At 61.1% G+C, this 54,872-nt stretch carries 58 protein-coding genes (2 of these 58 cut by a window edge); 23 read left to right on the forward strand and 35 right to left on the reverse strand.

Annotation, left to right across the window (positions count from 1 at the left end; all coding sequences use genetic code 11):
* The 3 genes in view from GT753_RS02255 to pyk are tightly spaced (at most 7 nt apart) and all read right to left on the reverse strand, a layout consistent with a single transcriptional unit that may run on beyond the window.
* Positions 1–449: the beginning of an AEC family transporter gene (locus tag GT753_RS02255; protein WP_015377036.1), read on the reverse strand. The gene continues 484 nt to the left of window position 1, outside the view; 449 of the gene's 933 nt are visible here — the first part of the coding sequence; it begins with the start codon at positions 447–449; the stop codon falls past the left edge of the window.
* 7 nt (positions 450–456) lie between these two features.
* Entirely contained in the window at positions 457–1,191 is a 735-nt protein-coding gene (locus tag GT753_RS02260) for a TSUP family transporter (RefSeq protein ID WP_015377037.1), read from the reverse strand.
* Positions 1,191–2,624: a pyruvate kinase gene (gene pyk / locus GT753_RS02265; protein WP_015377038.1), complete on the reverse strand. Its 1,434-nt coding sequence runs from the start codon at positions 2,622–2,624 to the stop codon at positions 1,191–1,193. Before pyk ends, GT753_RS02260 begins: the two co-directional genes overlap by 1 nt.
* Positions 2,625–2,929: 305 nt before the next feature.
* Between pyk and GT753_RS02270 the strand changes: the two genes are divergently transcribed.
* Positions 2,930–3,682 carry an SDR family NAD(P)-dependent oxidoreductase gene (locus GT753_RS02270; RefSeq protein WP_160125216.1) on the forward strand — a complete coding sequence of 251 codons (753 nt, stop codon included), beginning with the start codon at positions 2,930–2,932 and terminating at the stop codon, positions 3,680–3,682.
* Between the two features lie 32 nt (positions 3,683–3,714).
* Here GT753_RS02270 and GT753_RS02275 read toward each other — a convergent pair whose 3' ends face one another.
* Together GT753_RS02275 and GT753_RS02280 are read right to left on the reverse strand one after the other, a co-directional pair.
* Positions 3,715–5,535 carry a hypothetical protein gene (locus GT753_RS02275; RefSeq protein ID WP_160125217.1) on the reverse strand — a complete coding sequence of 607 codons (1,821 nt, stop codon included), beginning with the start codon at positions 5,533–5,535 and terminating at the stop codon, positions 3,715–3,717.
* Between the two features lie 203 nt (positions 5,536–5,738).
* Complete coding sequence (locus GT753_RS02280) at positions 5,739–6,632, reverse strand: LysR substrate-binding domain-containing protein (protein ID WP_075684758.1); 894 nt, start codon at positions 6,630–6,632, stop codon at positions 5,739–5,741.
* A 117-nt stretch (positions 6,633–6,749) separates the two neighbouring features.
* On the opposite strand from GT753_RS02280, the gene GT753_RS02285 reads away from it, so the two are divergent.
* A complete protein-coding gene (locus GT753_RS02285) occupies positions 6,750–7,529 on the forward strand; it encodes a 2OG-Fe(II) oxygenase (RefSeq protein WP_015377040.1) in 780 nt (259 codons plus the stop codon).
* A 38-nt stretch (positions 7,530–7,567) separates the two neighbouring features.
* Here the strand turns inward: GT753_RS02285 and ansP are convergent, their stop codons facing one another.
* A complete protein-coding gene (ansP, locus tag GT753_RS02290; RefSeq protein WP_049239954.1) occupies positions 7,568–9,034 on the reverse strand; it encodes an L-asparagine permease in 1,467 nt (488 codons plus the stop codon).
* Positions 9,035–9,468: 434 nt separating this feature from the next.
* Entirely contained in the window at positions 9,469–9,906 is a 438-nt protein-coding gene (locus tag GT753_RS02295; RefSeq protein ID WP_004939694.1) for a PACE efflux transporter, read from the reverse strand.
* Positions 9,907–10,018: 112 nt separating this feature from the next.
* On the opposite strand from GT753_RS02295, the gene GT753_RS02300 reads away from it, so the two are divergent.
* On the forward strand, positions 10,019–10,912 hold the full coding sequence (locus GT753_RS02300) for a LysR family transcriptional regulator (RefSeq protein ID WP_004939692.1): 894 nt from the start codon (positions 10,019–10,021) through the stop codon (positions 10,910–10,912).
* Positions 10,913–10,928: 16 nt separating this feature from the next.
* Here the strand turns inward: GT753_RS02300 and GT753_RS02305 are convergent, their stop codons facing one another.
* Together GT753_RS02305 and GT753_RS02310 are read right to left on the reverse strand one after the other, a co-directional pair.
* Positions 10,929–11,492, reverse strand: coding sequence for a DedA family protein (locus tag GT753_RS02305; protein WP_160125218.1), 564 nt, complete (start codon positions 11,490–11,492; stop codon positions 10,929–10,931).
* 50 nt (positions 11,493–11,542) lie between these two features.
* Positions 11,543–12,220, reverse strand: a complete 678-nt coding sequence (locus tag GT753_RS02310) for a DJ-1/PfpI family protein (RefSeq protein WP_160125219.1) — start codon at positions 12,218–12,220, stop codon at positions 11,543–11,545.
* Between the two features lie 91 nt (positions 12,221–12,311).
* Between GT753_RS02310 and GT753_RS02315 the strand changes: the two genes are divergently transcribed.
* The 3 genes from GT753_RS02315 (at position 12,312) to pbpG (ending at position 15,486) form a co-directional block, all read left to right on the forward strand.
* Positions 12,312–13,256, forward strand: coding sequence for a GlxA family transcriptional regulator (locus GT753_RS02315; RefSeq protein ID WP_015377043.1), 945 nt, complete (start codon positions 12,312–12,314; stop codon positions 13,254–13,256).
* A gap of 45 nt (positions 13,257–13,301) precedes the next feature.
* Positions 13,302–14,405 carry an adenosylhomocysteinase gene (locus GT753_RS02320; RefSeq protein ID WP_004939682.1) on the forward strand — a complete coding sequence of 368 codons (1,104 nt, stop codon included), beginning with the start codon at positions 13,302–13,304 and terminating at the stop codon, positions 14,403–14,405.
* Positions 14,406–14,556: 151 nt separating this feature from the next.
* Positions 14,557–15,486 carry a D-alanyl-D-alanine endopeptidase gene (gene pbpG, locus GT753_RS02325; RefSeq protein WP_048322449.1) on the forward strand — a complete coding sequence of 310 codons (930 nt, stop codon included), beginning with the start codon at positions 14,557–14,559 and terminating at the stop codon, positions 15,484–15,486.
* A 34-nt stretch (positions 15,487–15,520) separates the two neighbouring features.
* Here pbpG and GT753_RS02330 read toward each other — a convergent pair whose 3' ends face one another.
* Positions 15,521–15,976, reverse strand: coding sequence for a GNAT family N-acetyltransferase (locus GT753_RS02330; RefSeq protein WP_015377046.1), 456 nt, complete (start codon positions 15,974–15,976; stop codon positions 15,521–15,523).
* A 76-nt stretch (positions 15,977–16,052) separates the two neighbouring features.
* Between GT753_RS02330 and GT753_RS02335 the strand changes: the two genes are divergently transcribed.
* From GT753_RS02335 to GT753_RS02345, 3 genes are all read left to right on the forward strand, one after another.
* Positions 16,053–16,457, forward strand: a complete 405-nt coding sequence (locus tag GT753_RS02335; protein WP_015377047.1) for a VOC family protein — start codon at positions 16,053–16,055, stop codon at positions 16,455–16,457.
* Between the two features lie 116 nt (positions 16,458–16,573).
* Complete coding sequence (locus GT753_RS02340) at positions 16,574–17,503, forward strand: alpha/beta fold hydrolase (protein ID WP_230857976.1); 930 nt, start codon at positions 16,574–16,576, stop codon at positions 17,501–17,503.
* A 102-nt stretch (positions 17,504–17,605) separates the two neighbouring features.
* Entirely contained in the window at positions 17,606–18,526 is a 921-nt protein-coding gene (locus tag GT753_RS02345) for a DUF808 domain-containing protein (protein ID WP_160125220.1), read from the forward strand.
* 229 nt (positions 18,527–18,755) lie between these two features.
* On the opposite strand, the gene GT753_RS02350 is transcribed toward GT753_RS02345, so the two are convergent.
* From GT753_RS02350 to GT753_RS02380, 7 genes are all read right to left on the reverse strand, one after another.
* Positions 18,756–19,295, reverse strand: coding sequence for a GNAT family N-acetyltransferase (locus tag GT753_RS02350; protein WP_015377049.1), 540 nt, complete (start codon positions 19,293–19,295; stop codon positions 18,756–18,758).
* Between the two features lie 111 nt (positions 19,296–19,406).
* Complete coding sequence (locus GT753_RS02355; protein WP_015377050.1) at positions 19,407–20,432, reverse strand: MerR family transcriptional regulator; 1,026 nt, start codon at positions 20,430–20,432, stop codon at positions 19,407–19,409.
* Positions 20,433–20,665: 233 nt separating this feature from the next.
* The gene (locus tag GT753_RS02360) at positions 20,666–20,995 is read right to left on the reverse strand and encodes a type II toxin-antitoxin system PemK/MazF family toxin (RefSeq protein ID WP_021503980.1); all 330 of its coding nucleotides are present in this window, start codon (positions 20,993–20,995) and stop codon (positions 20,666–20,668) included.
* A 271-nt stretch (positions 20,996–21,266) separates the two neighbouring features.
* Positions 21,267–22,079 (reverse strand): MetQ/NlpA family lipoprotein, encoded by an 813-nt coding sequence (locus GT753_RS02365; RefSeq protein WP_015377051.1) that lies wholly within the window; start codon positions 22,077–22,079, stop codon positions 21,267–21,269.
* Positions 22,080–22,209: 130 nt separating this feature from the next.
* A complete protein-coding gene (locus GT753_RS02370; protein WP_160125221.1) occupies positions 22,210–23,052 on the reverse strand; it encodes a DUF1460 domain-containing protein in 843 nt (280 codons plus the stop codon).
* Between the two features lie 104 nt (positions 23,053–23,156).
* Complete coding sequence (locus GT753_RS02375) at positions 23,157–23,699, reverse strand: GNAT family N-acetyltransferase (protein WP_021503978.1); 543 nt, start codon at positions 23,697–23,699, stop codon at positions 23,157–23,159.
* Positions 23,699–24,166 carry an acyltransferase gene (locus tag GT753_RS02380; protein WP_004939644.1) on the reverse strand — a complete coding sequence of 156 codons (468 nt, stop codon included), beginning with the start codon at positions 24,164–24,166 and terminating at the stop codon, positions 23,699–23,701. Before GT753_RS02380 ends, GT753_RS02375 begins: the two co-directional genes overlap by 1 nt.
* 205 nt (positions 24,167–24,371) lie before the next feature.
* Between GT753_RS02380 and GT753_RS02385 the strand changes: the two genes are divergently transcribed.
* Positions 24,372–24,962, forward strand: coding sequence for a Yip1 family protein (locus GT753_RS02385; protein WP_004939641.1), 591 nt, complete (start codon positions 24,372–24,374; stop codon positions 24,960–24,962).
* Positions 24,963–25,019: 57 nt separating this feature from the next.
* Here the strand turns inward: GT753_RS02385 and GT753_RS02390 are convergent, their stop codons facing one another.
* Entirely contained in the window at positions 25,020–25,871 is an 852-nt protein-coding gene (locus GT753_RS02390; RefSeq protein WP_031299715.1) for a DMT family transporter, read from the reverse strand.
* Between the two features lie 598 nt (positions 25,872–26,469).
* Here GT753_RS02390 and GT753_RS02395 point away from each other — a divergent pair.
* From GT753_RS02395 to GT753_RS02405, 3 genes are read left to right on the forward strand one after another with little or no spacing between them, the layout of a single operon-like run.
* The gene (locus GT753_RS02395) at positions 26,470–27,186 is read left to right on the forward strand and encodes an ABC transporter ATP-binding protein (RefSeq protein ID WP_041922194.1); all 717 of its coding nucleotides are present in this window, start codon (positions 26,470–26,472) and stop codon (positions 27,184–27,186) included.
* Between the two features lie 16 nt (positions 27,187–27,202).
* A complete protein-coding gene (locus tag GT753_RS02400; RefSeq protein WP_049239943.1) occupies positions 27,203–28,159 on the forward strand; it encodes an ABC transporter substrate-binding protein in 957 nt (318 codons plus the stop codon).
* Entirely contained in the window at positions 28,156–29,163 is a 1,008-nt protein-coding gene (locus GT753_RS02405; RefSeq protein WP_015377058.1) for an iron ABC transporter permease, read from the forward strand. The genes GT753_RS02400 and GT753_RS02405 overlap by 4 nt, the downstream gene beginning before the upstream one ends.
* A gap of 63 nt (positions 29,164–29,226) precedes the next feature.
* Here GT753_RS02405 and dld read toward each other — a convergent pair whose 3' ends face one another.
* From dld to GT753_RS02420, 3 genes are all read right to left on the reverse strand, one after another.
* Complete coding sequence (dld, locus tag GT753_RS02410; protein ID WP_160125222.1) at positions 29,227–30,933, reverse strand: D-lactate dehydrogenase; 1,707 nt, start codon at positions 30,931–30,933, stop codon at positions 29,227–29,229.
* A gap of 124 nt (positions 30,934–31,057) precedes the next feature.
* On the reverse strand, positions 31,058–31,852 hold the full coding sequence (gene map / locus GT753_RS02415; RefSeq protein WP_075685288.1) for a type I methionyl aminopeptidase: 795 nt from the start codon (positions 31,850–31,852) through the stop codon (positions 31,058–31,060).
* The gene (locus GT753_RS02420; RefSeq protein WP_006324220.1) at positions 31,849–32,052 is read right to left on the reverse strand and encodes a ParD-like family protein; all 204 of its coding nucleotides are present in this window, start codon (positions 32,050–32,052) and stop codon (positions 31,849–31,851) included. The genes map and GT753_RS02420 overlap by 4 nt, the downstream gene beginning before the upstream one ends.
* A 168-nt stretch (positions 32,053–32,220) precedes the next feature.
* Between GT753_RS02420 and ddlA the strand changes: the two genes are divergently transcribed.
* Positions 32,221–33,324: a D-alanine--D-alanine ligase gene (ddlA, locus tag GT753_RS02425; RefSeq protein WP_015377061.1), complete on the forward strand. Its 1,104-nt coding sequence runs from the start codon at positions 32,221–32,223 to the stop codon at positions 33,322–33,324.
* 34 nt (positions 33,325–33,358) lie between these two features.
* On the opposite strand, the gene GT753_RS02430 is transcribed toward ddlA, so the two are convergent.
* Entirely contained in the window at positions 33,359–34,138 is a 780-nt protein-coding gene (locus tag GT753_RS02430; protein WP_075685286.1) for an ABC transporter substrate-binding protein, read from the reverse strand.
* A gap of 34 nt (positions 34,139–34,172) precedes the next feature.
* Positions 34,173–35,327 (reverse strand): methionine aminotransferase, encoded by a 1,155-nt coding sequence (locus GT753_RS02435; RefSeq protein WP_160125223.1) that lies wholly within the window; start codon positions 35,325–35,327, stop codon positions 34,173–34,175.
* A 118-nt stretch (positions 35,328–35,445) separates the two neighbouring features.
* Here GT753_RS02435 and GT753_RS02440 point away from each other — a divergent pair, with 118 nt between their 5' ends.
* The 3 genes from GT753_RS02440 to GT753_RS02450 all read left to right on the forward strand — a co-directional run bounded on the left by GT753_RS02440 (position 35,446) and on the right by GT753_RS02450 (position 39,773).
* The gene (locus tag GT753_RS02440) at positions 35,446–36,366 is read left to right on the forward strand and encodes a LysR substrate-binding domain-containing protein (RefSeq protein WP_088381358.1); all 921 of its coding nucleotides are present in this window, start codon (positions 35,446–35,448) and stop codon (positions 36,364–36,366) included.
* Positions 36,367–36,478: 112 nt separating this feature from the next.
* Positions 36,479–38,776, forward strand: a complete 2,298-nt coding sequence (bglX, locus tag GT753_RS02445; protein WP_015377065.1) for a beta-glucosidase BglX — start codon at positions 36,479–36,481, stop codon at positions 38,774–38,776.
* Between the two features lie 73 nt (positions 38,777–38,849).
* Positions 38,850–39,773 (forward strand): PEP phosphonomutase, encoded by a 924-nt coding sequence (locus GT753_RS02450; RefSeq protein WP_021503971.1) that lies wholly within the window; start codon positions 38,850–38,852, stop codon positions 39,771–39,773.
* Here the strand turns inward: GT753_RS02450 and GT753_RS02455 are convergent.
* On the reverse strand, positions 39,770–40,798 hold the full coding sequence (locus GT753_RS02455; RefSeq protein ID WP_015377067.1) for a methyltransferase: 1,029 nt from the start codon (positions 40,796–40,798) through the stop codon (positions 39,770–39,772). The genes GT753_RS02450 and GT753_RS02455 overlap by 4 nt on opposite strands.
* Positions 40,799–41,152: 354 nt before the next feature.
* On the opposite strand from GT753_RS02455, the gene GT753_RS02460 reads away from it, so the two are divergent.
* Positions 41,153–41,545 carry a hypothetical protein gene (locus tag GT753_RS02460; RefSeq protein WP_004939596.1) on the forward strand — a complete coding sequence of 131 codons (393 nt, stop codon included), beginning with the start codon at positions 41,153–41,155 and terminating at the stop codon, positions 41,543–41,545.
* A 73-nt stretch (positions 41,546–41,618) separates the two neighbouring features.
* On the opposite strand, the gene GT753_RS02465 is transcribed toward GT753_RS02460, so the two are convergent.
* Entirely contained in the window at positions 41,619–42,419 is an 801-nt protein-coding gene (locus GT753_RS02465; RefSeq protein ID WP_080062472.1) for an alpha/beta fold hydrolase, read from the reverse strand.
* Positions 42,420–42,656: 237 nt separating this feature from the next.
* Here GT753_RS02465 and GT753_RS02470 point away from each other — a divergent pair, with 237 nt between their 5' ends.
* Positions 42,657–43,418: a CDP-diacylglycerol diphosphatase gene (locus GT753_RS02470; RefSeq protein ID WP_015377069.1), complete on the forward strand. Its 762-nt coding sequence runs from the start codon at positions 42,657–42,659 to the stop codon at positions 43,416–43,418.
* A 41-nt stretch (positions 43,419–43,459) separates the two neighbouring features.
* On the opposite strand, the gene GT753_RS02475 is transcribed toward GT753_RS02470, so the two are convergent.
* The 7 genes from GT753_RS02475 to lsrK form a co-directional block, all read right to left on the reverse strand.
* Positions 43,460–43,762, reverse strand: a complete 303-nt coding sequence (locus GT753_RS02475) for a hypothetical protein (protein ID WP_004939584.1) — start codon at positions 43,760–43,762, stop codon at positions 43,460–43,462.
* Complete coding sequence (locus GT753_RS02480; RefSeq protein WP_015377071.1) at positions 43,759–44,394, reverse strand: AAA family ATPase; 636 nt, start codon at positions 44,392–44,394, stop codon at positions 43,759–43,761. Before GT753_RS02480 ends, GT753_RS02475 begins: the two co-directional genes overlap by 4 nt.
* Before the next feature lie 271 nt (positions 44,395–44,665).
* A complete protein-coding gene (gene yajD / locus GT753_RS02485; protein WP_004939576.1) occupies positions 44,666–45,007 on the reverse strand; it encodes an HNH nuclease YajD in 342 nt (113 codons plus the stop codon).
* Between the two features lie 54 nt (positions 45,008–45,061).
* Positions 45,062–45,523, reverse strand: a complete 462-nt coding sequence (locus GT753_RS02490; RefSeq protein ID WP_075685272.1) for a GNAT family N-acetyltransferase — start codon at positions 45,521–45,523, stop codon at positions 45,062–45,064.
* A gap of 54 nt (positions 45,524–45,577) precedes the next feature.
* Positions 45,578–46,471: a LysR family transcriptional regulator gene (locus tag GT753_RS02495; protein ID WP_015377073.1), complete on the reverse strand. Its 894-nt coding sequence runs from the start codon at positions 46,469–46,471 to the stop codon at positions 45,578–45,580.
* 60 nt (positions 46,472–46,531) lie between these two features.
* Positions 46,532–47,716: an MFS transporter gene (locus tag GT753_RS02500; RefSeq protein ID WP_075685270.1), complete on the reverse strand. Its 1,185-nt coding sequence runs from the start codon at positions 47,714–47,716 to the stop codon at positions 46,532–46,534.
* A gap of 220 nt (positions 47,717–47,936) precedes the next feature.
* The gene (gene lsrK, locus GT753_RS02505) at positions 47,937–49,502 is read right to left on the reverse strand and encodes an autoinducer-2 kinase (RefSeq protein ID WP_075685268.1); all 1,566 of its coding nucleotides are present in this window, start codon (positions 49,500–49,502) and stop codon (positions 47,937–47,939) included.
* 193 nt (positions 49,503–49,695) lie between these two features.
* Between lsrK and lsrG the strand changes: the two genes are divergently transcribed.
* The 3 genes from lsrG to GT753_RS02520 all read left to right on the forward strand — a co-directional run bounded on the left by lsrG (position 49,696) and on the right by GT753_RS02520 (position 51,641).
* On the forward strand, positions 49,696–49,989 hold the full coding sequence (gene lsrG, locus GT753_RS02510) for a (4S)-4-hydroxy-5-phosphonooxypentane-2,3-dione isomerase (protein WP_004939559.1): 294 nt from the start codon (positions 49,696–49,698) through the stop codon (positions 49,987–49,989).
* Between the two features lie 87 nt (positions 49,990–50,076).
* Entirely contained in the window at positions 50,077–50,967 is an 891-nt protein-coding gene (locus GT753_RS02515; protein WP_160125224.1) for an EamA family transporter, read from the forward strand.
* Between the two features lie 83 nt (positions 50,968–51,050).
* Complete coding sequence (locus tag GT753_RS02520; RefSeq protein ID WP_015377077.1) at positions 51,051–51,641, forward strand: LysE family translocator; 591 nt, start codon at positions 51,051–51,053, stop codon at positions 51,639–51,641.
* Here the strand turns inward: GT753_RS02520 and GT753_RS02525 are convergent.
* On the reverse strand, positions 51,617–52,444 hold the full coding sequence (locus GT753_RS02525; RefSeq protein ID WP_015377078.1) for an AraC family transcriptional regulator: 828 nt from the start codon (positions 52,442–52,444) through the stop codon (positions 51,617–51,619). The two genes, GT753_RS02520 and GT753_RS02525, sit on opposite strands and share 25 nt — an antisense overlap.
* A 69-nt stretch (positions 52,445–52,513) precedes the next feature.
* Between GT753_RS02525 and GT753_RS02530 the strand changes: the two genes are divergently transcribed.
* Complete coding sequence (locus GT753_RS02530) at positions 52,514–52,732, forward strand: hypothetical protein (protein ID WP_015377079.1); 219 nt, start codon at positions 52,514–52,516, stop codon at positions 52,730–52,732.
* Between the two features lie 8 nt (positions 52,733–52,740).
* Here GT753_RS02530 and GT753_RS02535 read toward each other — a convergent pair whose 3' ends face one another.
* Both GT753_RS02535 and amyA read right to left on the reverse strand, forming a co-directional pair.
* A complete protein-coding gene (locus GT753_RS02535; protein ID WP_021503963.1) occupies positions 52,741–53,589 on the reverse strand; it encodes a PA4780 family RIO1-like protein kinase in 849 nt (282 codons plus the stop codon).
* A gap of 120 nt (positions 53,590–53,709) precedes the next feature.
* Positions 53,710–54,872, reverse strand: the 3' portion of a protein-coding gene (amyA, locus tag GT753_RS02540; RefSeq protein ID WP_088381364.1) for an alpha-amylase. Its footprint extends 328 nt past the window's final position; only the last 1,163 of its 1,491 coding nucleotides appear in the window; its start codon lies beyond the right edge, outside the window; it ends in the stop codon at positions 53,710–53,712.

A 54,872-nucleotide genomic window follows, 5' to 3' on the forward strand; every position in this document is an offset into this window, starting at 1 on the left:
CCCTGGCCGTAATGCATCAGTATGACAATCGAGGCCACGTTCAACAGCGGGATGGCGACGGCGATGCTGATTGAGGTCACCGTCAGGCCGGTGTGGCCGAAAGTCGCCGCCGCTGCGGCAACCCCGATGTAGGTATTGGGGCGCAGAGCGCCCTGTATGACGGAAGAGAAAACCGGCCCGGGCTGTTTTAGCCAGATTCGCCAGAGGTACAACGACAAGGCGCCGATCAACACGGCGCCCAGGACCGACAGGGCGATCGGCCGTACCGGAAACTGGCTCAGGTCGGCTTTGCCGACCTGAATAAACATCAGCGCCGGGAAGAGATAAAAGTAGTTCAGCTTCTCGCAGGGCAGCCAGAAAGCCCGATCGATCAGGTTTTTGTGCCGCAGAGTGAATCCCATGGCGATTAAAAATATCACCGGGATCAGAGAAAAGAGAGTCGTCGTCATGGGGAGCCTATAAATAGCCTTTAGTGAGAACGGCCACGCCATAGAAGGCAATAAAGCCGGTTACCATTTTTTCATAAACGGGAGCGCTGGTTCTCTTGAACAGCAGATTGCCGACGACCAGATACACCAGCAGAGCCAGCGGTGCCGCGGCGAAACCGTCGAGGTTCAGGGCTTGCCATTTAATGCAGGCCAGCGTGGCCAATTGGATTAAACCGAACATCAGGTAATAACGGGAGACGGTGGTTCTTATCTCCAGTTTCTCGCGATGGCTGGCGGTAGCGTAGAGTGCCAGCAAGGCGCCACCCATGTTGGTGACGCCATGTATCAGGCCCATGACTGCGATATAAGCGCGCTGATGTTTGCCGAGATAACGCTTCACGGTTTCCTGCAGTGACAGACGAAAGCGCATCAAGGCGGAAAACAGCAGGATGGCGCCCACCAGCAGATCGACATTCATCTTCACCGTCGAATGCAAGACCAGGCTCAGCGCCAGAATGACGAAAATGGCGCAAATCAGCATATTGACCTTTTCGCGAGCGGGAAAAGCAATTCGTCGGGCGCCAAGCGTCTGCGTCAGAGAGATCAGCACCGACGACGGCAGCAGCAGCCCAAGTACGGAGGAGAAATCAACGCCCAGCATTAATAGCGTCGGTGTACCGAACACCAAGATGCCCATGCCGAAAACCGATTGGATCACGGCAAATAGCGCAATCACCAGATAGAACAACGCATGATTATCCATCAGGCCACCTCTTCTTTCCGGTAGGGTTCCCGCGCCGCGTCAGATTGCAGGTAGGCATCGGCGCTGAGCGTGCGCAAGATATTCCCGCTGATATGCTGATTGTCTTGCTGGGCGCTGACCAGCAGCAAAACATCGTGCCGATTTATCAATCCATTGTCTGACAGGACATTCAGAGCCAAACGTTCGGTTTCCGGCTGTGTCAGATCGATCCGAGGCAATGTCAGGCCGGTGATGCCTGGCAGCATATTCCAGCTGCGCACCGTCGCCGCATCGTTGCCGAATGCGACGATCGGGATGCCGATGTTGGCCATGGCGGCGATGCGCACGCTGTAACCTGTGCGAGAAAACACCACCACCCGGGAGATCGGCAAGGCGCGGATAAGGGCGCCGACAGCCTGTCGAATATCGTCAACCTGCGCAGGGGGGGATGAGTGGGGCGCATGCGCTAAATGCTGTTCCGCCTGATGGGCTACGCTGGCGATACGGGCAACGGCCTCCAGAGGATAGCGGCCTACGGCGGTTTCACCGGAGAGCATCACCGCCGCGGCACCATCCAGCACCGCGTTGGTGATGTCGCTGACCTCCGCTTTGGTTGGCAGCGGGTTCTCTATCATGCTGTGCAGCAATTCCGTCGCTACGATGGTGGGTTTGCCCGCATGGGAGGCGGCTCGGAGGATCTGTTTTTGGTAGAGAGAAACGCGGTCGATCGAGGTTTCCACCGCCAGATCGCCGCGATCGATCATGATAACGTCGGCGGCGGCGATGACTTCCTCCAGATGCTCTATGCCGCCGCTGTTTTCCACTTTCGCCACGATGCGGGGCGTATCGCCTCCGATCAGCGTTCTGATCGCGTTGATGTGTGCCGCGCTTTCGACGAAGCTTATGCCGATGTAGTCCACTTGATGCGCTTTGGCGAAGGCGATCATGTCGCGATCTTTCTCCGTTATCAGCGCCTGCCCGAGATCGATGCCAGGCACATTGATGCCTTTGCGGCTTTTCAGTTGGCCGTCCATGTCGGCCTGCAGGTAGATGTCCCGATCGACGATGTTAACGACCTGGAACGAGAGGGTGCCATCATCGGCGAAAACCTTATCACCCACCGTCAGCCGTTCATGCAACCGGCCGTACCCCACCGGGACTTTTTCCTCCCCGTTATGTGAGGTATCGGTCGTGAGGATCAGCGTTTGCCCTTTAGTGAATGAGGGTTCGTGTTTCAGTTGCAATGTGCGGATTTTTCTACCGGGAATGTCCAACAGCACCGGCGTATCCGGCAACGTTTTACGCAGCAGGGCGATGGTTTCCGCATGCCAGTCGAGCGTGTTGTGCGAACCGTTCAATCGGGCGACGGACATGCCGGCTTTTTCCAGCGCTGCCAACGTGTTGATATGGCGAGAGGCGGGGCCGATGGTAGCGATAATGCGAGTCTTTGCCATGATAAATGCTCCGAAAAGTTAAGATGCATTTATCTATGACAGTTTTGTGACAGCGGGGAAAATAGGGGTTTAATCTAACTAATATATAAAAAGTTATAATGAGTTTTGGCGTCAGAGCGGGTGCGCCTTATACATTTAATGATGAAAATAAAATGGTTATACAATTTACTTCCATCGTATAGATAAAATATTGATAAGCATTACTCCTTTTATTCCTCGCCGTGTTGGGCATCACTGCTGCCGCAAACTGTCACTTGCCGGCGCTAGCCTGTTCCCCTTGAACTCAACTTGGCAGGAGAACGGCTATGCAAGATTTTAAACATCGGGTGGCGCTGGTGACCGGCGCGTCCACCGGCATTGGCGAAGCGATCGCCGCCGAGCTGTTTCGGCGCGGAGCCACGGTGGTGATGACCGGCCGCCACGCAGCGCCTCTCACCGCCGCCGCCGCGCGGCTCGATCCCGACGGCCGGCGGGTGATGACGTTGCGGATGGACGTGCGCGACGCGCAGTCGGTGCAACAGGGGATTGAAGAGATCGTGCGGCGCTGCGGCGCGCTGCATCTGCTGGTCAACAACGCCGGGATCACCGGCCCGCACGAGGTGGATATCGATCGGTACGCGGTCGAAGATTGGCATGAGGTGATCGCCACCTGCCTGAGCGGCACGTTTTTCGGCATGAAGTACGGCCTGCCGGCGATCGTCGCCGGCGGCGGCGGGGCGGTGGTGAACCTCTCTTCCGCCAACGGCGTGGTGGGCATTGCCGGGATTGCGCCCTATACCGCCGCCAAGCATGGCGTGCTGGGCCTGACGCGCTCGGCGGCGCTGGAATTCGCTACGCGCGGCGTGCGCGTCAACGCCGTCGGGCCGGGTTATGTAGATACGCCGGCGATGGGGGAACTGCCGGCGTCGGCGCGGGCGCAGATGGCCGCTTCGCACCCGATGGGGAGAATGGCGACGCGGGAAGAAGTGGCGAAAACGGTGGCTTTCCTGCTTTCGGACGACAGCAGTTTCACCACCGGTGCATTTTACAGCATCGACGGCGGTTATACCGCGCGTTAATGGAAAACAGGCCCCTGACGGGGCCCGTTCGGTTACCAGGATTTACGCGGGTTGCGGGAGACGATGTCGATCTTTTGGCACAACAGTTGGGTGATGTCCACCGAGGTGGGCTGAGCGGCGCTACCGACAAAGTTTTTCAGCACGATGGCGATGCGAGCATAATTGACATAGCCCTCAGGCAACGGCAAATATTCCGACGAGTTAAGCGCAGTGATGCGATCCGAGGTCATCGTTGCCGAAGCGGCCGGCGTTACCGTGCCGGTGCGCCCCCACTGGCAAGCTTTTTCCAGTAGGGTAGTGACGCCGGCATCGCCGTTCAGCACATACTTTCCTTGGTAGGTGCCGATTGTGACATCAAGGCTGTTCTGGCCTTTTAGGTTTGCCAACGTGGCGCGCCACAGCACCAGATCGTTTTTCGCGATGGGGAAGTAGATCTCGATGCGCTTGTCGGCCGTTGTCGCCGTTTTGGTGGTGGCGGTGAGCACGCCGTTTTGCAGCGTTACCGCCAAATCGGCGGTTTCCGTTTGTGAAACGCGTGCGCCGCCGAAGGCGTAGACATTATTCAGCGCCAGCGCACTGCTCTCTTTCCAGGTGGGCTCCGGCAGATGGTTGACGCCATCGCCCAGATAGAGCAGGCGCCACATGTTGATGTAGCCGGGCGCGACGATCTTTTTCATCTCAATATGGTTGTTGGACCAGCCTTTTTTAATGTCGGCGTTCACCAGATCGAAACCGTCGATATAACATTTTCCGATCAGGTCGCTGGATTTGTCGAAGTAGAAATACTCGACGTATTGGTAAGGCACGCTGCTGCCGGCATCGGTGTTGTTGGTCATCACGCTGTGCCATTGGCTGTCTTTGATTTTTACCGTACCGCCGTTGTCGCTGGTAAAGACCGGCCGGTAGTTGCGGCAGTTGGCGTTGCCCCATTCGAAGTGGCAGTTTTTAAAGTCTAGCATGCCGCCTTTAAGATCGAACAAGCCATAGTCGGTGTTGGCCAACTGTTCGGTTTCATTGCTAAAACCGCTGTAGTCGAACGAACAATCGCGGAAGGCCAGGGCATGCACCCCCTGATAATAGTTTCTGCTGTCGCCGAACAGGCATTTGTAGAAGACGATTTTTTCGCCGGCGTTGGCGGTGGTTTCAGACCAGATCGGCCAGAAACAGCCGCGCACCATGATGCTGTGCCAGCTCTGGATATAGGCGTTATTGCCGAAGACGATGCCTTTATACAGGTTGGTTAGCCAGACGTTTTGCACCAGCAGCTGGCAGGCCGGCAGGCCATGCATGTTTGAGGCATCGCTGTAGACGCACAGACCGCGCAGGTTGGCCGCCGCGCCAGGGGCACCCACGATGCGCAGGTTATAAATCGCCGGCGCTCCCAGAGAGTATTGCACGCGCACGCACTCGATGTTGGCGGCGCCGCTGAAATCCAGAATGGTGCCTTTAAAATCGACGGCGTTTTTCCACAGCTTCAGGTTGGCAGTGGTTTTACAAGGGCGAACGCCGCCGGGGCCAACCAGGGTGATCCCCGCCGGGGTGGTCGGGATCGGCAGTTGCCACCACTCTTCGCCTTTGACCTGCAAGAAGTTGCATGCGCGGGTGATGGTCAGAGAGTAATCCAGTTCGTCACCCGGCAGGTGCCACCAATCGATGCTGTAGTCACCGTCATTGATGATGCGCTTCCAGCGGCGGTTCTGCGCGTCGACGAGCAGGGTGACGCCATTGTCCTGGCTGGTGACATCCGCATCGTCTCGGGCAAATACGCCGTGGTGGTAGCGGTTTTCGAGCATCACTGCGGTTTCGCTACCGGCATAGCTGCGTAGGTTGGCGTAATCATTTAATGAAATCATGGAATAACCCTCGTTTTGGACAATAAGAGGCCGGCGCAATGTGGCGATTGCAGAGGCGACGGCATAGGGAAATGGCAGTGCGACCGCAGGGCGAATCGGTTCGCGATCCCGGTCGGCAGAGATAAATTAACAGGCTAAGGCAAGAGGCTTAAGCGTGCGGGGTTGTGCCTGACGCTAGCAAACATCGCCGCCGGGGTTCCGGCTTAGTCTGTAGGTGCGAGGGTTTGCAGCCAGCGGAGAAACGCCGCTGCGCCGGGTTTTTCCAGCGTGCGCGGCGGGTAAACCACGTAGTAGGGTTTGCTGAGCGGCAGCGCCGGTTCGGCCAGGGTGACCAGCCGGCCCTCCGCCAGTTCACGGGCGATCAGCCGCCGCTGGCCGAGCAGCACCCCGCGCCCTTGTACGGCGGCGTCGATGGCCAGCGAGGTCAGGTTATAGGTCAGCCCGCGCCGCGGCGGCGGCGACCGATCGGCGGCGGTGAACCACTCGTGCCAGCCCGGCAGAAACTGGCTCTCCTTGCCCCAGTCGACGTGGATCAGCGGCAGCTGCGTCCAGTCGCCGCGATCGCGCAGCGCCGGGCTGCATACCGGCTGCACCCGATCCTGAAACAGCTGCACCTTTTCCAGCAGCGGGTAATCCTGATCGCCGAAGCACAGGGCGAAATCCGCCGCCGAATGGGCGAAATCGACCGCCGCATGGGTCGCGTGCAGCCGCAGATCGCCGTCGGGGCACTGCGCCAGCCAGTCGCCCAGCGCCGGGTTCAGCCATTTGGAGGCCAACGCCGGCAAGGTGAACACCGTCAGCGTCTGCTTGCCGCGCTGGCGTTCGACGTGTTGCTGCGCCACGCGCAGCGTTTCAAACGCCTCCTGAACATAGGCCAGGTAGTCCGCGCCCTGTTCGGTCAGCGTGACGCCGCTTTTGGCGCGAATGAACAATGTGATGCCCAGATGTTGTTCGAGCTGGCGGATCTGCTGGCTGACGGCGGCGGCGGTCAGCGCCAGCGCATCCGCTGCGCGGGCCAGGCTGCCGGTGCGAGCGGCGGTTTCGAACGCCAGAATGGCGCTCAGCTTGGGCAAGCGCGCACGGGACGGTGAGTGCATGAGCAGGGCTTATCGCTAAGAATTCGTTAGCTTATCCATAACGTATTTTTGTTATGGCGGCAATGCGGCATTCGCTACAGTGAGAGGCATCCGGCTTTCGCACACGAGGGGAACGTCATGCCGCCACTTGCCGATATTATCGATCTGTCCGCCCATCCCATCGATGACGCCGCGTTCCGCGCCCGCTGCCGACAAACGCTGGCGCGCGCCGGCGCGCTGGTGCTGCCGGGATTTCTGCGTGAAGCCGCGCTGGCGACGGTGCGGCTGGAGGGCGCTGAACAGCACCATGCGGCGTTTTACGCCACCAGCAAACACAACGTGTATCTACGGCCGCAGGACGACGCGCTGCCGGCCGATCACGCGCGCAACCGGCTGGTGGTGTCGTCCAAGGGGTGCATTACCGACGAGGATATTCCGCCGCAGTCGCCGCTGCGCGCGCTGTACGACGCCCCGGCGTTTCGCGCGTTCCTGTGTGCGGTGCTGGGCGAGGCGCAGCTGTATCCCTACGCCGATCGGCTGTCGTCGATCAACCTGCATTACGCCCATACCGGTCAGGAGCTGGGCTGGCATTTTGACAACTCCTCGTTCGCCATCACGCTGCTGATCCAGAAACCGCAGGCGGGCGGGCGCTTCGAATACGTGGAGAACCTGCGCGACGCCGATCGCGGCGAGATGAACTATGCCGGGGTCACGCAGGTGCTGGACGGCGAGCGGGCGGTCAAACGGCTGGCGATGGAGGAGGGGGATTTGGTGCTGTTTCGCGGGCGCAACGCCATGCACCGGGTGACGCCGACCGAAGGCGACACCACGCGCATGCTGGTGGTGTTGGCCTACAATGCGCAGCCGGACGTGATGCTGTCGGAAAGCGCCAGAATGACGTTCTACGGGCGGTTATAGCGGATAAAAAAAACCGCCCCGGAGGGCGGTTTGTCGATTCAGCGTTGGCTCTGTTCTTCGTGAGCCTGCTGTTCCAGCTTCACTTCCTGCGCGCGTTTGCGCAGGCCGAACCAGCCCAGCGTCAGCAGCACCGCCAACACCGGAATGGTGGCGATGGTCCAGGTGCCGTTCGGGTAGTCGAAGGCCATCATCACCACCACGATCAGCAGAAACGCCAGCGTCAGCCACGAAGTGAACGGCGCGCCCGGCATTCTGAACGACACCGGCTGCGCGCGGCCTTCGCGCACGGCTTTGCGCAGGCGCATCTGGCAAACGATGATAAACGCCCAGGAGGCGATGATGCCCAGCGAAGCGATGTTCAGCACGATCTCGAACACCTGCGCCGGCACCAAGTAGTTGAGCACCACGCCGATCACATAGATGCCGCAGGTGACCAGGATGCCGGCGTAAGGCACCTGCTGGCTGCTCATTTTAGCCATCAGCTTCGGCGCGGAGCCGCCCATCGCCAGCGAACGCAGGATGCGGCCGGTGGAGTAGAGGCCGGAATTGAGGCTGGACAGCGCGGCGGTCAACACCACGATGTTCATGATGGTGCCGATGTAAGGCACGCCCAGCTTGCTGAAGAAGGTGACGAACGGGCTTTGGCCGGCCTGATAGGCGTTCCACGGCAGCAGCAGCACCAGCAGCACCACGGAGCCGACGTAGAACAGACCGATACGCCAGATCACGCTGTTGATCGCTTTAGGCATCATTTTGGCCGGATCTTTACACTCGCCGGCGGCGGTGCCGATAAGCTCGATGCCGGCGAAGGCGAAGATCACCCCTTGCACCAGCACCAGCGCCGGCAGCAGGCCGTGCGGGAACATGCCGCCGTTTTCGGTGATCAGGTGCATGCCGGTGGTGTGGCCGGCGACCGGGGTGCCGGTGCCGAGGAAGACGACGCCGACAATCAGGAACAGCGCGATGGCGGCGACCTTGATCAGCGCGAACCAGAACTCCATCTCGGCGAACCACTTCACGCCGATCATGTTCATGGTGGCGACGATACCGAGCGCGCCGAGGGCGAACAGCCATTGCGGCACGTCGGCGAAGGTGCCCCAGTAGTGCATGTACAGCGCCACGGCGGTGATGTCGACGATGCCGGTCATTGCCCAGTTGAGGAAATACATCCAGCCGGCGACGTAAGAGGCTTTTTCACCGAGGAATTCGCGGGCGTAAGAAACGAAGCTGCCGCTGGAAGGGCGATGCAGCACCAGTTCGCCCAGCGCGCGCAGGATGAAGAAAGAGAAGATCCCGCACACCAGATAGACCAGCGCCAGCGCCGGCCCGGCCAGTTCGAGACGGCCCCCGGTCCCGAGGAACAAACCGGTGCCGATGGAGCCGCCGATGGCGATCATTTGGATTTGCCGGTTGCCCATGCTTTTGTGATAACCGGATTCATGAGAGTCTAGCCAGCGTCTTCTGGCGGCGTGTTTGTCATCCGCCGACTTTTTTTGTGAGTGCATTATCCGTCCTGTTTACCTGTCTATGTTAACCCTGCTCTTACCGAGAGCAAACGATTGCTATGACCAATCGTTATGAGAATGAGGTCGTGGCATCATTCCGCTGTTTATTGTGTATACAGCCATCATTAAAATAACGGCGAAGCATGCTACCTTTTCTCCGTAATGGTGGCAAAAAATACTGCGCATAAAACGTGAACAAGTGTGTTTATTTTTTAATCCAAATATAAAAGAATATATTATTCAAAAAGATGTGATGTTTTATCAAGACGGAAATATCGAGGAATAAAAAGTGATTAAAATCACAAAATAATAATTACCGTGCAAATTACAGGGTGTTGTTCTTATATTTCGCGGTGAGAAATAAGGGGGGAAGGAAATGGCGACCCGCGCAGAAAATGGGATAAAGCAGCGGGTCGGTTGGCGCGTAACGAGTCTTAGGCCGATTCACCGGCCGGCAGTGCCGATGCGGGCAGACCGAACAGCTTGTCGAACGCCCAGTTAAACAGGAAGGTGTAGCAAGGAATGATGACGATCAGCGCCATATCCAGCAGCAGCGCCTGCCACAGCGTGATGCCCATCCACCAGGCGATCAGCGGGATCAGATACACCACCAGCGTTAGCTGAAAGCCGACGGCGTGCAAAATGCGGCGTTTGAGCGTGCGGGTGCGCGACACCTGGCGGCTTTCCCACCACTCGAATAAATAGTTGTAAATAAAGTTCCAGCTGACCGCGATGGTGGTGATCACCACCGCCAGCGGCCCGGTGCTGCTCGGCGCATGGCCCGACAGCAGCGCCAGCCCCAGCGCCGAGATCGCCATGCCGATGATTTCATAAGCGGTGACATACACCAGTTTGCGTTTGACGCCTTGCATCGTTTTCTCCCGATCTGTTTTTAGTTGCCTCTGTGGCGACGGCGGCTAAGATAACGTCAATCACATTGATAGAAAAAGTCAGGAGTTGTCAGTTAATCTGACAGGTTGAACAATGAATTTTTCCAGCGACAACATCGAACTGTTTTTGGCGGTGCTCGATCGCGGCTCGTTTTCCGCCGCCGCCCGCGCGCTGCGGCGCGTGCCCTCCGCCGTCAGCATGGCCATCGCCAACATGGAGGCGGAGCTCGGTTTCGCCTTGTTCGACCGTTCTCACCGTGAACCGACGCCGACCGCGCTGGCGTTGGCCCTGGCGCCGCACGCCCGCCTGATCGCCGGGCAGCTCAAGCAGCTGCAGGTGCACGCCATCGAACTGTCTCAGGGGCTGGAGAGTCGGCTTTCGATCGGCGTGGCGTCGGATATCAACGGCGCCGGCCTGCTGGCGGCGGTGAAAACGCTGTCGCAGCGTTATCCGCTGCTGAACATCGAAGTGCTCAGCGCGCCGCAGGACGACGTGCTGCACATGCTGCACGAGGGGCGCATCGGCGTTTGTCTGGCGTTCGGCGGGCTGAACGTCAACAGCGCGGAACAGTTCCACTTCGTCGGCGCGGAGTCGCTGGTGGCGATGCTGTCGCCGCAGCACCCGGCGCTGGACGGCGCTGCGGGCGAGCTGTTTCTCGAGGATCTGGTCAACGTGCGGCAGATCATGGTGGCCAGCCGCGATCTGCCGATCGGCGATCTGCGTCCCCAGGTGGCGGAGGCGTACTGGCGCACCGACAGCCTGCCGATGGCGCTGAACATGGTGGAAGCGGGCCTGGGGTGGGGCAATTTTCCGCTGTCGCTGGCCGAGCCGCTGCTGGCGCAGGGGCGTCTGGTGCGGCTGAAATTCAAAAACACCAAGAACGAGCTGCGCTTGCCGATGCATTTGATCTGGCTGAAGAACCGCCCGTTGGACAAAGCGGCGCGCGAGCTGGTCGAGCTGATGCGCGCGGCGCCGCAGGAAAGCTGACGCCCGCTGCGTTTGCTTACTCCGGGTGGCGTTTACGCCACCAGAAACGCACCAGCAGGATAGCGGCGATCGCCAGCGCGACAAACAGCAGGCTGGAGAGCTTTTTGTCGAAGCCGGTAACGAAGCGTTCGATCGCCTGGCCGCCAAAATAACCGAGCATGACGAAGATCGTCGCCCAGAGAATGGCGCCGAGGATGTTCAGCGGCACGAAGCGCGACGGCGGCAGGCGGCTGGCGCCGATCAGCACCGGGCCGATGATGCGGAAACCGTACATGAAACGCACCCCGATAACGAACAGCATCGGGTGGCGGGCGATCAGCCTTCTGGCGCGCGCGATGCGCTTTTCCTGCCCCTTGAGCCGCGAGATGACGCGGCCTTCGAACCGGCGGCCGGCGAAGTACAGCAACTGATCCCCCAGCGTGCCGCCCAGCGCCACTACTGCGATCACCCACGGCCAGTGCAGCAGCCCTTCATGAGCGGCGATGCCGCCCAGCATCGTGATGGTTTCCCCCTCAGCCAGGCAGCCGATAAACAACGCCCAGTAGCCATAGTCCGTAATGTAGTGAGCCAAATCGGTCATTCCTTACTCCTTATGTGGCTGACGCATAAGGGCAAGTATACGCCCGATCGCTAGCCTTGGGCGATCTGGGCCACCAACGCTCTGCGCTGCGCCAGACTTTCCGCCATTTGTGCCTGTACCCTGGCGTAAATGTGCGGCGGGGCCAGTTCCGGCGTGCCGCCCGTGAACGGCGGGGCCGGGGCGTATTCCAGATAGAGTTGGATCGTTTGGGCAGTGTCTTCGCCGTGCAGTTCGGCGATCAGCGCCAGCGCGAAATCGATGCCGGCGGTAACGCCGCCGCCGCTGATCACGTTGCCGTCACGCTCTACGCGTGCAGCGCTGGGTATGGCGCCGAACAGCTTCAGGCTGTCGCGCATCGACCAGTGGCAGGCGGCGCGTTTGCCCGGCAGCAGGCCGGCGGCGGCCAGGATCAGCGAACCGGTGCATACCGAAGTCAGATAGCGGGCATCGGCGCCCAGCCGCCGGATTTGCCGCATGAATGCTTTATCCTGCAGCGCTTGGGTGCAGCCGCTGCCGCCCGGCACGCACAGCACATCGCAGCGTGCGATCTCCGGCAGCGGGCGCAGCTGGGTGAAGTGCAAGCCTTCCGACTCGACATCCGCGCCGTCTACCGAGGCGACGATGATTTCCGCGCCCGGCATGCGGCGCAGGAACTGCAGTGGGCCCGTGAAGTCGAGCTGGGTGACGCCTTGATAGATGGGAAATACAATCACCAGTGGTTCAGACATGACATTCGCCTCATTTTTATCGTTGGACCTGAGCCATAATAGCCGCCCTGCATTTGGCTGATATGACAGATAACCCTCAAAAAGCGCCATCATGAAAACGATCGGTTTTGTGGTTTTTCCCGGTTTCAACCTGCTGGACTTTGCCGGCCCGCTGGCGGCGTTCGATAACGTCAACCAGTTCACTGACCCGCCGGCCTACCGCTGCGTGGCGATCTCGCCGCAGGGCGGTATGGTCGCCAGCTCGGCCGGGGTGGAAATCGCCACGCAGCCGTGCGGCGACGAGCGTTTCGATACGTTGGTAGTGGCCGGCGGCAGCGGCAACGTGATGGCGGCGCAGTCACCGGCGCTGGTGGCGTTCCTGGCCAACCAAAGCCGACGAGCGCGGCGTATCGCCAGCGTATGCACCGGGGCGTTTATTCTGGCGGCCTGCGGGCTGCTGGACGGCAAACGCGCCACCACTCACTGGTATCATGCGGCGCGGTTGCAGCAGAGTTATCCGCGTATCCGCGTCGACAGCAACCGCATTTTCATCCGCGACGGCGATATCTGGACCTCGGCGGGCATCAGCGCCGGCATCGATCTGGCGCTGGCGCTGATCGAGGACGATCTGGGCGCCACCCTGGCGGCGGCCGTGGCGCGGCAGCTGGTGGTCTATCACCGCCGCCCCGGCGGGCAGTCGCAGTACTCGCTGCTGCTGGCGTTGAACCCGTCGTCGGATCGCATGCGCGCCGCGCTGTCGTACGCGCGTGAACATTTGCACCAGCCGCTGTCGGTGGCGGATCTGGCCGACGCCGCCTGCCTGAGCGAGCGGCAATTCGGCCGGCTGTTCCGCGCTGAAACCGGGCAGACGCCGGCCAAGGTGGTCGAGCAATTGCGGGTAGAGGCGGCCAGGGTGCGCATCGAAGAGAGCGCCGAGCCGCTGGAAGCGATCGCCCGCTCGGTGGGGTTCAGCGATCCGGAACGCATGAGGCGGGCGTTTATCCGCGTATTTGGCCTGTCGCCGCAGGCGATCCGCCGGCTCGGCCGCGCGGGATAACTTTTTTGCCACGCCTAGCGGCGGGGTACACCAGAGGAGCAACGGATGTATCAGGATTTTGACAGTGAATTGAGCTGGGCGATGCGTCATATGCCGCGCACCCGGGCGGCGGTGGCGGCGTTGCCGGACCTGCACGGGGTGCGGCTGGCGTGCAATATGCACCTGGATCTGAAAATGGCGCCGCTGGTGGCCGGCCTGCTGGACAAGGGCGCGGCGATCTTTCTGACCACCTGCAATCCCACTACGGTGCAGGACGACGTGGTGGCCTGGCTGGAACGGCGGGGCGCGCAGGCCTATGCCTGGCGTGACATGAGCGCCGGCGAATGGTCGGAATCTTTCGATCGCGCGTTGGCCTGGCAGCCGACCCACCTGTGCGAAATGGGAGCGGATTTGACCACCCGTTTGCACCAATCGCCGAACGGCCCGCAGATCGTCGCCGGGCTGGAGGCCACCGGATCGGGCATCAATCGGTTAAACGGCGTGGCGCCGCGCTACCCGATCTTCAACTGGGACGATCTGCCGGTGAAAGAAGGGCTGCACAATCGGCATATGGTTGGGCTGACCGCCTGGCACACCTTCTTCCAGACCACCCATTTGACGCTGCATGAAAAGCGCGTGCTGGTGATTGGCTACGGCCTGGTCGGGCAGGGGACGGCGGCCGCGGCCAGGGCCTACGGCGGCCAGGTGATGGTGGCGGAAATCGATCCGGCGCGTGCGCTGCAGGCGCGTTATGACGGCTGGCAGGTGGTGGATCTGGCGAGCGGGGTCGCGCAGGCGGACGTGATCGCCACCGCGACCGGCGCGAAAAACGTGCTTTCGGCGCAGCATCTGCAACAGGCGCAGGACGGCGTATTTATCCTCAACGTCGGCCACGTGGCGGAAGAGATCGACGTCGGCTTCCTCAAGGGCCTGCCGCACCACGAGCCGATGCCTTATGTGAACGCTTACCAACTCAATGAGAAGACGGTTTATTTGCTGGCCAACGGCTCGATGTTCAACCTGACCGCCGGCTACGGCGACAGCCTCAACGCCTTCGACGTCACGCTGGCGGTGATGGCGGCCGGCATCGGCCATATCGTCGGTGCAGGGGCGCGGCAAACGCCGGGGTTGTACCTGTTGCCGCAGTCGGCCTGGCAGCCGGCGCTGTAACTTTTTCTACGCGGGCGTTCATCCCAGAGCGCCCGCGGGCTGTGCCGATTTTCGGCCGACAGAATTTGTCACAAATCCGCCCTATAATCCCAGTGCCAAGCGCTGAACCCTCACATATAATTCGCTGAGTTCAAGCCCCCATTTCAGAGTAATGCCTGTGAAAATACGTGTTTTGGTTCTGACCCTGCTCGCTTTGCAGGCGGGCGCAGGCTTTGCGCCGCGCGCGCTGGCCAGCGACAACGCTGCCGCCCTGCACGCCACCCAGCCTGAGCTGGCCTCCGGCAGCGCGATGGTCGTCGATATGCAAACCCATAAGGTGATGTACGCGCGCAACCCGGATGAAGTGGTGCCGATCGCCTCGATCACCAAGCTGATGACCGCCATGGTCACGTTGGACGCGCACCTGCCGCTCGACGAGATGCTGTCGGTGGACATCCACCAGACGCCGGAGATGAAAGGGGTGTATTCACGGGTGCGGCTGAACAGCGAAATCAGCCGCAAAGATATGCTGCTGCTGGCGCTGATGTCGTCGGAAAACCGCGCGGCCGCCAGCCTGGCGCACCACTATCCGGGGGGCTACAACGCCTTCATCAAAGCGATGAACGCCAAGGCCAGGGCGCTGGGTATGACCAACACCCATTACGTGGAACCGACCGGGCTCTCTATTCATAACGTGTCGACGGCGCGCGATCTGACCAAACTGCTGATCGCCACCAAGCAATATCCGTTGATCGGCCAGCTCAGCACCACCACCGAGCGCATGGCCAGCTTCAAGGATCCGAACTACACGCTGCCGTTCCGCAACACCAATCACCTGGTGTACAACCCGAAATGGAACATTCAGCTGACCAAGACCGGCTTCACCAACCAGGCGGGGCACTGCCTGGCGATGCGCACCGTGATCGGTAACCGCTCGGTGTCGCTGGTGGTGCTGGACGCCTTCGGCAAATACACCCATTTCGCCGACGCCAACCGTCTGCGCAGCTGGATTGAAACCGGCAAGGTGACGCCGATCCCGGCCGCCGCGCGTGACTATCGCCGCCAAAAAGACGCCCGTCTGGCGAAGAACGACAGCGAATAACCCGCCTGGCGGCCTGCTCTTTTGCTGCAGGCCGCTATCGGCCCTCGGGCCGCCTGATGACAAATCCCCGCTCGCGATCGCCGTCGAAACCCGCTTTGAGATAAAGCTGGTGCGCGCCTGTGCGTTGCTGTCCCGACAGCAGCATCACCTTGTAACAGCCCTTGCGCCAGGCCAGCTGCAGCGCGTATTCGACCATCGCGAGCGCCACGCCGTGGCCGCGATAGGGCTCCGCCGTCACCACGTGCTCGATGACGCCGAACGGCTGCGCCTGATGCGCCAGCCCCGGGATCAGCGCCAGCATGCAGGTGGCGATCGGCTGTTCCTCGTCCGCCGCCACCACCAGGCGGATCGCCGGATCGTCCAGCAGGCGTTGCAGGGCACGGCGCGCGTCGTCGGCGCGCAGCGGCGCGTCCTGCGGGCGCAGCTCGCGATACAAGGCTAACAGGCCGTTGAGATCGTCCGGCTGCGCCAGGCGATGAATGATGCTCATGATTGCTCCTTTCCGCCGCTTCAACGGTAATCCGCTATCCTCCATTAATACCACAACGATTGTCGGAGGGGATGTTATGAGTCAGGTTTCGACCTTTGTCATGTTCCAGGGAGAGGCGCAGCGGGCGATCGACCTTTACAGCCAGGTGTTCGAGCGTTTTCGGCTCATGCAGGTGCAGCATTACGATCCGACGCCGGACGGCCGGCGGTTGATCAAGCATGCGTCCATCGATTTCGACCGGCAGAACCTGGTGTTCATCGACAGCCCGATCAGCCATGACTTCAGCTTCACCCCGGCGGTGTCGCTGTTCATCAACCTGCCTAACGAAGAAGCGTTGGAGCGGGCGTTCCACCGGCTGGCGGAAGGCGGCAAGGTGCTGATGCCGCTCGATGACTACGGCTTCAGCGCCCGGTTCGGTTGGCTGAACGATCGTTTCGGCCTCTCCTGGCAGCTCAATGTGCCGGCGGGGGATCTGCCCTGACGCCAAGGGCGTGCAAAAGGGATGGTAGCGCCTGCGGTTGTTTCATATGCTTACCCCCGTGGTGGCAGGGAATTCTGCCGTGGGCAATACCGACAACATTCATGGAAAGGTGCGCTTTGATTGATTTTGACCGCTATGTTGAGCAAGCGAAGTCTTACGGCGAGTGGCCGGGCGGGCATGTGGAGATGTCGTCCGGTCGCGTTGAGGGATTGAGCTATCGCCTGTATCGGCAAACTGCCGCGAATGAAGACGTGATGGTGGTGTATCACGGCGGCGGGGTTAACAGCGCCGCCGGGTATGACGTCCTGGCGCGCCAGTTGGCGGCCGAGCCAACGCTCGCGGTGTGCCTGGTCGATATTCGCGGACATGGCGATTCCACGGGAGAGCGGGGGACGGTTGAGCGGCCTGAGCGTATTTGGCGCGATGTCGATGTCATCCTGGCGGAAATGCGCCGCCGGTTTCCGTTGGCGCGCAGGCACCTGCTGGGCCATTCGAGCGGCGCCGGGATGTTGCTCAACTACCTGACCCGCTATCCTGGTGAGCAGCAGGCGGATAGCCTGATCCTGCTGGCGCCGGAGCTGGGGCCATTTTCCGGGATGGCCCGCGATCTGGCGGCGGCGGCCCGTTTTGCTCAGGTGCGTCAATGGCCTTTTGTGGCCAATGCGCTTAGCGGTGGGCGATGGTTCGGGCAATCTCGGGCGGTCAGCCTGAATTTTCCCCTGGCCGTACTGGCCGCCTCCCCCGATTTTATCTGCCAATACAGCGTTAATATGGCTAACGCCTTGACGCCTCGCGCCCCGGCCAAGCAACTGGCGGCGCTGCGATTGCCAACCTTACTGCTGGCGGCCGCGCAGGACGAGTTGTTCAATGCGCAAGCGATGCAGCGTTTCGTTGAACAGCATGGCAGCGTGCATGTGGCATTTGGTTTGCTTGAGGGGAGTACGCATTTATCGTGCGTCTTTGATGCCCATCGCCTTGTCCTTCAACATATCTCGCGTGTGTCCGCTATCGGATCCGATGAGGGGCTGGCGGGCGAGGGGGCTTAACGTCCACCCGGCGTTTTCCGAGATCCTCCCATATCCTTTTATGACGCTTTACCGCTATGCTAAACATAGAATGGCCCGTGAATATGAAAAGGATGAATCATTTTGGCTGGAAGTAGTTTACTTACCCTTATCGACGACATCGCCTCATTGCTGGACGATGTCTCTTTAATGAGCAAGATGGCGGCGAAAAAAACCGCCGGGGTGTTGGGGGACGATCTGGCGCTCAACGCGCAGCAGGTCACCGGCGTTAAAGCCGACCGCGAGCTGCCGGTGGTGTGGAGCGTCGCTAAAGGCTCGCTGATCAACAAGGCGATCCTGGTGCCGTTGGCGCTCTTGATCAGCGCCTTCGCGCCCTGGGCGATTACGCCGCTGCTGATGGTGGGCGGCGCCTACCTGTGTTACGAAGGGTTCGAAAAGGTGTTTCACAGCCTGAGCCACGGCAAGGCGGCACAGGAGGAAAAATCGGACGGGCCCGGCGCCAATGAGGATGCCGCAGCCTATGAGAAGCGCAAGGTGAAAGGGGCGATACGCACCGATTTTGTGCTGTCCGCCGAGATTATCGCCATCACCTTGGGCACGGTCGCCGGCGCCACCTTCAGCCAGCAGGTGATCGTCTTGTGCGGCATCGCCGTCGTGATGACGCTCGGTGTGTACGGCATTGTCGCCGGCATCGTCAGGCTGGACGATCTGGGGCTGTACCTGAGCCACAAAGGCAGCGCGTTGGCGCGCGCCATCGGCAGCGGCATCGTGCGCGCCGCGCCTTATCTGATGAAAACGCTGTCGATCGTCGGCACTGTCGCCATGTTTATGGTCGGCGGCGGTATTCTGACCCACGGTCTGCCGCCGGTGCATCACCTGTTCGAAGATTGGGCCTCGTACACCACCGTGGTGCCGACGTTTGGCCATCTTTTGCAGGGTGTGGTTCCGGCCCTGCTGAACGTGGCGTTCGGGCTGGTGGCCGGCGGCGTGGTGCTGGCGGTGGTATCGGCGCTGGGGGCGGTACGCGCGCGTTTCAAGGCATGATGAAAAGTCTCGCCCCGGAAGGGGCGGGACGTATTAAGCGCATTAAAAGATCAGTTTGAGAACGCCGGTAATCGTCAACAAACCCACGATAAAGATGATGGCGACTATCCACAGAATAATTTTCATTTGATTCTCCCTTACCGGTTAAAGGTGGCGTGCGATTGGCGCTAACTCAATGAAATCACTCTTCACTATAGACGCTAACTCCCTATCGTGCGTCGCCATGCCTTCAAGGATGCTGATTGTCGCCCGCGCCCAGCGCGCGCTGCATGATGTGGGTGTCGCGCCATTCCCCCAGCTTGAATCCCACGGCCTTTAACGTCCCGACGCTGGTAAAGCCGAGCGACTGGTGCAGCGCCAGCGAGCCGCGGTTGGCGGCGGAATCACCGACGATCGCCAGCATCTGGCGCCAGGGGCCTTGCTCGCAGCGGGCGATCAGTGCGCTCAGCAGCGCCTTGCCGACGCCTTTGCCCTGCTGCCCTTCGGCGATGTACACCGAGTCTTCCACGGTAAAGCGGTAAGCCGGCCGGGGGCGATACGGCGTGGCATAGCAGTAGCCCACAATACGGCCTTCACTTTTCGCCACCAGCCAGGGCAGCCCGGCTGCTTGCACCTTGGCCAGCCGCAGCTGCATTTCCGCCCGCGTCGGCGGTTGTTCTTCAAACGAGGCGGCTCCGTGCAGCACGTGGTGGGTGTAAATACGCTGCACGGCGGCCATATCGTCCGGTGTGGCGTCAAGGAGGCTGAGTACGGGAGCGGAGAGCGTCATGGCGGGTCTGTTTACCTTGAAAATCAGTGGATAAACGCCATTATGCGCGCCGCTTGCCGCCGGGGTAAATCGGGTTTTCTTATGGTGAGATAAGAAAACCCTATGGGGTCGTCAACCGCGCATCAGCCGGGTCACGGCCTGGCGCAGATAGGCCAGCAGCGGCGGAGTCAGCCAGGTGCCCTCGGTCAGCGAGGGTTCCCGTTCCATCGCTTCGCGGATCTTCATTTGCGTCGCCGGGTTGGTGCCTGCATAGGATTGGAACAGCGCCAGCCAACTGGCCGCCAATCGCACTGCCTCCGGCGAATCGGACGGTATGCCGTCGTTCATCGCTTGATGGAATTGAGCGATCAGAGCCGGCCACTCCTGCAGGCGGGTGAAATAGTGTTGACGCACATAGGCGTACTCTTCCGCCGACAGGTATTTTTGATAGACAGCCAGCTTGGTTTCGGCAAAGGCGCGGGTGATGTAGTCCGTCATCGTCGGTGTAATGCCGGTCTGTTCGCGCATCGACGGTTCGTCGGCGTGCATGGCGTTCAGCCGGGTGAGAAAGGCCGGGTTGCCGGCGGTGTCGCGCTCCAGCATCAGCATCCAGCGGCGCGCCAGCGCCTGTGCCTGTGGCGCCTGAGGTTCGACGCCTTCCGCCATCAGTTGTCCCACGCTGCTCACCAATGCAGCCCATTCCTGATTGCGGGTGGGATCGGCCTGGTAGAACGGCAGTTGCGCCAGCTCATCGGCGGTAAAGTATTTATCGTACATGGTCATTAACTCCAACGTAGTTAGCCAGTCGTTCAGTTCTGGTTCGTGCCCGGCGGAGAGTTGGGCATGCATGTATTGCAGCCGGCCGCGCAATGCGGCGATCTGTGCCAACTGCTGGTCCAACATGGCGATCTGCTGCTCAATCACCGCCGGAAGCGCCAGCCCTGAACGCGCCAGAATTGCCCCGACTTCCGCCAGCGAAACGCCCATCCGGCGCAGCGCCTGGATGTGGTGCAAGCGGGTGATGTCAGCCCGGTTGTATAAACGATAACCGGCGTCGGAACGCGCAGAAGGGACCAGCAAGCCAATGCTGTCGTAGTGATGCAGTGTGCGAACGGTAATGCCGGAACGGCGCGCCAGTTCGCCGACTTTCAATAACATATGTAGCTCCTCCCTTGTGCGTGCCAGGATACTAAAGCCTGACGCCACGTAAGGGTCAAGAGCGGGAAGAAAAGATGACGTTTTAAAAATCGGTGGGCGCTTGATAGGCAAAAGCCCAGCTGGATGGCTGGGCTTCGCAGGTCCCTGAAAGGGAGGGTATAGCATAAGGGCCTTTATCGGCTACGGCGACAATTTCACCTGATTTGTCTGTTTTGTCAACAACAGCGTACTGGTCAGAACAGCATATTTTTGGCATTGATCGACTTAATGACGGCGCGTTGTATGTCAGCAACAAGCTCGCGCGACAGACACTGGGTAAGAAAGCCTCTCTCTTTACGGGCTCTGTTCAGCCGTTGGCGGCTGACTTGCTGCACCAGATCGCCCTTTGCCCAGCGGGTTTGCGGATGAAAGAATCTCATATCTTCGATGAGTTCACGCGTAATTTCGATGTGCAATCCCCGTTCGATCTTGTTCGAATCTCTGGTGGTCGACAGCGGTACGATAATGCAGGCATTGCCGTTAATTTTGCCGTTTAACACAACAACTAAACGGTTCTTCACCATTTCTGGTGGAATGTGGCCATCATAAAAGCCGGCTTAATGCGGTTGGCAGACTGATAGGGGATAGTTGCCATAGTTGCACTCAAGAATTTCCCCGACCTTGGGGGCAAATTTGATCGGCATCGAGACACTCCTTTGTTGTGAACAATCCGTGTTATGGAGGAATGAGCATGCGGGCGTTTTGCTTTTAGAGAAAGGTGTGGCTAAGGAAACGGGGAATGAAAGTGAAATATTGCGGATTCGTACGCAGAATCCGCCTTGATGGTGGCCGAATTTACCAGCCTTTCACCGCGCCGCCGTTGAAGATTTTTTCGGCGGCTTTGGCCACTTCATCCGACTCATAGGCCTTGATGAAGTTCTGCACGTTCGGCGCGTCCTTGTTGTCTTCGCGGGTGACGATGATGTTGGTGTACGGTGAGTCTTTATCCTCGATGAAGATGCCGTCTTTGGTCGGCGACAGGCCGGTCTGGTTGATGTAGGTGGTGCTGATGACGGCGACGGTGACTTTCGGATCGTCCAGCACGTGCGGCAGCTGCGCGCCTTCCAGCTCCATGATCTGATAACGATGCGGGTTGGCGCTGATGTCCAGGGCGGTAGGCAGCAGCCCCTTACCAGGCTTCAGGCTAATCAGCCCGGTTTTTTCCAGCAGCAGCAGGGCGCGCCCCAGGTTGGTCGGATCGAGCGGGATGGCGATCACCGCGCCGTCCGGCAGCTCTTTCAGCGATTTTATCTTTTTGGAGTAGCCGGCCATCGGGAAGACGAAGGTATTGCCGACCGCCACCAGCTTATAGCCGTGATCTTTGTTTTGCTGTTCGAGGAATGGGCGGTGTTGGAACACGTTGGCGTCCAGTTCGCCCTTGTCGGTGGCGTCGTTCGGCAGCAGCGAGCCGCTGAAGCCGACCAGCTCGACGTCCAGCCCATATTTCTCTTTCGCCACCTGCCTGGCGACTTCCGCCACGTCCTGTTCCGCGCCGTTGATGACGCCGACTTTGATATGGTTTTGGTCGGTTTTTTGATCGCAGCCCTGCAGCGCCAATACGGCGGCGAAGGCCGCCGCCAGAGGGGTGATACGCCAGCGTAAGGTCATCGAACTCTCCCTGAAAAGAACAATAAAATCAGTTGGTTTTTGTTCTTACAGCTAAGCCTGAACCGCCGATGAAGTCAAACGCTCGTTCAGCATAAACGGCTATAGCTTATAGCCGTTATGCGATGGGGGATTATCGGCTGAGTGAACGCAGCACCACGATGCCCGGCGTAGCCATCACGTAATCCATAAACGGCGAATCGACCACCCGCATGTTGGCTTTGCGCGAAGAGGCGTTGCGCAGCACCGGGCCGTTGTCGGTCATCACGAAGATGCCGGTGTGGGTCACGTCCAGCCCGGCGAGGTTGGTGTAAATGCCGATGTAATCGCCGGTGCGCAGTTGGGCCAGGACCTTGTCGTCGACGCGGTCGCTGGGAATGTAGGTCACGCTGCGCTGCACGACGGGCAAGCCGGGCAGGTAGCTGCCGCCGTCGGCTTTCTGATTGAGGTTTTTCACGAGGTTGACGGCGTGCGGGCTGAGCTGGGCGGTGATGTCTTCAGCCACTTTTTTCGGCCGCTGCGCCCAGTCGGTGAAGAAGTGTTTGCGCTGCGGGAAGGCGATGTTGCCGTCGACGTAGCGAATGTCGACCAGACGCTGAACGAACTCGCCCTCGCTGCGGGCGGTGCTGAGCGCTTCGACATAATCGATGTAGGTGAAGCAATCCAGCCCGCGGAAGTCGATCACCAGCTGCTCGGGCGTGTTCTGCGAGCCGATCAGGCGATTGGCGAGGTAGGGGGTGCCGAGAAACTCGCGCGAAATCAAATCGACGGTGCGGCCATGTGGCTGCGCGGCGGGCCAACCGGCGCGCAGCGTGAGGATCTCACGCAGCTTGCTGCGGGTGCTGGCGTCCATCTCCGGCTGCACGCTCGGCGGCGCAACGGTGACGTCGGTCGGCGGCGTTGCCGGGGTGGGGCGCTCGGCGCATCCGCTCATGGCGATAGCTAACATCAGTAAAACAACCTTGTTCTGGTTCATACGGCCCTCCATGGGTGTCGCTGGCTTATCAGAGTAAGTGATAACAGTTCTCATCCGATGGTAGGGGTTAAAAAGTAAACATAGCCTCAATGGCAATCGATAAATCAGTAACCGATTTCGCTATTGAACGGCAAATACCAGAACAGCGCGATTTCGTGATCGGCGATCTCCGGTTCGGCGCGGTACAGCAAGCGATCGATGCCGCCGAGGATAAACCCATAGTGCTGGTAGCAGCGGCAGGCCGCCAGGTTGTTGTTCTGCGTTTCGAGCATCATACCTGAGGTTTCCTGCTGCCGCGCCCACTGTTTGGCGCAGTCCAGCAGCGCCCCGGCGATGCCTTGGCGGCGCGCGTCAGCGCTGACGGCGATCTCGTCGATCAGGGTGTAGCCGTTCCAGTTTTTGCTCAGCGTGATGTGGCCAACGGCGTCGTTCTGGCGATACGCCAGGAAGGTCACGCTGTCTTCGTTGGCGAACGGCGCCAGGGGATAGCGTTTGCGAAACGGTGCCACCGGGCGGGTTGGCCAGCTGTCCACCGGGCTGTCGAACTGCGGCAGGGCGTAACAGGCGATGGTAAAGCTGAAATCGCCGCGGGCCAGATAATCGTCGGGCAACGTCTCAATGGCCTCGATGCGGATGGCCGGGTTCATTACGGCAGCTCCCGCAGCAGACGCGCCGGGTTGCCGGCGTAGATCCCCTTGCGGGTGATGTCGCGGGTCACGACCGCCCCGGCGCCGATCACCGCGTCGCTGCAGATCTCCACCGCCAGGATCGTGGCGCCGGAGCCGATGGACACCCGATCGCCGATGCAGGTGCGCCCCCAGCTGGCCGGATCGGCATTGGGCGCGCCGTCTTTGAACAGATCGTTGGCGAAGGTGACGCCGTGGCCGACAAAGCACGCTTCGCCGAGGGTGACGTATTCGCAGATAAAGCTGTGCGACTGAATTTTACTGCGCGCGCCGATGCTGACGTGGCGCTGGATCTCGACGAACGGGCCGACGAAGACATCGTCACCGAGCCGGCAACCGTACAGATTGCAGGGTTCGATCACGGTAACGTTGCGCCCGGCTTCGACGTCGACGATCCCCGCCTGGCGGGTGGTGATAACGGATGACATGACCTTCCTCACAGCCTGGTTTTCATGGTGGGAGTATAAGACAAAGCGCCGCGGCGTTGCGCTTTCCGCACGTTTTTTCGCCGAAAGACTATAATGAGTACAGGGGAGAGAGCCCCGTGGCCGCAATCCTCGCACGGGTAGCAGTCCGTCAGAGGTGTGAAATTCGTTCGCCGATCGCGGCCTACGGCGAGATTGGAGGTGTCTCATGGTCAGTCATGTTTGGGGACTTCTGGCGCATCCCAGCGCCGAGTTCGAACAGATCAAAAGCGAGAATGAAAGCGTCTCGCACCTATACACCCATCACGTGTTGCTCTTGGCTGCCATCCCGGTGGTCTGCGCCTTTATCGGCACCACCCAGTTGGGCTGGCTCTCCGGCGAGGGACATGCCATCAGGCTCGACATGTTTACCGCGCTTTATACCGCCGTGGCGTTCTACCTGCTGATGCTGGCGGGCGTAGCGGCCATGGGGAAAGTCATTCACTGGATGGCGCGGCGCTATGAATCGCGCCCCAGCCTGCACCGCTGCATGGTGTTCGCCGGCTACGTGGCGACCCCGATGTTCCTCAGCGGGATTGTGGCGCTCTATCCGGTCGTCTGGCTGTGTCTGTTTGTCGGCATTATCGGCCTGTGCTATTCGGGCTATCTGCTGAATCTGGGGATTCCGCACTTCCTGAATATCGACAGTAAGGAAGGGTTCATCTTCTCCAGCTCGACCTTCGCTATCGGCATCCTGTTGCTCGAGCTGCTGCTTGGGGTGACGGTGCTGCTGTGGGGGTACGGTTCCTGGTTATTCTGAGTTAACGGCTGTTGTTGTCGCCCCCGCGCCGGTGGAACGGCGCGGGGGCTTTTGCTTTTATGCGCGGCGGAAAACCAGCATCACGCCGAGCACGATGCCCGCCATCCCCAACAGGCTCAGCGCGGCCAGCGCGTGGCCGAGCAGCAGGTAATCCAGCAGGGCGGTCACTGCCGGGATCAGATAGAACAGGCTGGTGACCTGCACCAGGTTGCCGCGCTGGATCAGGCGATACAGCAAGAACGTCGCCAGCACCGAGATCACCACCGCCATCCACAGCAGCGGCAGCACGAACTCAGGCCGCCAGTCGACCCGCAGCGGCTCAAACGGCAGCGCCAGCGTACACATCAATAGCCCGATGGCATACTGCAGCGGCAACACCGCCAGCGGCGGCTGCGTCATGCCCTTTTGCAGCAGGGTGCCGGCGGTCATGCTCCCCAATGCGATAAAGGCGAACAGCATGCCGCTCGGTGAGAAATGAGCCACCATCAGGCTTTGGTACACCACCAGCGTCAGCCCGGCCATCGCCAGCGCCAGCCCGAATGCGCGCAGCCCGGTGCAGCGCCGTTCGGTGATGAACTGGGTGAGGATCGGCTGTACGCCGAGCAATGTGGCCAGCACGCCGGGCGTAATGCCCTGTTCCAACGCCAACAGATAGCAGATCTGATAGCTGCCGATCATCAACACGCCGATCAGCGCGACGCGCCGGCGGGTGCCGGGGGCGGGCAGGCACTGGCGCCGCCACAGGCCGATGGCAAACAGCACCGCCAGCGCGATGGCGCAGCGGAAGAACAGAAAAGCGAAGGCGGAGGCGTGCTCCAATCCCCAACGGGAGATGATCGCGCCGCTGCTCCAGAGCAGGACGAACAGCGTAGCCAGGCCGGCATTGGCCCAGAGAGAAGGTAATCGCATATCAATTTCACCTGTCGTGAAAATTACAGGCTCCGGCGCGCGCGGCGGTCTACGCCTGAACGCAACAGATCACTAAGCCGGAGGTAAAAAGTCGGTTTGGCTTAACGCACAACCACAAGGCGTGGCGGGTAAGCGGCAACCGCAGAAACGACAGAAGAAACGGCGGGTGGGGCGGAGGAAGCACACAGCAAAACGACGGCCGGAACGGTCGCGTTTGTCGGATCTGTACTGTGCGCCAGGTAGGTCATGTGAGTTCCTGAAAACCGTGAATGAAACCAGTCGCTTCAAACATAACCAAGTTCAGCGGGGCGTGCAATCGGAAATCACAAAGACATTAATGATAATGAAAATCATTATCATTAATAAAAAGGTGTGCTATGTTGCTTTAACCACGCCGTTTTGAAGCAGGGCGCGGCTTGCCCTCTGCCTTGCTTCACGCAGCGCGTGCGGCATAAGAATTTGCGATTCGCTTTTGCAGAAGGCGAGCAATCGTGGTAAAAACACTGATATGTTATAATATAACAATTTATGCATGATGAATTCAGCTCACGACATCCTCCATGTTGATGGAGTTAGCCTGACCGGACACGGCGGGGCATTGATACTCGACAACATCCATTTCGCGCTCCGCGCCGGTGAGAAGCTGGCGGTGATTGGCCCCAACGGCAGCGGCAAGTCCAGCCTGTTGCGCACCCTGATCGGCGAAACGCGGGCGGACAGCGGCGGCATTTACTGGCGAGGGCGCGCCTTGTCCGCGTGGCCGGCGGCGGAGCGCGCCAGAAGCATCGCCTTTCTGGCGCAAAACGATCTGCCGGATTTGCGGCTTTCGGTTGAGGATTACGTGGCGTTGGGCCGTTTACCGCATGGCGAACGCTCTGCGACGGGAAAGCGCATCGTTGATGAGGCCATCGGGGAAACCGGGCTGGCGCCGTTCAGGCGCCACCCGTTAGGGCGGCTCTCGGGCGGCCAGCGTCAGCGCGCCGCACTGGCCCGGGCGTTGGCGCAGTCTCCCGACCTGTTGTTGCTGGATGAACCGACCAATCACCTCGATCCGCCCGGGCGCTCGGCGCTGTTGTCGTTAGTGAAAAATAAAGATATTGCCGTGATTGCGGTGCTGCACGATTTGCCCGTGGCGGAGGCGTTTGCCGATCGGATCCTGGTGCTCAACGAAAGCCGCCAGGTAGCCTGTGGTACGCCCGAGGCGGTGTTGCAGACCCCGGTGATTTTGCCGGTGTTCGGCATGAACAGTTTCAAGGTGGCGCACCCCGTCAGCGGGAAAACGCTGCGTATTTTTGACGTTCCCCATTGCGCTTGATAAACCAGAGAGAAATATGAACACACGCGTATTCCCCCTGCTCCTGCTGCTGGCCGGCGGGGCGGCGGCGGCCGAAAAATTTCCCGTCACCGTAGACAGCTGCGGTTCGCCGATCACCTTCAACCAGGCGCCTCAACGCGCCGTCATCAACGACATCAACATGGCCGAGATGGTCTTTGCGCTCCATCTGCAGGATCGCATTGTCGGGCTGACCGGCATCACCGGCTGGTACAAACTGACGCCCGACTTCAAGGCGGCGATGGGCGCCATTCCCGAACTGGCGCCGAAATATCCCGCTTTGGAAACGTTGCTGGCGGCGCAGCCGGATTTCTTCTTCGCCGGCTGGAATTACGGTATGAAGATCGGCGGCGACGTCACGCCGGAGAAGCTCGCCCCGTTCGGCATCAAAACGCTGGTGTTGAGCGAGAGCTGCGTGCAGGCCGGCGGGCGGCCGCAGAAGGCCGATATGAACCTGCTGTATGACGATGAGCTAAAGCTCGGCAAGATTTTCGGCAAGCCGCAAGAGGCAGCCGCGTTGGTTGAAGGCTGGCGCCGCCGGTTGGCTGCGCTGCCAGTCAGGACGGCGGGTCAGACGCCGCTCAAGGTGTTCGTCTATGACTCGGGGGAGGAGAAGCCTTTTACCAGCGGCAAATACGCCATGCCGACGGCGATCATCGAAGCGGCGGGCGGCCGCAACGTGATGGACGGTTTGCCGGCGAGCTGGACGACGGCGTCCTGGGAGGCGGTGGCGGCGGCTGAGCCCGACTTCATTATTCTGCTGGATTACCAGACCGGTTCGGGGGCCGATGCGCTGCGGCGTTTCCTCGAGTCTCACCCGTTGATGAAATTGACCCCCGCGGTACGGCACCACCGTTATCTGAAACTGCAGTATGCGGAGCTGACGCCGGGGCCGGCCAACATCGGCGCGGTGGAAAAGCTGGCGCGGGCGCTGTACGCGCCGGAGGCTGAATGAACTCGCCGACCCGGCGATTTATGCTGCTCGCGCCGCTGGCGCTGTCGGTATTGTGTGGGCTAATGATCTGGAGCCTGCAGCTGGGCAGTGTCGCGCTGTCATGGCGGCAGGCGTTGGCGGCGTTAGGGCTCGGTTCGGCGCCCCTCTCCGGCATGCTGGATACCATCGTCGTGCAACTGCGAATGCCCAGAGCCCTGTTGGCGGCGTTGACCGGCGCCGGGCTGGCGATGACCGGCGCGTTGCTGCAGACTACCACCCGCAATGAGCTGGCCGATCCTTTTCTGTTTGGGCTCTCCTCCGGCGCCTCCGCCGGCGCGGTGCTGGTCATCACGCGCTTCGGCGATGCGCTGGGCGCGCTGACGTTGCCGCTGTCCGCTTTCGCCGGCGGCATTTTGTCCGCGATGGCGGTGATGATCCTGTTTCGCGTCAGCCGGGTCAGGCGCGCCGAGCAGCTGATCGTCTGCGGCCTGGCGGTCTCGTTTTTGTTCAGCGCGCTCACCAGCTACCTGGTGTTTTCCGGCGATCAGCGGGCGGCCGGCTCGGTGTTGTTCTGGTCGCTGGGCGGGCTGGGGCTGGCGCGTTGGGATAATCTGTTCATTCCGTTGGCGAGTTTCGTGCTGCTGGCCGGGTTTACGGCGCTGCGTTGGCGGGCGCTGGACGCGCTGCTGGCGGGCGAGCACACCGCCCATTCGATGGGGGTCAACGTCGCGCGCCTGCGCACCGAGACCTTTCTGTGCTGCGCACTGTCCACGGCGTTTCTCGTTTCGCTGACGGGCGTGATCGGTTTTGTCGGGCTGATGGTGCCTTATCTGGCACGGCGCCTGGTGGGCGTGCGCCACCGCTTGTCCGTGCCGATGTGCGGCCTGCTGGGGGCGATGCTGCTGACCGGCGGCGACATGCTCAGCCGCAGCCTGATCCCCAATCAGGAGCTGCCCATCGGCATCATTACGGCGGGGCTGGGGGGCGCGTTCATCGTCTCCTTGCTGCTGCGCGCGGAACGCTGAATGGGCCATTGAAGGTCAACAGGAAGGTGAGGTGGCCCGCGTCGGCAGGCCAATCGGGCACTCTTAGCGGGGGTCTTCGGCCCAGCCTTTGCGTTTGCTGGTTTTGCCGATGCCGGGGTTGAAGCTGTTGGTCGGATCGGCGGTGCGGTAGAACGCCTGCAGATCCGGTTTGGCATGGTACAGGTGGCCGACGTTATGCTCCGCCGGGTACTCGGCGCCGCGCCGGTTGAGGATCTCGAGCATCTTTTCTTTCAGCGCATGGCTGTCCACGCCTTTTTTCACCACGTAGTCCTGGTGGAAGACGTGGCACATAAAGTGGCCGTAATACAGCTTATGCACCAACTGACTGTCGATCTCCGGCGGCAGCGTTTCGAACCAGTCGGTGTCGTTGCGGCGCAGGGCGATGTCCAGCGCCAGAATATCCTCCACCTTGTCGGCGTGCACCGCGTGGTAGCGCACCGCGGCGCCGGCGGCGGCGAAGCGGTGCAGGAAAGCCTTTTTGCCTTCGTCAGGGGTGCAGGCGAAGAAGGCGCCTTCGGCCTGGGCGAAATAGTCGGTCAGGTAGCGCTGCGCTTCGTCTACGCCGGGGCCGGCCATCTTCAGCAGCAGGTGGTGTTCGAAACGTTCGCGGTATTCCTTCATGCGCTTCGGCAGGTGGCTCGGCGCCAGATGGCTCAGGCCCTGCATCAGCCGATCGGTCAGGTTGTGCGGCAGCAGCGGCAGCTTGTTGAGGCTGGCGTCCATGCGGCCTTTCAGGGTGAAGAAGCGCGGCATCTGATCGGTGCCGAGCTTGTCGATCATCATGAAGGTGTCTTTGCCGTACACCTCGGCGATGTCGAAGATATCGCGGTGCATGTATTCACCGGCCACCGGCAGGTTTTCGAATTTGCTCAGCATGTGGCGGCGCAGTTCGGTCAGCACCGCGGTGTCGTTGGTGCCGATATAGAACACCTGCTCTTTGCCCTCTTTCTCGAAGGTGTCAAGCCGCACCGCGAACACCGCCAGCTTGCCGGCGCAGCCGGAGGCTTCGTACAGACGGCGTTTATCGGCGTTGAAGCGGGAAGGGGTGTCGGCGTCGACGTCGCGCACCCGGCTGGCGTACTCGTTATCCGAGGCGCGCAGCTCACCGTATTCGACGTCCTCCGGGCGATAGTCGCCTTTTTCCAGCCGGGTGAGGATCTCTTCCGGCGTGTCGCCAAGCCGGATGCCCAGATGGTTCACCAGGCGCAGCTGGCCGTCTTCCCCTAGCTGGGCGTACAGTGCCATTTCGGTATAGGCCGGGCCGCGTTTCACCAGCGAGCCGCCGGAGTTGTTGCACACGCCGCCGATCACCGAGGCGCCGATGCAGGAAGAGCCGATCACCGAATGTGGTTCGCGGCCGTAGGGTTTGAGCAATTTCTCGAGGTGGTGCAGGGTGCTGCCGGGAAAACCGACCACCTGCTTGCCGTTGTCCAGCACCTGAATATGATCGAGGCGCAGGGTGCTGACGATGACGATATCGCGATCATAGTCGTTGCCGCTGGGGGTTGAGCCTTCGGTCAGGCCGGTATTGGCGGCCTGCATGATGACGATTTTGTCGGCGGCCACGCAGGCCCGCAGAATGCGCCACAGCTGCAGCAGGCTGGTGGGAAACACCACCGCCAGCGCCTGGCCTTCGCCGGAGCGGAAGCCCTTGCGATACCGTTCGGTGTTGCGATCGCCGGTCAACAGCTGCGGGCCGCCGACGATGTCCTTGAGCTGATTGATAAACGTCTGATTGCCTGACTGCATGCTGCCTGTCTCCCTGTCATCCCCGTCGCCTTAACCGCGGCGCCGGTGCCGCGCAATAAGCTAAGAGGCTATCAATTAAATAACTTATCAAGCCATTAGCTTATTAAGCTAATGGCTTGTGGGTTTAGTAGCGCTCGGCGTAGCCGGCCCGGCGCTCTTCGTCGCGCAGCGTCAGGATCTCCACGCCGTCGGCGGTGACTGCCACGGTGTGCTCCCACTGCGCCGACAGTTTTTTGTCGCGCGTCACCACCGTCCAGCCGTCTTTCTTCTGCTTGATGCGGCGGTCGCCCTGGTTGATCATCGGCTCGATGGTGAACACCATGCCTTCCTGCAGCGCCATGCCGCTGCCGGGTTGACCGTAGTGCAGCACCGCCGGCTCTTCGTGCATGTCGCGGCCGATGCCGTGGCCGCAATACTCCCGCACGATGCTGTAGCCGGCCTGTTCGGCGTGTCGCTGGATGGCGTGGCCGATATCCCCCAGAGTGGCGCCCGGTTTCACCGCGCGAATGCCCTGCCACATCGATTCATAGACGTTGTTCACCAGCCGTTTGGCCAGCGGCGTCACCTGGCCGATGCAGTACATCTTGCTGGAGTCGGCGATGTAGCCGCCGTTTTCCAGCGTGATGTCCACGTTGACTATCATGCCGGAACGCAGGATTTTGCTGGCCGACGGCACGCCGTGGCACACCACGTCGTCCACGGAGGTGTTGAGCACAAAGGGGAAATCATACTGCCCCTTGCTGGCCGGGCGCGACTTCAGCTCTTCGACGATAAACGCCTCGGCGCGGTCGTTGATCTCCATGGTGGAGATGCCTTCGACGATGACCTCATCGAGCATAGCAAACACTTTAGCCAACAGAGCGCCGGAATGGCGCATTTTGGCAATCTCTTCCGGCGTTTTAATCACAATCTGTTTCACCCGACAATCTCCTTCAGCGTCAGCGCGTTATCTTTCATCATTTTTTTTACCAGTTGCGGGTAAGTCAGTTCCGGATGGAACTCCGCCAGCATGCCGATCTTGATCCAGTACTCGGCCTGCGCGTTGATCGAACGCGTCATAGTCAGGCTGGCGAGGCGCAGATCGTCATGCAGCGCGTCCGAAATTTTTACGATGCCCATCGGCGTCTCCATAAATTAACAATATACGAAGTGTATACGTTTTGGATGGTCGCGATGTGGCATTCTGTGGCGTAAGAAGATTCTGGCAACAACGATTGCCGCCGCCAGGCAATGCGTTTATTGTGATAAACGACTTTTTTGCCATGATTTTTCAGAAGGATTTAAGGCGTGACTAAACTACGTGTTGGGGTGATTTTTGGCGGTAAATCGGCGGAGCATGAGGTGTCGCTGCAGTCGGCCAAAAACATTGTGGATGCAATCGACAAAGAGAAGTTTGACGTCACGCTGCTGGGGATCGACAAACAGGGGCAGTGGCACATCAACGACGCCTCCAACTATCTGCTCAATGCCGAGAACCCGGCGCTGATCGCGCTGAACCGCTCGAACAAGAACGTGGCGCTGATCCCGGGCCAGGAAAAGCAGCAGCTGATCGAAGCGGGCAGCGCCGGCGCGCTGGGGCAGCTCGACGTCATCTTCCCGATCGTGCACGGCACGCTGGGAGAGGACGGCTCGCTGCAGGGGCTGCTGCGCATGGCCAATATGCCGTTCGTCGGTGCCGGGGTGCTCGGCTCGGCGGTCAGCATGGATAAAGACGTGACCAAACGCCTGCTGCGCGACGCCGGGCTGGCGGTGGCGCCGTTCGTCACCCTGACGCGCGCCAACCGCGCCGGGTTCACGTTTGAGCAACTGAGCGAGCGCCTCGGCCTGCCGCTGTTCGTCAAACCGGCCAACCAGGGCTCGTCGGTCGGGGTCAGCAAGGTGGAAAACCGCGCCGAGTTTGACGCGGCGGTGGCGCTGGCCTTCAGTTTCGATCACAAAGTGCTGGTGGAGTCGGCGATCGTCGGCCGCGAGATCGAGTGTGCGGTGCTGGGCAACGACGATCCGCAGGCCAGCGTATGCGGCGAGATCGTGCTGAGCGACGCCTTCTACTCCTACGACACCAAATACATCAATGAGCAGGGCGCTCAGGTGGTGGTGCCGGCGGCGATCGCGCCGGAAGTAAGCGACCACATCCGCGAGGTGGCGCTGAAGGCGTTCCGCGCGCTGGAGTGCTTCGGGTTGGCGCGGGTGGATGTGTTCCTGACGCCGGACAACCAGGTGGTAATCAACGAAATCAACACGCTGCCGGGCTTCACCAACATCAGCATGTATCCCAAGCTGTGGGCTGCCAGCGGTGTCAGCTATCAGGCGCTGATCACGCGCCTGATCGAATTGGCGCTGGAGCGCCACCAGCAGGATCGCGCGCTGAACAGCTCGGTGTTCGATCGCTAAACGCGGCAGGGGGCGGCGGTGCCGCCCCCGTCCATCACTTCACCGTCACGTCGATGTCGCCGAAATACTTCTTCGACAGCGCCGCCACCGTGCCTTGCTGTTTCACTTTGGCGATGGCGGCATCCAGTTTCTTCTTCAGCGCCTCATCCCCTTTGCGCAGGCCGAAGGCAATGCCTTCACCGAGGATTTTGTCGTCGCGCACCGCCTCGCCGACGAAGGCGAAGCCCTTGCCGTCCGGCTGCGACAGGAAGCCGCTTTGCCCCGACGGCGCCATCACCAGCGTGGCGTCGAGCCGACCGGCCGCCAGATCGAGATAAACCTGATTCTGATCCTGGTAAGACACCACATCCACGCCCGCCGGCGCCCAATGGGTTTTGGCGTAGATCTCCTGAATTGAGCCTTGCAGCACGCCCACGTGTTTGCCCGCCAGCGCTTTGGCGTCCGGCAGCAGGCCGCTGTCGGCCTTGGCGATCAGGCGGTTCGGCACTTGATAGATGGCGTCGGTAAAGGCGATCGCCTGGCGCCGCTGTTCGGTCACGTTCATCGCCGAGTTGATGGCGTCGAACTTGCGCGCCTGCAGCGCCGGGATCAGGCTGTCGAACGAGGTTTCCACCCAGCTGCATTGCAACTGCGCGGCGGCGCACACCGCATCGCCCAGTTCAATGTCGAACCCTTCCAGTTTGCCGCTGGCGGATTTGGATTCGAACGGCGGATACAGCGCTTCCAGACCGAAGCGCAGGCTGTTTTCCGCCGCCAGAGAAGAGCTGGCGGCCAGCAGGCATCCGGCGGCGAACAGCGTTTTCAAAGCTTTCATAGGCAGTGCCCCTTTCCCATGGTCGGACAAAAAATTACACCTGGTTCAGGCGGCGCGCGCCTTCCAGCAGGGTCTCGTTATCTTTGGAAAAACTCAGCCGAATAAGGCCGGTATCGGTGCCGTCGCTGTAGAACGCCGACAGCGGGATCGTCGCCACCTTCGCTTCGCGGATCAAGCGCACGGCGAAATCATTGTCGCTTTCGTGACTGAAGCCGCTAAAGCGGGCCAGCATGAAGAAGCTGCCGCGGCTGGGCAGCAGCTCAAAGCGCGAATCCTGCAGGGCGCTGGCCAGCAGATCGCGCTTTTGTTGGTAAAACGCCGCCAGCCCCAGGTAGCTCTGCGGGTTGGCGAGCGCGGCGGCGAAGGCGTGCTGCATCGGCGTATCGGCGGAGAACACCATGAACTGGTGCACCTTGCGGATCTCGTCCATCAACGCCGCCGGCGCCAGGCAATAGCCGACGCGCCAGCCGGTGACGTGGTAGGTTTTGCCGAACGACGACACGATCACGCTGCGTTCCGCCAGCTGCGGATAGCGCGCCATGCTGTGATGAATTTCACCGTCGAACACCACGTGCTCGTAGACCTCGTCGGACAGGATCACGATGTCGGTGTCGCGGGTCAGGGCGGTCAGGCGGTCGATATCCTGCGCGTCAAACACCGCGCCGGTCGGGTTGTGCGGCGTGTTGACGATGATCATGCGCGTTTTGCCGTTGATGGCGGCGGCCACTTCGTCCCAGTCGACGCGAAAGTCCTGCAGCGACAGCTTGATCGCCACCGGCGTGGCGCCCTGCAGGCGCACGATCGGCGCATAGCTGTCGAACGCCGGTTCGAAATAGATCACCTCGTCGCCGTGATGCACCAGCGCGCTGATCGCCGAGTACAGCCCTTCGCTGGCGCTGGCGATCACCGTGATTTCTTCGTCGGCGTCATAGCGCGCGCCATACAATCGTTCAGCTTTTTCCGCCAGGGCAGCACGTAACGCCGCCACGCCGCTCATCGGCGCGTATTGGTTATGACCTGCGCGCATGGCTTGCGCCGTTGCCTCGATCAGCTGCGGGTCACCGGCGAAGTTGGGCGCGCCCTGCGACAGGTTGAGGGCCTGATGTTCGGCGCTGAGTTGGCCAATGACGGTGAAGATAGTGGTGCCGACGTCCGGCAGCTTCGAGCGGGATGAGCAGGCGCTCTGCATGATGGGCTCCAGGCAAACAGGGAAGTGTTGAGCGATTAAGCATCAGCCGGCGTAGGCGGACAAGGGAAAGTTTGTCATACTTGCCATGTACTGTGATCATAGCTAATCGAGGCTCGCTATGCCGATATCCCTGCCGTCGCTCGACGTGCTGAAAACCTTCGTGGTGGTGGCGCAACGCCTTAACTTTACCCATGCCGCCCGGCAGCTGCACCTGACGCAGGGGGCGGTCAGTCGGCAAATCCTCGGGCTGGAACAGCGTCTGGGCTATCCGCTGTTCAGCCGCCAGGCGCGCGGTCTGGCGCTGACGCCGCAGGGCGCGCAGCTGCTGGCGCCGGTACAGCAGGCGCTGGGGCAGTTGGATGAAGCCCTGACGCGGGCCGCCGCTCCGCCGGGGGCGCTGCGCATCAAATGCCCGACCTGCGCCATGCGCTGGGTGCTGCCGCGCATCATTCGCCTGCAAAATGAACGGCCGGACATGCATATCGAGCTGACCGCCTCGGTGTCGCACGGCCTGGATTTCAGTACTGAGCAGTTTGACGCCGCGGTGGTATTCGGCCAGCCGCCGGGTAAAAAGCTGACCGCGCACTTGCTGTTCGATGAAATTCTCACGCCGGTCTGCACGCCGACGTTTCTGCCGCCGGCGGCCCGGTTGACGGACTTGACGGACAAAACTCTGCTGCACCCGACGCGCGATCGGCGCGACTGGCTGCGCTGGCTGAAGGCGGCGGGCGCCGATGCGTTGCCGTCCGGCAAGGCCCAGCATTTCGATACCCTCGATCTGGCGATGAGCGCCGCGCTGCAGGGATTCGGCATCGCCATCGGCGATCTGTGCCTGCTGGAGGAGGATATTCAGGCGCAGCGCATCGTCACGCCGTTCCCGCTCTGCGTCAGCAGCGGCGCGGCCTATTATTTGGTCTATCCTGAACGCACGGTGGCGCCGCCGACGTTAACCGCGCTGGTCGATTTTCTGGCGGCGGAGGCCGCCGACAGCCGCGCCCGGCTGCAGAATTACCTGCCGATAACCTGTAATGCTTTGTAAACATTAGCGATGCGAATTCCCTTGGCGATGAAACAGAGTATGGCAAACTGTTTCTTCACTCCGATTAAACTCCGCGGCGTTGGCGGCGGAAACACGCCTGAGATAAAACAAGATGAAATGGCTTTGTGTGGTGAGTATGTTGTCCGGTCTGGCCCTCAGCCCGGCTTTTGCGCAGGAAACGCCGATAACGCAGGGCATTCACGCCCAGCAGCGCGATGCCTTCGTGTCCCATTTGATGAAGCAGATGACGCTGGAAGAGAAGATCGGCCAGCTGCGGCTGATCAGCGTCGGGCCGGATAACCCGAAAGAAGCGATCCGCGAGGGGATCCGCAAAGGGCAGATCGGCGCCATCTTCAATACCGTCACTCGGCCGGATATCCGGGTGATGCAGGATCAGGCGATGCAGCTCAGCCGCCTGAAAATCCCGTTGTTCTTTGCCTATGACGTGGTGCACGGCCAGCGCACCGTGTTCCCGATCAGCCTGGGGCTGGCGGCCAGCTTCGATCTGGAAGCCATCGCGCTCAGCGCCCGCGTGGCGGCGCAGGAGGCCAGCGACGACGGCCTGAACATGACCTTCGCGCCGATGGTCGATATCACCCGCGATCCGCGCTGGGGCCGGGTCTCCGAAGGCTTCGGCGAAGACACCTGGCTGGTCTCGAAAATCGCCAAGGTGATGGTTGACGGTTTCCAGAACGGCGATCCGGCCAAACCCGGTTCGGTGATGGCCAGCGTCAAGCACTTTGCATTGTACGGCGCCGTCGAAGGCGGCCGCGATTACAACACCGTCGACATGAGTCCGCTGCGCATGCATCAGGACTATCTGCCGCCTTATAAAGCGGCGGTGGACGCCGGCAGCGGCGGGGTGATGGTGTCGCTCAACGCGATCAACGGCGTGCCGGCCACCGCCAACCCGTGGCTGCTGAAAGATCTGCTGCGCGAGCAGTGGGGCTTTAAAGGCATCACCATCAGCGACCACGGCGCGATCAAAGAGCTGATTAAACACGGCGTGGCCGCCGACGCGCGCGACGCGGTGCGCCTGGCGATCACCTCCGGCGTCGACATGAGCATGAGCGACGAGTTTTACGACAAATACCTGCCGGGTCTGGTGAAAGACGGGCTGGTGTCTGAAAGCGATATCGACCGCGCCTGCCGCGACGTGCTGAACACCAAGTACGACATGGGGCTGTTCACCAATCCTTACGTGCATCTGGGGCCGGCGGGTTCCGATCCGCAGGACACCAACGCCGAAAGCCGTCTGCACCGCGCCGAAGCGCGGGTGGTGGCGCGCAAGACGATGGTGCTGCTGAAGAACGATAAACAGACGCTGCCGCTGAGCAAGCAGGCGACCATTGCGCTGGTCGGGCCGATGGCCGACAGCCAGCGCGACGTGATGGGCAGTTGGTCAGCCGCCGGTGTGGTCAAGCAGTCGGTCACCCTGCGCGAAGGGCTGGAGCGGGCGGTGGGCGACAAGGCGCGCATTCTGTACGCCAAGGGCGCCAACGTCACGCAGGATAAAGGCATCATCGACTATCTCAACGAGTATGAGCCGGCGGTGGCGTTCGACACCCGCTCGCCGCAGCAGATGATCGACGAAGCGGTGCAGGCGGCGAACAAGGCCGACGTGGTGGTGGCGGTGGTGGGGGAATCGCAGGGCATGGCGCATGAGGCCTCCAGCCGCGCCGACATCACGATCCCGCAGAGCCAGCGTGATTTGATCGCCGCGCTGAAAGCCACCGGCAAGCCGCTGGTGCTGGTGCTGATGAACGGCCGGCCGCTGGCGCTGAGCTGGGAGAGCGAGCAGGCGGACGCGATGCTGGAAACCTGGTACAGCGGCACCGAGGGCGGCAACGCGGTGGCGGACGTGCTGTTCGGCGACTATAACCCGTCGGGCAAACTGCCGATGACCTTCCCGCGCTCGGTCGGCCAGATCCCGATGTACTACAACCACCTGAACACCGGCCGTCCGTTCGGCAAGGAGAATCCGGGCAAGTACACCTCACGCTACTTCGATTCGCCGAACGGCCCGCTGTATCCGTTCGGTTACGGCCTGAGCTACACCACCTTCAGCCTGTCGGATCTGAAATTGTCCAGCCCGACGATGGCGCGCAACGGCAAGCTAACCGCCAGCGTTACGCTGAAGAATACCGGCAAGTACGACGGCGCCACGGTGGTGCAGCTGTATCTGCAGGACGTCACCGCCTCGGTCAGCCGGCCGGTGAAAGAGCTGCGCAACTTCAAGAAAGTGACGCTGAAGGCCGGCCAGTCGCAGCAGGTTGAGCTGCCGATTAGCGAAGAGGATCTGAAGTTCTACAACGCCAGCCTGAAATGGGGGGCGGAGCCGGGCAAATTCAACGTGTTCGTCGGCCTGGATTCCGACAACGTGCAGGCGCAAAGTTTTACCCTGAAGTAACCTTTTCCCCCTCTTTCACTGCGGTGGGAGAGGGGCACTATCCCTTTCCGCTCATGTCACCGGAGCTTGCCTCATGAAACGGTATCTGGACTGCAGCGCCAGCGATCTGGCCGATATCGGCAAAGCCGATCTGCTCTATGCCATCCGCGCCAGTGAAGGGCGCATTCTGGTCAGCGAAACCATTGCGGTCACTCAGCCGCTGCTCAATAACGTCACCAACGCCGAACTGGCGGCCAGCCAGGGCGCCGATCTGCTGCTGTTGAACCTGTTCGACGTCGATCATCCGCATATCGCGGGCCTGCCCGCCGACGTGCCGCCGCAGGAGGCGCTACGCACGCTGCAGCGGCTGACCGGGCGAGTGATCGGGGTGAATCTGGAGGCCGTCGATCCGGCCTTCGCCACCGAACATAACGATTTCTGGCAGATGACGGCGGGCCGCGCCGCCACCGCCGAGAATGCGCGCAAGCTGTATCAGCTCGGCGCGCGCATGCTGGTGCTGACCGGCAACCCGAACAACGGCGTCAGCAATCAGGCGATCGCCGCCGCGCTGAAAGCAATCCGCGAGGAAGTGGGCGACGAGATGGTGCTGGTGACCGGCAAAATGCACGGCGCCGGCATCGTGCGCGAAAGCGGAAGCCAACTGATCGGCGAGCAGGACATCGCGCTGTTCGTGGAGAACGGCGCGGACATCGTGCTGTTGCCGGCGCCGGGCACCATTCCCGGCATGTCGCAGGAGAAAGTGGCGGCGCTGATCGCCTTTGCCCAGCGGCAGGGGGCGCTGGCGATGACGGCGATCGGCACCTCGCAAGAGGGGGCCGACGTGCAGACCGTGCGGCAGATTGCGCTGATGAGCAAAATGGCCGGGGCGGACCTGCACCATATCGGCGATACCGGCTATCTGGGGCTGGCGCTGCCGGAAAACATCTTCGCCTACAGCGTGGCGATCCGCGGCGTGCGCCACACCTACAGCCGCATGGCGCGCTCGGTGAACCGCTAAGCCTGGGGTTTTTGCGCCGTGACGATGCTGAAATAGCCGAGCGACGGCAGCACCTGAGCGGGCCCGAAGCCGACGTCGCGCAGCAGGTCGCCGATTTCCTTGCCGGAGTATTGGCGGCCCTGCGTCCATCCCATCATCATCAGGCTGTACCCCGCGGCGGCAGGCGGCCCGTCGCCGTCATCGTTGTACAGCACTTCGTGGATCACGATCCTGCCCCCGGGCGGGAGGGCCGCATAGCTCTTTTGCGCCAGGAAGCGGTTCTTGTTCATCGGCCAGTCGTGGAAAATATTGGAGTACAGGTGCAGATCCGCCGCCGGGTAGGGATCGCGCCACATATCGCCGCTGTGGGTGCCGATGCGCTGACTGAGGCCGTGATCGTGCGCGTAGTCGGCGGCGAGCGGGCACACCTCCGGCAGATCGAACACGGTGCACGTGAGCGCCGGCCAGTGGGTCGCCAGACTGATGGCATGGGCGCCGGAGGCGCCGCCGATATCCAGCGCCGTGCGGCAGGCACCGAGGGGCAACAGCGTAGGCCAAACGCTGGCCGAGCCCATGCTCAGGCTGTGCATGGCGTGGGTAAACAGCCGCATTCTGTCGGCGTCGAGCGTATGGGTTTCAAACAGCTCCTGCTCGCCGTACACCTGCGAGGCATTCTTTCTGATGGCGCTTTCCAGGTTTTTCAGCGTGAAAATCTCGCTGTTTTCAATCATCAAATCCCAAAAATAGCCGAAATAATGCGGGTTGTTTTTTATCAAAAAGGTTTCCGCTTCCGGCGTCAGAGAGAATGTTTCGCCGTCTCTGTCTATCAATTTCAATGCCACTAGCGCCATGACCAGCGTCTCTGCCGGGCGTCTTTCCACATTGGCCTGAGCGCATATATCGGTCAGGTTGCGGGGGCGCAATGCAATAAATTCAAAGATGCCCAGGCGGTGCGCAATAAGCGCCGCCGGATAGAGATATAAATTCATCGTGATATCGAGAATGGTTTTGTCGTCGCATGGCGGCGGCCGGACGGAATGGTTCATGTGAATCCCCTCCCACTAAGGCATGGCGCGTCTTAACAGGCTATGTTACGCCTGTGGTTTTAGCAAAGGGCGGGGGCGCGATTGACCGCAGGCCAACGCTTACGTTGTAAATAATTCCCTGGTGATACTATTTTAAAATTGAATTGGGTACGGTTAATGTCGAACGTAAAAACTGACGTCGGGCGGAGTAATAGCCCCATCATGCATTTTTATTTTACTGGAGGTTAACTTAATCACAGTTATTAACGCGTTAGGGTTGTGTTAATCTGAGCCGCCGTTATACCGTACCGACGTTCACATTATTTTTTGTGAATAATTCAAAGCTAAATAATTCATTATTAAAACGAGATAACAATGAAAAAGAGCATTCTGACCGGCATGATTGCCGCGACTCTGGGCCTGTTCAATACCGCTAATGCCGAAGGGATGGACCCTGCTGCATTGAAAAACGTCTATGACATTACGCGTAATACCAGCGGGCTGATGTCTTACTGCGTCGATAAAGGTTTTCTGAAAGCGGACAGTATCGACAACGCCAAGAAAATGGTGGCCTACGTGGCCGCCATTCCCGGCGGTGTCGACACCCGCGACGGTGACAAGCGTGAAGCGATGGGCCGTGAAGGCAATGTGCTGAACGACGACGGCAAAGTGGTTGCGTTGGAAAAGGAAGCGCCACAGGGTCTGCAGACATGGTGCCAGCAGGCTGACGAAGGGATCCGCCAGGGTCTGACGTCTATCGGCCAATAAACGCCGGATGTAGCCTCCCCCTCCCTAAGGCTTCGTCTGAAGGGAATCTCCGGGCCTGACGGCCCGGAGAATCTCACCAAAACAGCGGGGTGGTGTTTTCAGCCAAAAACGCCAGCAGCGTTTCGTTGACCGCCGTCGGGTTTTCTTTGTTGCTGATATGGCCGGCGTTGGGGATCAGCACATGCCGACAGCCGAGAAGATCCGCCATGCGCTGGCCTTCCGTCGGCGGGCGCGGTTTATCCTGCGCGCCGGTGATGACGATGCTGGCGGCGGTGATGTTTTCCAGCAGCGCCAGCTTGTCGGGACGGCCGAAGATCATCCGGCCCAGCGGCACGATGCTGTCGCGCAGCCGATCGGCGGGCAGGCTTTGCAGATGGGCCAGCAAAGGCTGCGACAGCGCAGCGGGCACTTCGTCGGAATAGAACTGCGCCGCGATATATTCCAGCAGCGGTGACGTGATGGCGCCGGCCTGTTCCACGGCGGCCAGCATGCCCATATAGCGCTGCCGCGCCTCCGGTGTTTCGTCGCCCAGGTAGCTGTCCAGCAGCGCCAGCACTTTCACCCGTTCCGGCGCCAGCGCCGCCAGTTCCGCGCCCCACATGCCGCCGACGGACAGGCCGACGATGCCGAACTCTGCAATATCCAAATGATCCATCAGCGCCAGATGATCGGCGGCGATATCCGACAGGCTGTTTCGCCCAGGCGGCAGCGCCGGGGAGTCGCCGTGGCCCCAGAGATCGGGCACGATCAGGCGGTAGCGTTTCGCCAACGCCTCGAACTGCGGTGCCCACATGTTCAGATCGAACAGATAGCTGTGGCCCAGCAACAACGGAAAGCCTGAGCCCACGTCGAGATAATGCAGGGATTTGCCCATCGTTGGCATCTTGTCGGTTCCTTATATAAAGAGAGTTCGGCTGCTTATATCACACTCATATTCAACCCACGGTATTAATTTACTTTAAATTACTCAGGTGGACGCGGGTTTTTTAATTTGCATTGCTAACAAGACGTCAATAAAAGGTGACGCTAAGGCTAATATTTTGGTGGTGAGCGGAGCCTTGGTTTATGCTGTCGCTCCTTTCGGTATGGAATAGATAAACAGGGCGTCGCGATGAAAAGACTTTTCAGACTATTAATTATTTTGCTTGTCATTTTGCTGCTGACGGCGGTGCTGTGGTGGTTCTTCGGGCGCGGCAATCCGAATGCGCTGTGGCAAATCGTCAGCCAACAGTGCGTGCCCAATCAGCAGCAGAACAACGATCCGGCGCCCTGTTTAAAGGTTGATTTAACCGAGGGTTATGTGCTGTTTAAGGACAGCAAAGGCCCCTATCACGATCTGGTGATGCCGACCGAAAAGGTCAGCGGTATCGAGAGCCCGGCATTGCAGACAGAGCACGCGCCGCCTTATTTCGCCCAGGCCTGGAATAACCGTGAACATATATCCGGCGAGCTGGGTAAACCGTTAAAAGATGCGTGGATTTCTCTGGCGGTCAATTCGAAATATGGTCGCTCTCAGAATCAGCTGCATATTCACGTTGCCTGCTTGCGCCAGGATGTCTATAACGCGCTGGGGCAGCAGGCGGAACAATTAGATCAACAGTGGCGGCCGCTGGCGGTGAAATTGCTCGGTCACCAATATCTGGCCAGAAAATTGGCGGGCACCGATTTAACCCAGGAAGATCCTTTCCGTTTACTGCAGAACTATGTGGTCGAGCAGGGCGACAGCATTGGCAATTACGGCCTGGCGCTGGCGGTCAGCCCGCAGGGCGAGATGCTGCTGTTGGCGAACCGTTTGAAGCTGACCGATCTGAACCTGGGCTCGGCCGGCGAAATTCAGGACTACCGGTGCGAGGTCGCGGGGAACTCAAGATGATAACGGCCCGCCGGCGTGGTCAGCCGGCGGCTGCCGTGCGGTCAGAGTTTTTTCAGCAATGCCAGCAGCTGCGTTTCGCTTTTCTCCGCCAGCCCGTCGATGGCGAGCTTGATGATGTCGGAGCGGGTGATGCGCACGATGCCGTTGCGCGCCGCCTGCACGATCACCTCATCGATGGCTTCGATGTGGTTGTCCGTCAGGCTGACGGAAATCGCCTTATAGGTGCGCTTGCGGCCGGCCGGCTTGGCTTCCGGCGCGGGCGCCGCAACCGGCAACGTATGCGAGGTGGCGCTGTTGATGAATTCGTCTTCCGACATGCGGTGGGTGGGAGTGCGCTTCTTCACAGGATCACCTCTTTCACCAGGCATTCGATCTCGGCCTGCGCCTTTTCGTTGTTCGCCTCATGCACGGTGATGGCTTCGCCCCAGGCGTCGCGGTAAATTTTGCGATCGCACAGGCGGTGGCTCACCAGGGTGAACTCCGGATATTCGCTCAGCACCTGCGCCGCTTCGTTGGCTTCATTAATGAAGATATTGGTCGGGCACATGTTCAGCACAATGTAGCCTTTGACCTTCTCGTTGTATTCCTGCGCGGTGGAGAACATCTCCGACAGGTAGCCGATGGTGTCGAGATCCATCTGCGAAGGGCGCAGCGGCGAGAGGAACAGATCGGCGGCCAGCAGGCCGGAGCGCAGTTCGGCGCTGTCGCGGCCGGCGGTGTCGACGATCACGTAGTCGTAATGGCGATCGAGCTCCAGCAGCGTTTCCTTGATTTTGCCCGACGCGGCCACCACCGGAATGTGCGGCAGCCCCTCGACGTTCTGACGGTCGTTGTACCAGGTCATGATCGATTTCTGGTCGTCGGCATCGACGATGATCGCCGTCTTGCCTTGCTTAAGAATCAGATACCCGGCGATATTCACCGCTTTCGTCGACTTGCCGACACCGCCTTTTTGCGAGCCAATCAGAACAATCATGCTGCCATCTCTCAAGTTATTAAGCAGGTAACTTATTAAGTTAATGTGCTTATTAGGTTGATAATCAAACAGGTTAACAAGAACAACTCGCGAACAATATGCACCAACTGCGGCGGCTTGCCAAGCCAGTATGTCGTTAACTGTGCAGCTTATTTTGCGCTGGATGGCCCGGATGGGTAAGTAGGAATTCTCTGGGAAGTGGCGATGCGGAGGAGGATTTTATTAATTTAACAGCTTAATAAGTTAGTGACTCATTAAGCTGTTGTCGACATTATTTCTTCATCATCGCCTTCAGGTTGGCGAACGGGTTGTGGGTGGCGACGCCGATATCTTTTTGCGCATCTTCACCGGCCACCACCGTCGAACCGTATTGATCGGCCTCGGTGTATTTCGAGTGTTCGTGGTCGTGGCAATACAGGCACAGCATTTCCCAGTTGCTGCCGTCTTCCGGGTTGTTGCTGTGATCGTGATCGATATGGTGCACCGTCAGCTCGCGCAGGTTGGAATAAACGAATTCGCGTGAGCAGCGCCCGCATACCCAGGGGAACAGTTTCAGCGCTTTTTCGCGGTAGCCGGTTTCCAGCTTCGCATAGTTTTTGGGGATATAGGCCATGGTGGTCGTCCGTCGGGAATCAATATGCGGCCAATAATACCACAGTGCGTGCGGCTACAACGTGCGGCTCATCACCGTGACGGTTTCACCGGCGACCTGGCGTTGCTCCAGAGGGCGCCAGCCGAGTTTCTGATACAGCGTCTGCTGGTCGGGCGTATACAGATACAGTTCGCTGATGCTCTGGGTTCGGCCGTGCTCGATGCAGCGCGCGATCAGGTTGCGGGCGATGCCTTGGCCGCGGTGCTGCGGGTGGGTAAAGACTTCGCTCAGCCAGTATTGGCGCTCCGGTTTATCTGTCAATTCATACCGCGTCAAACTGGCGGTGCCGACGATCTGTTGCTGCGGCGACAGCGCCAGCAACACGACGCCTTGGCTCTCGGGCGCACAGCGTTCAGCCAGCCGCCGGCTGATGGCGTCGCGGTTGCTCCACTGCGCAAAGGCGCCCCATTCCTGATGCAGTAATTCGGCCAGTTCGTCAATGCGCTGACGATGTGCAAGCAGCGGTTCGATATGCATGGTTTGCCCGTTTTTATTGTCCGTAAGAGAAGCCACTATAGCCGGGGCGATCGGTTAATGAAACGTCTCCACCGCCCAGTCGATGAACGCCCGCAGCTTGCCGCTGAGGTGGCGATTGGACGGGTAGACCACGTACATCTGCTCCGGCGGCGGCTGCCAGTCGTGCAGCAGGCTGACCAGCTCGCCGCGCTCGAGGTGTGGCTGCGCCATAAACCGATAAATCTGGATGATGCCTAATCCGGCCAGGCTCGCCGCCAGCAGCGCGTTGCCTTCATTGATGCTGACCGGGTAGCGCTGCTGGATGGCGATCTCTTTGCCGCGCTCGACATAGCGTTGCGGATGGATGCGGTCGTTGACCGGATGGCGGTAGTGCACCATCGGAAAGCCCTGTTCCAGATCGCACGGGTGGCGCGGAGTGCCGTGGCGCGCCAGATAGGCCGGGGTGGCGCAGCTGACCCAGTCCAGATCGAACAGACGCCGGGCGATCAGGCTGGAGTCGGCCAATGGGCCGCTGCGGATCACGCAGTCGGCGCTGTCGCTGATCAGATCGATAACGCGATCGCCGATGCTGAGATCGATTTGGATTTGCGGGTAGCGTTCCAAAAAGCCGGGCAGCGCCGGCAACAGCAGTTGGCGAGCGGTGCCGCTGCCGGTGTCGATGCGCAGCACGCCCTGCGGAGAACTTTGCGACTCGGTCAGGCAGCCCTCCATCTGCTCCAAATCCGCCAGCCATTTCACCGTATTTTGGTAATAGCATTCGCCTTCGCGGGTGACCGACACGCTGCGAGTGGTGCGCTGAAACAGCTTGGTCTGCAGGTGATCCTCCAGATTTTGGATCAGCTTGGTGACCGTCGCTTTCGGCATGCCCAGCGAATCGGCGGCGCGGGTAAAGCCGCCGGTTTCCACCACGCGGTTAAATACCCGGATAGCGAGCAAATGATGGTCCATAGGGTTCTCAACGCCATGCCCCGGCGGTGACCGGGGCATGTTTCTGCAGATAGATAATGATTAACACTGTTTAGCGCCAATCGCGCCGGAGCGCAAGCTGAGGCCGAACACCAGCATGGCGGAGAGGATCAGCGCGCCGCCGAACAGCATGGCGCTGCTGACGCCCTGCCAGTCCACCACCTCGCCGCCCAGCAATGCGCCGGAGGCCAGCGCGATTTGGACGACGCACACCAGCAGCGCCTGGCCGGCCTCCGGCGCCTGCGGCACCGCGGCGAACATCCAGTTGGTGGCGCACACCGGCACGGCGCCAAAGGCCAGCCCCCAGACCATCACCATCAGCGTGGCGCCGCCGAGGCCGCTGAGCAGCGGTGAGACGATCAGGATGCCTGCCAACATGGCGGCGATCAGGATAAAGGTGGCGCGCAGGCTGTATTCCCCCAGGCGTTCGCCGAGGAACGTGCCCAGCAGGCCGACGGCACCATAGGCCAACAGCTGCAGCGAGATGGCCGACGGGCTGAGCACGAACACCTGCTGCAGCAGGGGGCGCAGATAGGTATAGGCGGCGAAGTGGCCGATGAACAGCAGCACGATGGCGATAAGGCCGATGCGCGCCATCGGCAGGCGCAGCGGCAGCACCAGATCGCGCGGCGTGACCGGCCGGGACGGCGGCACCGACGTCAGTAAGCGCAGCTGCGCCAACAGTACGCCGACCGCCAGCGCCGCGCCGCCGAAGAAGGCGGCGCGCCAGCCGAACAGATCACCGACCAGTGCGCCAATCGGCACGCCGCACACCGCGCCGACCGAAACGCCGCTGAGGATCAGCGCGGTGGCTCGCCCCTGGCTGGCTTCCGGCACCAGATGGCGGCCATAGTTGGCGGCGAACGACCAGAAGCCGCCGACGCAGACGCCCAGCAGCACGCGGCCGAGCAACATCATCGGAAAGTTGACGGCCAGCGCCGCCACCAGATTGGATACCACCAGCAGCAACGATAGCCCCAGCATCAATAAACGCCGATCCAGGCGGCCGGACATCAGGCTCAATGCGGGGGCGGCCACCGCCGCCACGATGCCGGGCATGGTGACCATCAGCCCGGCGCTGCCGGTACTGACGCCGAGCGAGGGGGCGATGTTGGTCAGCAGACCGATCGGCAGAAACTCGGTGGTGACCATGACAAAACAGGCAACCGTCAGCGAGAAGATCGCCAACCACGGGGATGATGCAGGGTTATCTTTATGATTCAGCATAATGCCGCTCTTCTCAGGTGAATGCTCAGGCCGCGCGAGGGGCGCAGCGTGACCGAAATCACAATTTACGGCAGGCGAGAGCGGCGGATAAATCCATCTGCGGTGGTTACACTGTTTCTGAGGGGGAACAATCGCGGCAGTGAGTTAAAGCGCGGCTTGCGCCGCGCCGAGGGGAAAGGAATAAAACGGCATAAGGTTATGACCGAATGCCGCGAGGCGCTTACAGCCCCGGCGCTTTCCACAGCGAGGTGGTCAGGCCGTTGTCCACCAGCGTCAACTGATCGGCGTAGATCCGCCGCCAGGTTTCTTTCTGTTCCTGATACAGCGCGTGGTGGGTCATGTCCGGCTGATGCTCGCGCTCCCAGCGCACCAGGCGCTCGCCGGTTTCGGCCAGCGATGCGTACAGCCCGGCGCCGACGCCGGCGGCGATCGCGCAGCCCAGCGCGGTGGCCTCTTTCACCACCGGCACCCGCACCGTCAGCCCGGTGACGTCGCTGAGGATCTGGCTCCACAGCTTGCCCTTGGCCCCGCCGCCGGCGAACACCAGCGAACGGGCCTGCACGCCGGAGAAGGCGGCGATCTGTTCCAGATTGCAGGCGGAGACGATGGCGGCATTCTCCTCCAGCGCACGGAACAGCGTCTGTTTGTTGCAACGCTCCGGGTCGATCGACATGTTGATGAACGACGGCGCTGCGTGATACCAGGTTTTGAAATGCATGGCGTCGGAGAAAATCGGCATCACGCCGTAGGCGCCCGGCGGCACTCTGGCCGCCATCTCTTCCAGCAGGCTGTAGGCGTCGACCCCCAGCCGCTCCGCCAGCAGTTTTTCTTCCGCGCAGAAGGCGTCGCGGAACCAGCGCATGGTCAGGCCGGTAAAGAAGCTGATGGATTCCGCCTGCGCCATGCCGGGAATGGCGTGGGGGTTGATGCGGATGTTCATCTCCGGATCGATGGCCGGCTCCGGCAGGTTGACGATTTGCTGCCAGAAGGTGCCGCCGAGCACCGCCGTCTGCCCGGCGCGCACGATGCCGAGCCCCAGGCTGCCGAGCTGCACGTCGCCGCCGCCCATCACCACCGGGGTGCCGCGCAGCAGCCCGCTCTCCTGCGCCGCCTGTTCGGTGACGCGCCCCAGCACGCTGCCGGTCTCTTTCACCGGCGACAGAATATCGGCGCGCAGGCCGGCCATGTCGAGCAACGCCGGCCGCCAGTCGCGGCTGGTCAGATCCAGCATGCCGGTAGTGCCGGCGTTGGAAGGATCGACCGCCAGTTCGCCGCTCAGCATGTTGGCCAGCCAGTCGCTGATCATGGTCAGCGTCGCCGCCTGGCGGTAGATGTCCGGCCGATGGTGCGCCAGCCACAGCAGACGCGGCATGGCGCTCAGCGCCAGCGTCTGGCCGGAGTGCTGGTACACCTCGCGTTCGAAGCCGTGGTTGTGCAGCTCTTTCAGCTCGCTGACTTCGTGGCTGGCGCGTGCGTCGACGTTGGCGCAGGCCCAGATCGGCACGCCGTTGCGGTCGTACAGCACGATGCCTTCACGCATCGAGCAGCAGGCCACCGCGCGGATCGCCTGAGCGCTCAATCCTGCACGTTGCATCGCCTGGCGGATGCACTGGCAGGCCAACTGCCAGTTGCGGCTGAGGTCAAACTCCATCGAGCCGGGCACGCCCGGCACCGCGAGGTGTTGCCACTCCGCCTGGCCGTGCGCGATCTGGTTACCCGCCAGATCGAAGATCACCGCGCGAATGCTGCCCGTTCCTGCGTCCAGCGCCATCAAGTAGTTATCCATAGCCTATGCTCTCAGGGGGAGGAATGTTAACTATAGATGCCGCCGCCTTACCCCGCCGGGGGAGGAGTGGGCGTCGCCGACGCGATTTGTGAGCCAGGCGGCAAAATTGCCGTTGCGGCAGGGCAATCGACGGTAATAAACCTATGGTTGGAAAGCGCCATGTTACGGCGCGCCGTTTAAACAAGGAGTTGCCATGCACGTCACATTGGTTGAGATCAACGTTAAACAAGACAAAATCGACGAATTTATCGATGTTTTCCGCGCCAATCACCTGGGCGCGATCGAAGAGCCGGGCAACCTGCGCTTCGATGTGCTGCAGGATGAACAGATCCCGACGCGGTTTTACATCTACGAAGCCTATCGCGACGAGCAGGCGGTGGCGGCGCACAAGCAGACCCCGCATTACCTGCAGTGCGTGGAGAAGCTGGAAGCGCTGATGACCGGCCCGCGCAAGAAGACCACCTTTATCGGCCTGATGCCTGAATAATCGCCGGCGTTTGCCGGTGTCCATGCGCCCGGTTTGGTTGTAACCTGCAAGGCAAAGCGAATTTTCAATGGGATAAGCGGGGCGAGGATGACATTGCGCGATCGGCTGTTGGCGCTGTTGGTGGTGGTGATCTGGGGCGTGAATTTCGTCGTGATCAAGTTCGGTTTACAGGGTATGCCGCCGTTTCTGCTGGCCGGGATGCGTTTTTTACTGGTGGCGTTGCCGGCGATCTTCTTTATCCCGCGCCCGACTATTCCGTGGAAATGGCTGCTGCTGTACGGCATGACCATGAGCTTCGCGCAGTTCGCGTTTCTGTTCGTCGCCATCAAGGTGGGCATGCCGGCGGGGCTGGCCTCGCTGGTGTTGCAGGCGCAGGTGTTCTTCACCCTGCTGATGGGCGAAAAGCTGCGGATCAACCATTTCGTCGGCATCGCTATCGCCAGCGGCGGCATGCTGGTGCTGGCGCAGGCCAGCCTGCATAAGCCGGGCAGCGGCGCGGTCCCTCTGGCGGGCCTGCTGTTGACGCTGGCGGCGGCGTTTTCCTGGGCGCTGGGCAACCTGACCAACAAGAAGATCCTGGCCGGTTTCCCGCAGCGTAATATCTTATCGCTGGTGGTGTGGAGCGCGCCGATCCCGGTCGTGCCGTTCCTGGCCTGCAGCTGGCTGTTCGACGGCCCTGAGGTGGTGCTGAGCAGCCTGAGCCATGTGCAGGTTGGCACCTGGCTGGCGGTGGCCTATCTGGCGTTCGCCGCCACGCTGTTCGGTTATTCGGTGTGGGGCAGCCTGCTGGGGCGCTATGAAACCTGGCGCGTTGCGCCGCTGACGCTGCTGGTGCCGCTGGTCGGGCTGTTCGCCGCCTGGCTGTTGCTGGACGAAGCGTTGTCGCCGGCGCAGTTCGGCGGCGCATTGCTGGTGCTGGCCGGCATGGCGGTCAACACCTTCGGGCTGCCGCGCCGCCGGGCCGTCGCCGTGCGCTAAACCGAATAGGGTAATTCTGTTCAATACGCTGTCGGCGGCGGTCGGCATTCTGGCGCCTGTGAATATTTTCTCAGGTGTCCATCATGAATATCTACCTTTCCATGGCCGCGTTTGCGCTGGCGGCCTCCATCACTCCCGGCCCGGTCAACATCGTCGCATTGAGCGCCGGGGCGCAATTCGGCTTTGGCGCAACCCAGCGCCATGTGTTCGGCGCCACGCTGGGGTTTACCCTGTTGCTGGTGCTGCTGGGATTGGGCATGCACCAACTGCTGATCCTGTGGCCGGGGCTGACCCGCTTGATCCAGTGGGCCGGCGTGGCCTTTCTGCTGTTTATGGCCTATCGGTTGGCGTTTGACGACGGCAGACTGGGCAACGGCGCGGCGCAGGCGCCTTCCTGTTGGTACGGCGCGCTGATGCAATGGTTGAATCCCAAGGCATGGCTGGCGTCGGTGGCCAGCCTCGGCGCCTTTGTCGGCGACGGTGACATTCGGCTGCTGTGGCAGTTCGCCGGGCTCTACTTCGTGATTTGCTATGCCTCGGTAGCCTGCTGGGCCTATGTCGGCGCGATGCTGCGCGGCCTGCTCAGGCAGGCGCGCAACGTACAGCGCTTTAATCGCGCGATGGCGGCGTTGCTGGCGGCCAGCGCTTGCTATCTGTTGGCGGAGGGTTTTTGATACTGGCCGGGCGTGGCGGCCAACAGCTGTTTGAAGGTGCGCTGAAAGTGCGCCTGATCGGCAAAGCCGCTTTCGCTGGCGGCCGCGGCGATCGGCAGGCCGCTTTTCAATAGCCGATGGCCGTGCTGTACGCGGCGGTTGACCAGATAGGCGTGCGGCGTCATGCCGTAACGCTGGCGGAAGGCGCGGATCAGGTAAGAAGGGGACAGCGCGGCGGCGCGGCAAATGTCGTCCAGCGTCAGCGGCCGGGTGCAGTGCGCGTCGATAAACGCCGCTGCCGCTTCCAGCCGGGTATGCGGCGGCGTCTCCGGCTGGCGGACATCGCCCAGCCCGAGCTGCAGGGCGCTGAAATACTCCACCATGGCGATCTGTTTTTCCAGCGCGCTGCACAGCGGATCCGTCAGCAGCGCATAAAGCCGGTTCAGCCCGTGGAACAGCGCCGGATCGCGGCTGAGCGGCTGGCTGAACGGAACAAAACGGTCGCCCTCGCCGCCGAGCAGCTCCTGCTGCAGCGCGCCGAGCCAGGCGAGATCGAGATAGAACATGACGTACGACCAACGGCGATCGGCGATGGGGTTGCAGGCGTGCGCCTGCTGCGGGTTGATGACAACCAGATCGCCGGCGCTGACCTGCATGCGTCGTTCGCCGTTGACATAGGTGCTGACGCCGCCGGTGATGGCGCCGATGGAAAAGAATTCGTGGCTGTGCAGGCTGTAGCACACCTGGCGGCCATCCGCGATGGCGCGGGCTTCGACGAACGGCAACTGCGGATCGCGCCAGAACTGCGGCGTTTTTTCACTCATACGCTTTCCTTTTCACTGCGGCGGCATCACAGTGTTATAGCCTGAAAGCGACGAGTGGGGGAATGGCGGATGATGATTTTTAACGTGTTCGGCCGTCTGCTGGGCGTGAAGCGCATCGGGGACGAATGGCGGCTGTTCCGCGTGACGCTGCCGGAGCGCAAATATGCTCCCAGCTACGATATCGTGCTGCCGGCGGATCTGCGTGAAGAGGAGATCGCCGGCTATCTGGGGGATATTTATCACGAGGCCGCGACGCCGCAGCGGCCGGAGGTGTTTCGCGTCGAGTAGCGCGGGCGTTACTCTTCCGTATTGCGCGCCATGAGGCGGCGCTGATGTTCCTCGCTGGCGGCCTGGATCTCTTCCAGCACCGAGCCGACGTCGGCGCGCTTCTGGATTTCGTTGAACCGGCCGCTGAGGGCGCTGTCCGGCGTCAGGTTGCCTTCCTGATACAGCGCCCAAATCTCTTTGGCGTATTGGCTGTCGCGCAGTTCCGGCGCGAACTGGCCGTAAAATTCGGCCAGATTGCCGATATCGCGCTCGAACATGCTTTTGGCGTGGTTGTTGGCGGCGGCGTCCACCACCTGCGGCAGATCGATGATCACCGGTCCGTCTTTATCCATCAGCACGTTGAATTCCGACAGGTCGCCGTGCACCAGCCCGGCGCACAGCATGCGCACCGCGTAGTTCATCATCAGGGCGTGATCGGCGCGCGCCTGTTCCGGCGTCAGGATGACATCGCTCAGGCGCGGCGCCACCAGGCCTTCTTCGTCGGTGATCAGCTCCATCAGCAGCACGCCGTCCAGGCAGATATCCGGCTGCGGCACCCGCACCCCGGCCTTGGCCAGCAGATACAGCGCGTCCACTTCGGTGTTTTGCCAGGCTTCTTCCTGCTGCTGGCGGCCGAATTTGGAGCCTTTGCTCATGGCGCGTGCGTCGCGGCTGTTGCGCACCTTGCGCCCTTCCTGATAGTGGACGGCCTGCTTGAAGTTGCGCTTCTCGGCCTCTTTGTACACTTTGGCGCAGCGGATCTCATCGCCGCAGCGCACGATAAACACGTCGGCTTCTTTGCCGCTTTTCAACCGGCGGATGACGTCGTCGATTAACCCGTCATCCACCAGCGGCTGGAGTCGTTTTGGAATTTTCATGCAGCCTTGTACCCTATTTAGGCTCCGGTGTGAATGGCTTGCGCAGTTGATAGCGTAAGTTAGACCCGAAAGGCAAACATTAGTTTTGCCGCCGCGACATCATTACGCGGCGGCGGGCGATCAGAGGCTGGCGGCCGGCACCCAGACGCTGACGCTGCCGGCGTTAACCGGGAAATGGGCGCAGCCCTGGTCGTCGGCGGTGATTTCCTCCGGGCGGTTGCCGAGGAAATCGCGCCAGGCGGTGTGCGCGAGATCGGCGCCGAGCGTAACCGTCTTGCCGCTCTCGCCGCCGTTGGTCAGCACCACCACGCAGCCGGGGGCTTCGGCGGTGCCGGCGCGGCTGAAGGCCACGCAGTGGCTGTCGTCGAAGTAGTCGGTTTGCGGGCCGTTGGCGAAGCGCTGGCGGGCGGCGATCAGCTTCTCCAGCTCCGGGATCGCCGGCATGTCGATCTGGTATTCGCCGCCGTCGCGCCCCTTGTCGCGGTAGCTGGCGCCATACAGGTCGGGGTAAAACACGCAGGGCACGCCCTGTTCGCGCAGCAGGATCAGCGCGTAGGCCAGCGGTTTGAACCAGGGTTCCACCGGCGCTTCCAGCGATTGCAGCGGCTGGGTATCGTGGTTGGCGACCAGCGTCACCGCGTGGGCCGGATCGGCGGCGGTCAGGGTATCGGTGAAGATCTGCGCCATGTCGAAGCCGTCGCCTTGCTTCGACGCCTGATGAAACTTCAGGTGCAGCGCCACGTCGAACAGCATCACCTTGCCGTCCACCAACTCGATGTATTGTTGCAGCGCGCTGAGATCGTGCGACCAGTATTCGGCAACGATAAACAGGTCGCGTTGCGCGCTGCCGCGCACGTGATCCGCCCACTCTTTGAAGAACCAGGCGGGAATGTGTTTGGCAGCGTCGAGGCGGAAGCCGTCGCACGGCAAGGTTTCCAACAGCCAGCGCGCCCAGTATTTGAGCTCCTCCGTCACGGCGGTATTGCGGAACTCCACGTCGGCGCCCATCAGATAGTCGTAGTTGCCTTTCTCGTCGTCGACCTGATCGTTCCAGCCGTCGTCGCCATAATCGTTGGCGATTTTGAACACTCCTTTGTCGTCCGGCTGCTCAACATAGTCGACGCCGCTGAAGCATTTGTAATCCCAGATAAATTCGGAATGCACGCCCTGGCGGCCGGGGAAGGTGAAGCGGGTGTAGGCCAGCGCGTCGAAGCCCTGATCGTCAATGTCGTTGCGGTTGTTGGCGTCCACCTTGAACACGTGCACCCGTTCTTTCTCGTCCG

Source organism: Serratia sp. Z4, from assembly GCF_009900725.1.
GTDB classification, from domain to species: Bacteria; Pseudomonadota; Gammaproteobacteria; order Enterobacterales; family Enterobacteriaceae; genus Serratia; species Serratia nematodiphila.

What these genes read in the sequence shown, in the direction of transcription:
- GT753_RS02305 (WP_160125218.1), bottom strand. Translation starts at nt 11,492, where the DNA reads ATGACCGATTTGGCTCACTACATTACGGACTATGGCTACTGGGCGTTG.
- GT753_RS02455 (WP_015377067.1), bottom strand. Translation starts at nt 40,798, where the DNA reads ATGAACCATTCCGTCCGGCCGCCGCCATGCGACGACAAAACCATTCTC.
- GT753_RS02435 (WP_160125223.1), bottom strand. Translation starts at nt 35,327, where the DNA reads ATGCAGAGCGCCTGCTCATCCCGCTCGAAGCTGCCGGACGTCGGCACC.
- GT753_RS02465 (WP_080062472.1), bottom strand. Translation starts at nt 42,419, where the DNA reads ATGGGCAAATCCCTGCATTATCTCGACGTGGGCTCAGGCTTTCCGTTG.
- GT753_RS02330 (WP_015377046.1), bottom strand. Translation starts at nt 15,976, where the DNA reads ATGAGCATCATTCATCGCCTGGCGCAGCCGGACGATCTCAACGGCCTG.
- GT753_RS02380 (WP_004939644.1), bottom strand. Translation starts at nt 24,166, where the DNA reads ATGTCATCCGTTATCACCACCCGCCAGGCGGGGATCGTCGACGTCGAA.
- GT753_RS02520 (WP_015377077.1), top strand. Translation starts at nt 51,051, where the DNA reads ATGAATATCTACCTTTCCATGGCCGCGTTTGCGCTGGCGGCCTCCATC.
- GT753_RS02390 (WP_031299715.1), bottom strand. Translation starts at nt 25,871, where the DNA reads ATGCGATTACCTTCTCTCTGGGCCAATGCCGGCCTGGCTACGCTGTTC.
- GT753_RS02335 (WP_015377047.1), top strand. Translation starts at nt 16,053, where the DNA reads ATGAGTCAGGTTTCGACCTTTGTCATGTTCCAGGGAGAGGCGCAGCGG.
- GT753_RS02285 (WP_015377040.1), top strand. Translation starts at nt 6,750, where the DNA reads ATGCCGCCACTTGCCGATATTATCGATCTGTCCGCCCATCCCATCGAT.
- dld (WP_160125222.1), bottom strand. Translation starts at nt 30,933, where the DNA reads ATGCAGTCAGGCAATCAGACGTTTATCAATCAGCTCAAGGACATCGTC.
- GT753_RS02400 (WP_049239943.1), top strand. Translation starts at nt 27,203, where the DNA reads ATGAACACACGCGTATTCCCCCTGCTCCTGCTGCTGGCCGGCGGGGCG.
- lsrG (WP_004939559.1), top strand. Translation starts at nt 49,696, where the DNA reads ATGCACGTCACATTGGTTGAGATCAACGTTAAACAAGACAAAATCGAC.
- GT753_RS02440 (WP_088381358.1), top strand. Translation starts at nt 35,446, where the DNA reads ATGCCGATATCCCTGCCGTCGCTCGACGTGCTGAAAACCTTCGTGGTG.
- GT753_RS02490 (WP_075685272.1), bottom strand. Translation starts at nt 45,523, where the DNA reads ATGCATATCGAACCGCTGCTTGCACATCGTCAGCGCATTGACGAACTG.
- GT753_RS02260 (WP_015377037.1), bottom strand. Translation starts at nt 1,191, where the DNA reads ATGGATAATCATGCGTTGTTCTATCTGGTGATTGCGCTATTTGCCGTG.
- GT753_RS02500 (WP_075685270.1), bottom strand. Translation starts at nt 47,716, where the DNA reads ATGCTGAATCATAAAGATAACCCTGCATCATCCCCGTGGTTGGCGATC.
- GT753_RS02300 (WP_004939692.1), top strand. Translation starts at nt 10,019, where the DNA reads ATGAATTTTTCCAGCGACAACATCGAACTGTTTTTGGCGGTGCTCGAT.
- GT753_RS02515 (WP_160125224.1), top strand. Translation starts at nt 50,077, where the DNA reads ATGACATTGCGCGATCGGCTGTTGGCGCTGTTGGTGGTGGTGATCTGG.
- GT753_RS02385 (WP_004939641.1), top strand. Translation starts at nt 24,372, where the DNA reads ATGGTCAGTCATGTTTGGGGACTTCTGGCGCATCCCAGCGCCGAGTTC.
- GT753_RS02275 (WP_160125217.1), bottom strand. Translation starts at nt 5,535, where the DNA reads ATGATTTCATTAAATGATTACGCCAACCTACGCAGCTATGCCGGTAGC.
- GT753_RS02480 (WP_015377071.1), bottom strand. Translation starts at nt 44,394, where the DNA reads ATGATTGTTCTGATTGGCTCGCAAAAAGGCGGTGTCGGCAAGTCGACG.
- lsrK (WP_075685268.1), bottom strand. Translation starts at nt 49,502, where the DNA reads ATGGATAACTACTTGATGGCGCTGGACGCAGGAACGGGCAGCATTCGC.
- GT753_RS02525 (WP_015377078.1), bottom strand. Translation starts at nt 52,444, where the DNA reads ATGAGTGAAAAAACGCCGCAGTTCTGGCGCGATCCGCAGTTGCCGTTC.
- GT753_RS02315 (WP_015377043.1), top strand. Translation starts at nt 12,312, where the DNA reads ATGAAAACGATCGGTTTTGTGGTTTTTCCCGGTTTCAACCTGCTGGAC.
- GT753_RS02280 (WP_075684758.1), bottom strand. Translation starts at nt 6,632, where the DNA reads ATGCACTCACCGTCCCGTGCGCGCTTGCCCAAGCTGAGCGCCATTCTG.
- GT753_RS02370 (WP_160125221.1), bottom strand. Translation starts at nt 23,052, where the DNA reads ATGAACCAGAACAAGGTTGTTTTACTGATGTTAGCTATCGCCATGAGC.
- GT753_RS02460 (WP_004939596.1), top strand. Translation starts at nt 41,153, where the DNA reads ATGAAAAAGAGCATTCTGACCGGCATGATTGCCGCGACTCTGGGCCTG.
- GT753_RS02320 (WP_004939682.1), top strand. Translation starts at nt 13,302, where the DNA reads ATGTATCAGGATTTTGACAGTGAATTGAGCTGGGCGATGCGTCATATG.
- GT753_RS02450 (WP_021503971.1), top strand. Translation starts at nt 38,850, where the DNA reads ATGAAACGGTATCTGGACTGCAGCGCCAGCGATCTGGCCGATATCGGC.
- GT753_RS02430 (WP_075685286.1), bottom strand. Translation starts at nt 34,138, where the DNA reads ATGAAAGCTTTGAAAACGCTGTTCGCCGCCGGATGCCTGCTGGCCGCC.
- GT753_RS02375 (WP_021503978.1), bottom strand. Translation starts at nt 23,699, where the DNA reads ATGAACCCGGCCATCCGCATCGAGGCCATTGAGACGTTGCCCGACGAT.
- GT753_RS02495 (WP_015377073.1), bottom strand. Translation starts at nt 46,471, where the DNA reads ATGGACCATCATTTGCTCGCTATCCGGGTATTTAACCGCGTGGTGGAA.
- GT753_RS02295 (WP_004939694.1), bottom strand. Translation starts at nt 9,906, where the DNA reads ATGCAAGGCGTCAAACGCAAACTGGTGTATGTCACCGCTTATGAAATC.
- GT753_RS02420 (WP_006324220.1), bottom strand. Translation starts at nt 32,052, where the DNA reads ATGGGCATCGTAAAAATTTCGGACGCGCTGCATGACGATCTGCGCCTC.
- GT753_RS02530 (WP_015377079.1), top strand. Translation starts at nt 52,514, where the DNA reads ATGATGATTTTTAACGTGTTCGGCCGTCTGCTGGGCGTGAAGCGCATC.
- GT753_RS02405 (WP_015377058.1), top strand. Translation starts at nt 28,156, where the DNA reads ATGAACTCGCCGACCCGGCGATTTATGCTGCTCGCGCCGCTGGCGCTG.
- GT753_RS02350 (WP_015377049.1), bottom strand. Translation starts at nt 19,295, where the DNA reads ATGACGCTCTCCGCTCCCGTACTCAGCCTCCTTGACGCCACACCGGAC.
- GT753_RS02470 (WP_015377069.1), top strand. Translation starts at nt 42,657, where the DNA reads ATGAAAAGACTTTTCAGACTATTAATTATTTTGCTTGTCATTTTGCTG.
- bglX (WP_015377065.1), top strand. Translation starts at nt 36,479, where the DNA reads ATGAAATGGCTTTGTGTGGTGAGTATGTTGTCCGGTCTGGCCCTCAGC.
- GT753_RS02270 (WP_160125216.1), top strand. Translation starts at nt 2,930, where the DNA reads ATGCAAGATTTTAAACATCGGGTGGCGCTGGTGACCGGCGCGTCCACC.
- GT753_RS02355 (WP_015377050.1), bottom strand. Translation starts at nt 20,432, where the DNA reads ATGTTATTGAAAGTCGGCGAACTGGCGCGCCGTTCCGGCATTACCGTT.
- GT753_RS02310 (WP_160125219.1), bottom strand. Translation starts at nt 12,220, where the DNA reads ATGTCTGAACCACTGGTGATTGTATTTCCCATCTATCAAGGCGTCACC.
- ansP (WP_049239954.1), bottom strand. Translation starts at nt 9,034, where the DNA reads ATGCACTCACAAAAAAAGTCGGCGGATGACAAACACGCCGCCAGAAGA.
- GT753_RS02365 (WP_015377051.1), bottom strand. Translation starts at nt 22,079, where the DNA reads ATGACCTTACGCTGGCGTATCACCCCTCTGGCGGCGGCCTTCGCCGCC.
- GT753_RS02535 (WP_021503963.1), bottom strand. Translation starts at nt 53,589, where the DNA reads ATGAAAATTCCAAAACGACTCCAGCCGCTGGTGGATGACGGGTTAATC.
- pbpG (WP_048322449.1), top strand. Translation starts at nt 14,557, where the DNA reads ATGCCTGTGAAAATACGTGTTTTGGTTCTGACCCTGCTCGCTTTGCAG.
- pyk (WP_015377038.1), bottom strand. Translation starts at nt 2,624, where the DNA reads ATGGCAAAGACTCGCATTATCGCTACCATCGGCCCCGCCTCTCGCCAT.
- GT753_RS02360 (WP_021503980.1), bottom strand. Translation starts at nt 20,995, where the DNA reads ATGGTGAAGAACCGTTTAGTTGTTGTGTTAAACGGCAAAATTAACGGC.
- yajD (WP_004939576.1), bottom strand. Translation starts at nt 45,007, where the DNA reads ATGGCCTATATCCCCAAAAACTATGCGAAGCTGGAAACCGGCTACCGC.